The organism is Bordetella tumbae, assembly GCF_965139195.1.
Lineage (GTDB): Bacteria > Pseudomonadota > Gammaproteobacteria > Burkholderiales > Burkholderiaceae_B > Bordetella_A > Bordetella_A tumbae.
Genome location: NZ_CBCSJH010000036.1, coordinates 1 through 57193, shown reverse-complemented (window position 1 = coordinate 57193; position 57193 = coordinate 1). Strand labels below are relative to the sequence as shown.

Here is a 57193-nt window from a genome sequence, read left to right as displayed (position 1 = left end):
GCGGGTGGCGGGCTCGTCAAAGGTCGAGGCGACGACTTCGCCGCGCACTGTGCGCTGCATCTCGGTGACTTCCTCGGGCCGTTCGTCGACCAGCAGGACGATCATGACGGCTTCGGGGTAGTTCGTGGTGATGGCGTGCGCGATGTGCTGCATCATCACCGTCTTGCCCGACTTGGGGCTGGCGACGATCAGACCGCGTTGGCCTTTGCCGATCGGGGCAAAGATGTCCATGATCCGGCCGGTCAGGTTTTCTTCGCTCTTGATGTCGCGTTCCAGACGCATCGGCTGATTCGGGTGCAGCGGCGTCAGGTTTTCGAACATGATGCGATGCTTGATCGCTTCGGGAGCCGAGCCGTTGACCTTGTCGACCTTGACCAGGGCAAAGTAGCGCTCGCCGTCTTTCGGGGTGCGGACCTCGCCCTCGATGGAGTCGCCGGTGTGCAGGTTGAAACGGCGGATCTGCGACGGCGAAATGTAGATGTCGTCGGTACTGGCCAGGTAGGAGGTCTCGGGAGAACGCAGAAAGCCAAAGCCGTCGGGCAGGACTTCCAGTACGCCGTCGCCGAAGATCTGCTCGCCTTGTTTGGCCCGCCGTTTCATGATGGCGAACATCAGCTCTTGCTTGCGCAAGCGGTTGGCGTTTTCGATTTCCAGGCCGGCGGCCATTTCCAGCAACTGCGAAACGTGCAGCGCCTTCAGTTCATTGAGGTGCATCGCGGTGAAAGGGGGATAGTAGAGAAGGGTCTTGGCGGCAGGCCACGGACGGGCCCGCGCGGTAATCTCAGACGGGGCGCCGACCAGGCCGGCGCACGGATTTACAACACGTAGTGTATTACAACGCGCCGTCCAGGAAAGCAGTTAATTGCGATTTCGACAGGGCGCCGACTTTCGTGGCGGCGGCTTGACCGTCCTTGAACAGCATCAACGTGGGAATGCCACGGATGCCGTATTTGGCGGCGGTGTCCTGGTTTTCGTCGACGTTCAGCTTGGCGACCGTCAGGCGGCCGGCGTACTCGGAGGCGACTTCCTCCAGGAGAGGGGCGATCATCTTGCAGGGGCCACACCAGGCCGCCCAGTAATCGACCAGCACCGGCTGACCGGATTTGATCACATCGGCATCGAAGCTTGCATCGCTGACGTTCTTGATTTGCTCGCTCATGGTGATTCTCGGTTCCGCGGCATGATGGGCGTCAGACGCCCCTGCCATTTTTGTTCTACTAAAAGGTAGGTGAGGCATTAAGCATACCACTGTTGAAAACAACAGGGTTTGCCAGTTTTGTGTAGCATGTTGCGTCGTGGTCGACGGAATTCAGAAACTGGCAAACTGCCATTCTGTCATTCTTTGACCTGCAAACTACTTATCCTACCGAATTCGGACTGGTCAGGACGTGCGCATCCTACCTAAGGCCGCGCAAAATCTAGACTTATCCGTAAAATGTCGGTTTTTTTCCACAGATCTTGGGGATAACTTGGCTACACCACGTTACACCGAAGCCTCCATCCGAGTCCTGAAGGGACTGGAGCCGGTGCGTCAGCGTCCGGGTATGTACACCCGCACCGAAAATCCCCTGCACGTCGTGCAGGAGGTCATCGACAACGCCGCTGATGAGGCGCTCGCCGGCTATGGCAAGCAGATCCAGGTCACCCTGCATGCCGACGGCAGCGTGTCGGTCGAGGACGATGGACGCGGTATTCCCGTCGGCCTGCACCCCGAAGAAAACGCGCCGGTGGTCGAATTGGTCTTTACCCGGCTGCACGCCGGGGGCAAATTCGACAAGCAGGGCGGGGGCGCTTATGCCTTTTCCGGCGGCCTGCATGGCGTCGGGGTGTCCGTCACCAACGCACTGGCGACGCGGCTCGAAGTCGTCGTCTGGCGCGATGGCGCGACCAACCGTCTGGTTTTCCAGGGCGGCGATGTGACCGAGCCCTTGGCGCCGTATCCGGAAGCAGGACGCAAAAAGTCCGGCACCCGCGTGCGTGTCTGGCCCGACGGCAAATATTTCGACAGCCCCCAGATCCCGCTGGGCGAGCTGAATCACCTGCTGCGCAGCAAGGCTGTACTGCTGCCGGGCGTGAAAGTCACGCTGATCAACGAAAAAACCGGCGACACCAAAGTCTGGCAATACACCGATGGTCTGCGTGGTTACTTGGCCGAGGCGCTGTCCGGTTCGGAACTGATGGTGCCGTTTTTCGAGGGCCAGCAGTATGCCGGGGCCGATCACGAGAGCTTTGCCGATGGCGAGGGCGCACAGTGGGTCGTGGCCTGGACCGAGGACGGCAATGCGGTGCGCGAGTCCTACGTCAACCTGATTCCGACGCCAGCAGGCGGCACGCACGAGTCCGGTCTGCGCGAGGGCCTGTTCTCGGCGGTCAAGGGGTTTGCCGAGCTGCACAGTCTGCTGCCCAAGGGCGTCAAGCTGTTGCCGGAGGATGTGTTCTCGCGCGCCAGCTTCGTGCTGTCGGCCAAGGTCCTCGATCCACAATTCCAGGGCCAGATCAAAGAACGCCTGAACAGCCGCGACGCGGTGCGATTGGTTGGCGGCTTTGCAAAAAGCGCGCTCGACCTCTGGCTGCACAGCAATGTCGAATACGGCAAAAAATTGGCCGAGTTGGCGATCCGTCAGGCCCAGGCTCGGGCGCGTTCGGCGCAGAAAGTCGAAAAGCGCAAGAGCTCGGGCGTGGCGGTGTTGCCGGGCAAGCTGACCGATTGCGAGTCTTCTGATGCTACTCGTACCGAGGTGTTCCTGGTCGAGGGCGACTCGGCTGGCGGCTCGGCCAAAATGGGGCGCGACAAGGAATTCCAGGCCATCCTGCCGCTGCGCGGCAAGGTCCTGAATTCCTGGGAAGTCGACCGCGACCGGCTGTTCGCCAATAACGAGATCCACGATATTTCCGTGGCGATCGGGGTGGATCCGCACGGCCCGAATGACTCGCCGGATTTGTCGGGGCTGCGTTATGGCCGCATCTGCATCTTGTCAGATGCCGACGTGGACGGCTCGCACATTCAGGTGCTGCTGTTAACCCTGTTCTATCGCCATTTTCCCAAGCTGGTCGAGGCGGGGCACGTGTACGTAGCCAAGCCGCCTTTGTTCCGTCTGGACGTTCCCGCTCAAGGCAAGCGCCCCGCGCGCAAGATCTATTGCCTGGATCAGGGCGAGCTCGAGGCAGCACAAGACAAGCTCCTCAAAGAAGGCGTGCGCGAGGGTGCATGGAGCATCAGCCGATTCAAGGGGCTGGGTGAAATGAATCCGGAGCAGTTGTGGGAAACCACGATGAATCCCGATACGCGACGCCTGTTGCCTGTGGGCTATGGTGCGCTGACCCCCGAGGACACCACCAGCATGTTCGACATGCTGATGGGTAAAGGCGAGTCATCGCAACGCCGTGCCTGGATCGAGGAAAAGGGTAATCTCGCTGAGCTCGATATTTGATTCTGGCCTGATCAGGCAGCCAGACCAACATGGATCAACACTGCCTTGGCCGACCCGGTAAGAACGCCTCCTGGACTGTGCTCTGCACAGTCCGCCCTGCAAAGGGCAGCCAGTGCGTAAGCGCAGCGGAGGCTTTTCCTGACAGCAATTTCGACGACACATGACTGACAGCAATCAACCTGGCTTGTTTGATGAAGCCGCCGGCGGGGCCGATGAGGCCATCACGCTGGGCCGCTATGCCGAGCAGGCCTATCTGGACTACGCCGTTTCCGTGGTGCGGGGCCGCGCCTTGCCCGATGTGGGTGATGGGCAAAAGCCGGTACAGCGCCGTATCCTTTTCGCCATGCAGGACATGGGCTTGGGCCCAGGCGCCAAGCCCGTCAAATCCGCGCGCGTGGTGGGCGATGTGCTGGGTAAATATCACCCGCACGGCGACCAGGCGGCGTATGACGCCATGGTGCGCATGGCGCAGGACTTTTCGCTGCGCTATCCGCTGATCGATGGCCATGGCAACTTTGGTTCGCGCGACGGCGACAATGCCGCCGCGATGCGTTATACCGAAGCGCGTTTGACGCCGTTTTCGCGTCTGCTGCTCGACGAGCTCGACGAGGGCACCGTCGATTTCGCGCCGAACTATGACGGCAGCCAGCAAGAGCCGCAAATGTTGCCGGCACGTTTGCCGGTGATGCTGCTCAATGGCGCTTCGGGCATTGCCGTGGGGATGGCCACGGAAATCCCGTCGCACAATCTGCGCGAGGTGGCGCAGGCTTGTGTCGCGTTGATCAAGCAGCCGAGCCTGCCCGACACCGAGCTGCACGCGATGGTGCCGGGCCCCGATTTCGCCGGTGGCGGTCAAATCATCACGCCGGCGGCCGACATCGCGCAGATCTATCAGGGTGGCCGTGGCTCGCTCAAGGCGCGCGCGCGCTGGCAATTCGAGGAAATGGCGCGCGGTCAGTGGCAACTGGTCGTGCATGAGCTGCCTCCCGGCACGTCCTGCCAGAAGGTCCTCGAGGAAATCGAAGAGCTCACGAACCCGAAGGTCAAGTCCGGCAAAAAGAGCCTGACGGCCGACCAGCAGCAGTCCAAGGCTGTCATGCTGAACTTGCTGGACGCCGTGCGCGACGAGTCCGGCAAGGACGCCGCCGTACGTCTGGTGTTCGAACCCAAGACCTCGCGCGTGGATCGCGATGAGTTCGTCAATACGCTGCTCGCGCAGACCAGCATGGAAAGCAGTGTGCCGATCAACCTGGTGTGCATCGGCACCGATGGCCGGCCGCGTCAAAAGGGACTGCGCGACATTTTGACCGAGTGGGTGGCGTTCCGCACCGACACGGTCGTGCGTCGTACCCGCCATCGCTTGGACAAGGTCACCGATCGCATCCATGTGCTCGAAGGCCGCATGGTCGTGTACCTGAACGTCGATGAGGTCATTCAGACGATCCGCGAATCCGACGAGCCCAAGGCGGCGTTGATGCAGCGTTTCTCGTTGTCCGAACGCCAGGCTGAAGACATCCTCGAAATGCGCTTGCGGCAATTGGCGCGTCTGGAGGGCTTCAAAATCGAGCAGGAGCTGACTGACAAACGCGCCGAACAGGCAAAGCTGCAAGAATTGTTGGATAACCCATCCTCGCTCAAGCGCCTGCTGATCAAGGAAATCGAGGCCGACGCGAAGCAATACGGCGACGATCGCCGCACCTTGATCGAAACCGCCGAGCGCGCCGTACTGGAAACCAAGGTGCTGGACGAGCCCGTCACGGTCGTTGTGTCGCAAAAAGGCTGGCTGCGCGCGCGTCAGGGGCATGGCCATGATGCCTCGCAGTTTGGTTTCAAACAGGGCGATGATCTGTATGGCGCCTTTGAGTGCCGCACCACGGATATGCTGATCGCGGTGGGCGACAACGGCCGGGTATATACCGTCGCAGTTTCCGGTTTGCCCTCGGCGAGAGGCGACGGGCAGCCCGTCACCACGATGATCGATCTGTCGCCGGGTACGCGCATCGTCCATAGCATCGCGGCGGCCTCAGATAGCCGCTGGCTGCTGGCCACGCAACGCGGTTTTGGTTTCGCAGCCAAGCTCAGCGATATGACCTCGCGTCAGCGTGCGGGCAAGCAATTCATCACGCTCGAAGACGGTGATGCGTTGTTGCGGCCGGTCCCGTTGTTTGCCGGGGCTCAGCAACTGGCATTGTTGTCGGCCAAAGGCAAGTGCCTGGTGTTTGGGTTGGACGAGGTCAAGTCCCTGTCGGGTGGTGGCCGCGGCACCATCTTGATGGGCCTGGACGCAGCAGACAAACTCGAACAAGCTGTACCTGTCGGGGTAGGCGGGTTGCGCGCAACAGGCGTGTATCGCAACAAGCAAACCGAAGACATCCTGGTTGGCCCGACGCTCGCGCCGTACATCGGCAAGCGCGCTCGCAAAGGCCGGGCGCTGGATGTGCGGCCCAAGCTGCCGGTGTTGCTGTCGCCAGTGCTCTAGCCGACGTCAGCCATCAGGGGATACGCGTCCTCGGTCATTTGGGCTGCGATCTGTTTCGGATTGCAGCCCAAATTTTTTGTCGCTGGCCGGCCCTGACGGTGCGGCGTACAAAAAATCACTGGACGACTATCGCTGCGGCTGTGTGCTTTCCTCCAGCAGCCAATCCCGAAACGCCGCCACTGCCGGAGTGGCGAGTTTGTCCGGCGAAGCTAAAAAATAATAGCCCGCCCCCGTGTTGAATTCCTCGTCCAGGGCCGGCGCCAACACGCCTTGTTCCAGCTCGTCCTGAACCAGAAACGTTGGCAGCAATCCAACGCCAATGCCGGATGCCACCGCCTGGATCAAATGAGTCGTGAGTTCGAATTGCGCGCCCATGCGCATCGTGCGGATGGGCAAGCCGTGCGCTTCGAACCATCGGCGCCAGATCGCGGGGCGGGCAGCGACCTGCAGGAGCATATGATCGGCCAGGTTCGCCGGATTGCTGCGCGGCGGTTGGCCGGCCAGGGCAGGGCTGATGACCGGTACCACTTTTTCCGTCATCAATAAATGCGGGACCAGACCAGGCCAATCTCCGTCACCCACGGCAATGACGGCATCGATGCCTGCCAAGTCCAGGTCGAAACGCGTCACCCGCGAGTGCAGATGCACCAATATTCCCGGATGACGTGCATAAAAGCGATTCAGGCGCGGCATCAGCCATTTGGCGGTGAAAGTGGGCAGTGCCGCCAGATGAAAGGCGCCTCGGCCGGATCGATAGGAAATCGCTTGCAGTGACGCGCTGCGGATGCGCTGCAGGGCCTCCGCCACCTCCTGTTGATAAAGCTCGCCGGCTTCCGTCAACGCGATACGGCGCTTTTCGCGCCGAAACAACGAGACCTCGAGCAAGTCCTCCAGCGCCTGTACTTGTCGGCTGACCGCGCTTTGTGTCAACGCCAATTCCGTCGCCGCGCGGGTGAAACTCAAGTGACGGGCGCTGGCCTCAAAGGCCAGCAATAGCGACATGGAAGGCGTCAGTCGGCGTGGATTCATTGCTGCGGCGAGTGTGCGGCCTAGTGCCCCACATGGCTACGTTGAGGTGTGCGGCGACAAGATCATTCAAAAAACGAATGATATACCTGAATATTTTCAGGTTTTCATTCCTCGCTGTCATGTATCACAATGGCCAGGAAATTCTATGTGCATAGTCGAGGATGACCGAATGAAACTGACAGCCGATGCCCGCGGGGTATTTCCCATCGCTCCCACGCCTTTTTTTGACGATGGGACTGTGGACCATGCTTCTATCGATCGGATGATGGATTTCTATCATGGCTGCGGATCCACCGGGCTGACCGTGTTGGGCCAACTGGGCGAAGCCCCCAAACTGGATTTCAGCGAATCGCTGGAAATTGCCTCTCAGGTCATCGGCAAATCCGCCGGCATCCCCATCGTCGTTGGCGTGTCCGCGCCGGGCTTTGCTTCGATGCGCTCTTTGACACGGGCAGTCATGGACCGCGGTGCTGCGGGGGTCATGATTGCGCCGCCCAACACCCTGCGTACCGACGACCAGATCGTCAATTACTACCATCAGGCCGTGGAAGCCATCGGCGACGATGTGCCCTTTGTGCTGCAAGACTATCCGCTGACCTTTTCCGTACAGATGGCGCCTGGCGTGATCAAGCGTATCGTGGACGATCTGGCCTCATGCGTGATGCTGAAGCACGAGGACTGGCCCGGGCTGGAGAAAATCTCCACGCTGCGCCGCTACGAGGCCGAGGGCGCCATGCGTCACATCTCGATCCTGTGCGGCAATAACGGCCTATTCCTGGACTACGAAATGAATCGCGGTGCAGACGGCGCCAACACGGGCTATTGTTTTCCCGACATGCTGTGCGATTTTGTCCGCATGATCGGCGAGGGCCAAAAAGAAGAGGCGCACGACCTTTTTGACGCACACTTGCCGCTGCTGCGTTACGAGCAACAGCCCGGCGTCGGCCTGGCGGTACGCAAATACGTCATGATGCGGCGCGGCATCCTGTCCAGCGCCGCACAGCGCCGTCCCGGTGGCGCGCTGACGCCTGCAGCGCGCAGCGAGGTCGATCATCTGCTGACGCGCCTGGCACGCCACGATCCTCGTGCAGGAAAGCTCGTCGCTTAACTGGACAGTTTCAGCCCAATCAAGCCGGCCGCGATCAAGAGCACGCTGAGCACTCGCATGGGGCTCGCGGCCTCATGAAACAGCACCAGGCCGGCGACGAATGCGCCGATCGCGCCTATGCCGACCCAAATGGCATAGGCGGTACCCAGTGGCAGCGTTTTCATGGCGAGCGAGAGCAGCCAGAAACTGATCAACATGCCGATCAGGGTGATGACAGAGGGAACGAGACGGGTAAAACCCTCGGTGTATTTCAGGCCGACGGCCCAAACGACCTCAAAAAGCCCCGCGAGTACAAGAATAATCCAGGCCATGATGTGCCCCTTTTCAATAGCCAGCGAGATGCTGGCACAGGGGCCGTCCCCGGATAGGAAAGCGGCCGGCAGGTCGCCGGCGGCNGCGCCGGGCCGTCCCGGAGCAGCAAAGATTATAGAATAGCAAATTGACCGCCGGGTGGCAGGGGATCCTCTATCCCAGTCACGGTGCCGGCGCCACGCATTTTCCTAAAGATTCGTACACATGAGTTTCCAGGTCACTGTTCAACCCAGCCAGCATCAATTTTCCGTCGAGGCCGGCCAGACCGTGCTGGACGCCGCCTTGGCCGCCGGTATCGTGCTGCCTTATAGCTGCCGCAATGGCGCATGCTCTACCTGTAAAGGCAAGGTCGTCTCCGGCCAAGTCGATGCCGGCGAGTATCCCGCCCAGATCCTCTCTCCTGAGGAGCTGTCCCAGGGCTATACGCTGTTTTGCCAGGCTCGCCCGCAATCGGACCTGGTTGTTGAGTCTACCGAGGTCAGGCTGGCCAGCGACATCCAGATTCGCAAGCTACCCGCACGTGTACAAGAAATGACCCTGGTCGCGCCGGATGTGACGGTGCTGCGTCTGCAACTGCCTGCTGCCGACCCTTTCCGCTATTACGCTGGACAATACGTCGAAATCATCCTGAAAGACGGCAAGCGGCGCAGTTACTCCATGGCGAGCGCGCCGCATACCGGCAGTCCGCTGGAACTGCACATCCGCCATATGCCGGGAGGCCTGTTTACGGATCACGTCTTTGGCGCGGGTGATACGCAAATGAAAGTCCGTGAGATCCTGCGCCTGGAGGGGCCGTTCGGCTCGTTCTTCCTGCGTGAAGACTCCGACAAGCCGATCGTACTGTTGGCCAGTGGCACGGGCTTTGCACCGGTCAAGGCGATTGTCGAGCACATGGCGCATCACAATATTCAACGTCCTGTATCACTGTACTGGGGCGGTCGCCGTCCCCAGGACCTGTACATGAATGAATTGGCGCAGTCCTGGGCCGACACCTTGCCGGATTTTCGTTACATTCCGGTTGTATCCGACGGTTTGCCCGAGGATGCCTGGACGGGCCGCACGGGCTTTGTCCATGAGGCGGTCATGCAGGACCTGCCGGACCTGTCGGGCTACCAGGTGTATGCCTGCGGCGCGCCTCCGATGGTGGATGCAGCACGCCGCGAGTTTGCGGCTCAATGCGGCTTGCCGGCCGAGGAGTTCTACGCCGATGCGTTCACCTCGCAGGCGGATCTGGCCGTCGCCGGAGGCTGAGACAGCAATGCCGCTCATGCCAGCAACGGCCGTCGCTAAAAAGCCGCACCGAAACCTTTGGGTGTAAATAGATACCGACCCTGCTTTTATGTCATAGGCGAGGGTCCGCTGGCGCTGTACACTGCGGCACGAAACTTTGATCGGATTCAAGCTGCGACAGCAGGGGGCATGACCCTGCGGCCAGCGGCGCAAGGAGCAAGTCGCGCATGAGAGTTGTGGTTTTGGGTAGCGGCATTATTGGCATTTCCAGCGCCTGGTGGCTGAACCAGGCCGGCCATGACGTCGTGGTGATTGATCGTCGCCCCGGCGCAGCGCAGGAAACCAGCCTGGCCAATGGTGGACAGATCTCGGTGTCGTACGCCGAGCCCTGGGCCAACCCCCAAGCACCACTGAAACTGCTGAAATGGATGTTTCAGGACGATGCGCCGCTGCTGTTCCGTCCCCAACTCGATTGGCGGCAATGGGTCTGGGCCTTGGCCTTTCTGCGTGAATGCCTGCCGGGGCGGTTGGCCCCCAATATCCGTGCCATGGTGCGCCTGGCCGAATATAGCCGCAGCACCTTGCAGGGCATGCGCGCTGAGCTAGGGATTTCCTACGACCACCTGGAGCGCGGCATTCTCAATTTCTATCGGGATCAACGCGAGTTCGAAACCTCGCAAAAGGCTGCGGGGTTGATGCGCGATTTCGGTGTCGAGCGCCGTGTCGTCACCGCTGATGAGGTGGTTGCCATCGAACCCGCGCTGGCGTCCTGCCGGGCGACGATCGTCGGCGGCGACTACACCCCGGAAGACGAAAGCGGCGACGTGCACTTGTTTGCCACGAGCCTGGCTCACAAATGTGAAGCCGCAGGTGTCGAATTCCGTTTCGAGACCAGCGCGACCCGACTGATCACCGAAGGCGGCCAGGTACAAAGCCTGGAAGTCATCCAGTCCGATGGCCGCTATGCCCGCATTGCGGCGGACGCCTATGTCGTCGCGATGGGCAGCTTCAGCCCGCGCCTGCTGCGGCCCTTGGGTGTGCCGTGCAATGTGTATCCGGCCAAAGGCTATTCGGCGACGTTCGACGTCGTGGATCCGGCCCGTGCGCCGTCTGTCAGCCTGACCGACAGCAGCCACAAAGTCGTGGTGTCGCGCTTGGGCAATCGCCTGCGCATGGCGGGGACGGCCGAGTTGTCCGGCTATTCCCGTTCACTGAATATGGGCCGTTGCGAGGCCTTGACGCGCCTGGCGCGTGAATTGTTTCCCGGCGCCCTCGATTTCGAGGGCGTCAGCTATTGGTCGGGTTTGCGCCCGGCCACCCCTTCGAACGTGCCGCTCATCGGCCGAACCCGCATTTCCAACCTGTATCTGAATACAGGCCATGGCACGCTGGGTTGGACCATGGGTGTCGGTTCGGGTCGGGCTTTGGCCGATCTGCTCAGCGGACGTAAACCAGAGCCTGAATTTCCTTTTCTTGGTCTACAAAACCTATGAAGACACTGCAATTGGCGGGCTTGGCCCGTGGATTGGGCGCCAACCGGCGCACCTTGGTATTCAGCGTAGCTATGGCGGTCGCAGGAGCCGCGCACGGTGCTGGCGTCGAGATTCAGGTGTGGCATACCCTGAGTGGCCCCAACAAAGCCGAATTTGAAAAGCTCACCAAGAAGTACAACAAAGAGCAGGACGAGGTCGTCGTTGAATTGCGCGACTTCCCGGATACCAAAGCCCTGCAAGCTGCGGCCACCGAGGCTAGTAAGAAAAAGGCCGGTCCCAACCTCGTGCAATTAGCGGACAACCGCTCGCCCGAGATGGTCTCCGAGCACAAGGCGATCTTGCCTTTGCATCAATTACTGGCCAAGTATCCGATCAAGGACTTGAACTGGTTCCTGCCGTCCACCTCCAGTTTTATCCGCGACAGCAAGGGGCGCTTGTTGGCCTTTCCGTGGATGGCCGAAGTCCCGGTTATGTTCTACAACCTGAGCTACTACAAAAAAGCCGGCCTGGATCCCAACAATCCGTCGCGCACCTGGGCGGACCTGCAAGGCGACCTGCTCAAGCTCCGTGACGTGGCCAACCTGGATTGCCCGTATGCCTCCAGCAATCAGGTGCAGGTTCACCTGGAAAATCTGGCGCCCATCAACAAGCAGTTGTACACCTCCAACGACAACGGCCTGGCTGCCAGCAAAGCTGTGCCCGTGCTGAAGTTCGATACCTTGTACATGCGTCATATCTCGTTGATGGTCAGCTGGAAGCGCTCGTTCCTGCTCACTGCGCACTCTGAAGGCACCCAAAGCGATGCATTGTTCGCCCAAGGTAAATGCGGCGTGCTGATGTCGGGATCCGGTTCGGCCGGTACGTTCATGCATACGCGCAACCTCTCGTTCGGGGTCGCGCCGTTGCCGTACTATCCGCAGGCGACGCCCAGCGCCGGACGTCCTTTTGTCAGCGGTTCCGCGTTGTGGGCGATCGATGGCCGTCCGCAAAACCAGGAAAAAGCAACAGCACAGTTCCTGGCCTGGCTGTCCAAGCCGGTCAATGCGGCCGAGTGGCATCAGCAAACCGGTTATCTGCCTTTGACCGACGCGGCATTGCGTGCGGCTGACGTGTCGTTCTACGACAAAGTCCCTGGCGCGAAAGCGCTCGTAGATTCGATGAGAGGCGATGCGGGCGCAACTAGCCGGGGTTTCCGTATGGCCAACTATGACCGTGTCGAGCCCGTCTTGAGCAACGAGTTGAGCCAGGCACTGGAGGGCAAAACGCCTCCCGTGGCTGCGCTGAACAGCGCCTCGGATCAAGCACGAAAAATCGTGCAGCAACGTTAATCGGAGGCACGTGGCGGCAGTCGTTTTTGCCGTCACAGCGCGTCGGGAGCGCCGTTGCTCGGTTGCTAGGCGCAGCATGGGGCAGCAATCCAACCGCACAGCAAAAAGGCCTGAATCCGTTGAGGATCCAGGCCTTTTTTGCTTATCAGGTTTCCTTATCAGGTCACCGGACCCGGATTGAACAGCACCAGTGCGTTGTGCAATTTCCAGCGTTCCGCCCAGGTTTGCTTGCGGCCGCTGGCGACATCCAGCAGCAGGTGGAACATCTCCCAGCCGAGCTCCTCGATGGTCATCTCGCCATCGGCGATACGTCCGGCATTCACGTCCATCAGATCGTGCCAACGGCGCGCCAGATCGCTGCGCGTCGCGACTTTGACGACGGGTACCTCTGCCAGGCCGTACGGCGTGCCGCGGCCCGTCGTGAAGATATGCAGGTTCATCCCGGCGGCCAATTGCAGTGCGCCGCAAATAAAATCGCTCGCTGGCGTGGCAGCATAAACCAGGCCCTTTTTGATGCCGCGATCGCGCAAGCTCTCGCCTGGACTCAAGACCCCATTAATGGCGGCCGTCCCGGATTTGATCACCGAGCCCATCGCTTTTTCGACGATGTTTGAAAGTCCGCCTTTTTTATTGCCGGGCGATGTATTGGCGCTGCGGTCTGCTTGTCCGCGTTGCAGATACGCGTCGTACCAGGCCATTTCATGAACGATGGATTCGGCGACCTCGACCGATTCCGCGCGTTTGGTCAATTGCTCGACGCTGTCACGCACTTCGGTCGTTTCAGAGAACATGATGGTAGCGCCTGCCCGCACCAGCAGGTCCGCGCAGAAACCGACCGTGGGATTTGCCGTCACGCCCGAGAATGCATCGCTGCCGCCACACTGCACACCTACGACCAGATCCGATGCCGGACATGTCTCGCGCCGGCGTTGATTCAGCCGTTCCAGATGAGGCACGGCCTGAGCCAGAATGGCGTCGATCATCGCTTGGAAACCGACGTGTTCATCGTCCTGCAGCCGCATGACGTCCAGCCCCTGGCTCATCGAGCCATCAGCCTGAATCGGGATACTGTTGGCCGGCATCAAACGTTCGGGCTGCAATTTTTCGCAGCCCAGGCTCACGATCATGACCTCGCCGCCGAAGTTCGGATTACGGCTGATGTTGCGCAGCGTACGTATCGGAACTATCGCGTCAGGTGCATCGATGGCAACACCGCAGCCATAACCGTGTTCCAGCACAACCACGCCGTCCACATTCGGATAGCGCGGCAACAGTTCAGCGCGAATGCGCTGCAATGCATGTTCCACCACACCCGCCACACATTGCACCGTGGTGCTGATCGCCAGCAAATTGCGCGTGCCTACCGTGCCATCGGCGTTGCGATATCCCTCAAACGTATAACCCTCCAGCGGGGGCAGGGCGGCCGGCGTGTGGGTGGCCATCGGCAGATCATCCAGACCGCGCGCCGCTGGCATCGTCAATACGTTTTCATTGACCCAACTGCCCGCGGGCAAATCACGATTCGCATAGCCGATAGTCACGTTGTAACGGCGGACCTCCGCGCCCTCGGCGATATCGGTCAGGGCGACCTTGTGGCCTTGCGGGACGCGCTCGCGCAGCTGCGGACCATTCGGCAATTGAGCCCCGGCGGCGAGGCCGCCCAGGTTGGCCACAATGGCGACGTTGTCGTTCGGATGCATGCTGATCGCACGCGGAGTATCAGTGGCGGGCGAGGCCACTGCCATAGCGGATGAAGTACAGGTCGACATACCTAGAGGCTGAGAAAGGGAATAAAGGGATGATCGTTGATGTTGTGAATGTTAACGTTAACTATTTTCGGCGTCAACGTGTTTGATACACGCTCGGGTAAATGCAGGCGGCTGGCCCTACGCGATCGACGCGGCCTATCGCGTTCGATGAAACACGATGGCTTTACTGCAACGGATGTGCTTGATGGGCTTTATCCGGATATTCCATCCAGTGGAATTCATGGGCTCTCAAACGCGGTTTCGGGAACTACAGTCTGCTTTCGGGCTGCTGCACAGAGGGGAGGTTGCTGTGGCCGCTACAGAGAAACTGAGAACAAGGAGACGTCCGAATGAAATCATTTTTGCCGCGTGTGCTGATGCATGCGTGTGTCGCTGTCGTTGGCAGCGCTTGCATCACGACGGCGCTGGCCGCGTATCCCGACAAACCCATCCGCCTCGTTGTGCCATTCTCACCTGGGGGCGGCACTGATTTGATTGCGCGTACCCTTGCAACGGGCATGGCCAAGGATCTCGGGCAGCCTGTCGTCGTAGAGAACAAGCCCGGCGCAGGCACGATGATAGGCACGGACAATGTCGCTCGAAGCGCTCCCGATGGATATAGCGTCGTGGTCGCGTCTTTTGCACACGCGGTCAATCCCTCTTTGCAGCCGAAACTGCTTTACGGCAGCAACAAAGCCTTTGCGCCAGTGATGCTCATCGGCCGGGGGCCTAACGTCCTGGTGGTGCGTCCAGACGGCCCCTATCATTCAGTCAGCGATGTTCTGCAGGCGGCAAAAGCCAGCCCGGGAAAATTGACATATGCCTCGCAGGGTATTGGGACCTCTGCACACTTGGCAGGCGAGATGTTTGCCAACTTGGGAAAAGTCTCGCTCACGCACGTACCGTATCGTGGCGCGGGGCCTGCCCTGACTGATTTATTGGGTGGACAGGTCGACATGATGTTTGCTACCGCCGCAGCCGTTTCTGCCTTTATCGACAATGGCAAACTGCAAGCGATCGGGGTGACCACGGCTGAGCCATCCGCGGCCTTCAAGGGCGTACCGACGATCGCGTCCACCGTACCGGATTACCAGGTAGAAAGCTGGTACGGCTTGTATGTCCCCGCGGGGACACCGGGTCCCGTCATTGATCGATTGAACGCATCGGCCCGTAAAGCCGCCGCATCGCCTGAATTTGCGAGCAAGATTGAAGAAGAAGGCCTGAAAGTCACTGCCGGTGCGCCTGCAGAGCTGGATGCCTATGTCCGGGGCGAAGAGGCTCGATGGACGCGTGTCGTCAAGGAAAACAACCTCAAACCTGAATAGGATTGTCGGTTAGCCGCTTTCGCGTTGGACCAGCGTGAAGCCGACATCCTGGATGGGGTTGTCCGGCGCAATGCCTTCGATACGATTGATCAGCATGCTGGCCGTGCGCCGTCCGATATCCTCGTGATCCACCCGCACGGTAGTCAGGGCAGGGGTGACGTTGCAGGCAAAATCAAAGTCGCCAAACCCCACAACGGCGAGATCCTCTGGAACACGCAGTCCGCGCAATTGCGCTTCCATCAGGGTGCCCAAGGCCACCATGTCAGTGGCCGAGAAAATAGCATCGACATCGGGATCGCCCTCTAGCGCTCGAACCAGGCCGCTGCGTCCGTGGCCGAGCTGGCTGGGAGGTTCAATCACGAACGACGAGCCTTCCTGCAAATGGCGGCCCGCGATACCCAGGCGCAGGGCCTCATCGGCAAAGCCGTGGAATCGCGCCGCCGTGCGTGCCTCCGTTGCTGCGATAGAGGCAACACAGCGCCTGCCTTGTTCATGGAAATAGCGCGCAATGGCCACACCCACGTCATAGTGAGAAAACCCGACCAGCATATCGATGGGAGTATCGGTCATTTCCCAGGTCTCTACGACCGGGATGCCTGATGCGGCGAGATGCTGCCGCGCACGGGGCGACTCCATCAGTCCTGTCAGCACAATCCCGTCTGGCCGGCGGGCAATCACCGAGTCCAGGACCACATCATCGCGTGAGCGGTCATAGCCGCGTTCGCTCAACATCACCTGATAACCGGCCTCGACCAGTATTTCCGTCATGGCATGCACGGCCAGCAAAAATGCCGAGCCCGAGGCAATGGATGGCACCATCAGCGCAATCATTCGCGTGCGTTTTGAACGCAGTCCGGCCGCATGCAGATTCGGCACATAGCCGCTGTTGGCAACGGCCTCGAGTACCTGTTTGCGCGTGTCATCGGATACCAGATGAGGTTGATTCAAGGCGCGCGACGCCGTCATGACGGATACGCCCGCCTGGCGTGCGACGTCGGTCAGCGTGACGCCGCCACCGCTGCGCCGTCCGGGGCGCGTCGTGGTTTTGCTCACCTTAGAATCCTTGCGAATACTTGTCACGTAAAAACTCCACCAGGCATTTCACCGATTGCGGCACATGCGCGGACCAGGGGCGCAAGGCATAGAGTTTGCCACCAAAAAAGCCATGCACCCGCCAGTTGGGCAGGACCTCGACGAGACCATTGGGGGGCGTCGTCACGGCACTGAAGTCTGGCAGCATACCGATTCCCGCGCCTTCGAGTACGGCTTGACGCAGGACCTCGCTGTTATTTGCCCGAAAATTGGTGCGTATCGGTATCACGATGGGCTGCGCCGATTGGCGCCGTCCTTCGCGCACGAACGACCAGGTTTCATAGGTGCGATTGCCGAGATAGGTGACACAGGCATGATCGCTCAGGTCACGCGGATGCTGCGGCTGGCCGTGAGTCTGCAGGTATTGCGGGCTGGCGACCAGCATCGAGCGCGACGAGCAGAGCTCCCAGGCGATGTAGGATTCCGGCGGATGATCGGTATGGCGGATCGCCAGGTCAAAGCCCTCGTGCGCCAGGTTCACCAGGCGGTCGACCAGCTCCAGGTCGATGCGCACCTCAGGATATTGCCGTAGAAATGCAGGCAGGACCGGCGCCAGGTGCTGCCGGCCAAACGCGACAGGCGCTGTCACGCGCACCGTGCCGCGCGGTACATCCGACAAATCCTTGACGGCCAAAAACCCTGCGCTGATGCGATCGAACGCCGGCGCCGCATTCTCGACCAGATTGTGTCCCGCCTCGGTCAACATGACGTGCCGTGTCGTGCGGCGCACCAGCGGCAGGCCGACGGCCTTTTCCAGCGCATTGATGCGAGTACTGACCGAGGCCTTGGACACGCCCAGGCGTTTGGCCGTCTGGGTAAAGCTGCGGGTTTCCGCCAGGGCGGTCAATAAATAAATATCCGCCACGAGCGGCGCAATCTGATCAGTGGCCATTGTGATGATTCCCGGGCTGATGATTGTTCATTTTATCAAACACTGATGTTGCAAAAACGGTCTTCTCGCGAGCCGGTCGCAGCCGTAGACTGAGGCTGTTTTCCGATCAACTCAATCTGGATACCGCTCGTGACTACCGCATCCTCCAACGCTTCCACGCCCCTGATTGGTCACTGGATCGACGGCCATCGTGTCGATCCGCAATCCCCTAAAACCCGCGACGTTTTCAACCCCGCGTTGGGACAGGTGTCGGCGCGTGTCGCATTGGCCGAGCCGACAGATGTCCAGGCTGCCGTGGCCTCCGCCCGCAAGGCATTTCCCGCTTGGGCCGCCACGCCGCCGCTGCGCCGTGCACGGGTGTTGTTCCGTTTTCTCGAGTTGCTGCATCGCCACCAGGACGATCTGGCCCGCCTCATTACCTCCGAGCACGGCAAAGTATTCAGTGACGCCCAAGGCGAAGTCGCCCGCGGTATCGACATTGTCGAATTCGCGTGTGGCGCGCCGCAGTTGCTGAAAACCGACTTCACCGAACAGGTGTCGTCCGGCATGGATAACTGGACCTTGCGCCAGCCGCTGGGCGTGGTGGCAGGCATCACGCCGTTCAATTTCCCGGTGATGGTGCCCATGTGGATGTTCCCCATGGCGCTGGCCACCGGCAATACCTTCATCCTGAAGCCCAGCCCGATTGATCCCAGCGCATCGTTGTTCATCGCCGATCTGCTCAAGCAGGCCGGCCTGCCCGATGGCGTTTTCAACGTGGTGCAGGGCGATCATCATGCCGTGCAGGCATTGATCGAAGACCCCGACGTCAAGGCAATTTCGTTTGTGGGCTCGACGCCGGTCGCGCAACAAATCTACGAATCTGGCGCACGCAACGGCAAGCGCGTACAAGCCTTGGGTGGCGCCAAGAACCACATGGTCATCATGCCCGATGCGGATCTGGATCAAGCCGTCGATGCCTTGATGGGCGCTGCCTACGGCTCGGCTGGTGAGCGCTGCATGGCGATCTCGGTTGCTGTCTTGGTCGGCTCTGCTGCCGATCAGGTCGTGCCGCGCGTAGCCGAGCGCTTGAAGCAACTGAAAGTATTGAACGGTACGAACGCCCAGGCTGAAATGGGCCCCATCGTGACAGCGGAAGCGCGTCAACGCATTGCCGGCTATATCGACATCGGCATCAACGAAGGCGCGACCCTGTTGGCCGATGGCCGCGAGTTCAAGGGCGCGCAGGCAGGCGAGGGCTGCGACAATGGCTTCTGGCTGGGCGGTACGCTGTTCGACAACGTCACCCCTGACATGCGCATCTACAAAGAAGAAATCTTCGGCCCGGTGCTGTCGTGCGTGCGCGTGCCTGATTTCGCCTCGGCGGTGCAATTGATCAACAACCACGAGTTCGCCAATGGCGTCAGCTGCTTTACGCGTGATGGCAACGTCGCGCGTGAGTTCGGCCGCCAAATCGAGGTCGGCATGGTGGGCGTGAATGTGCCGATTCCCGTGCCGGCGGCATGGCATGGTTTTGGCGGTTGGAAACGTTCCTTGTTTGGCGACATGCACGCGTATGGCGAAGAGGGCGTACGCTTTTACACCCGTCAAAAGAGCATCATGCAGCGCTGGCCTGAGAGCATCGGCAAGGGCGCGGAATTCGCCATGCCGACGATACGCTGAGGGTAATCGGCGGCCGCATCGATCCAGGTGCGGCCGTTGGGCACGACGCGCGCATCCTTGATGCTGGTGCGTGCGTCGAGTGAGAGGGTGTGCAGGCCTCGCTGCAAAGGCGGTATTTCAGCAATAAGTCCCTAGGCCTTTACGGACGCATTCCGTCGCACGCCGAGTCGAGTTTTCAAACCCCGGACGGATTATGGCCGCCGGGGTTTCGCACATTATCGATACCAAATAATCGCGCCATCCCGCCGCGCAGGTGATCGACCATCGCCGTGCGTGCCGCCTCGGCGTTGCCCGTCCTGATCGCTTCGCCAATCGCGCGATGTTCGTGGCGGACATCGACCGCACGTCTGACCATCGGCAATGGCGAGAGCTCGCGGATCAGTTTGATGGAAACCCGCGTTTGTTCAGCCAGCGCAGCCATTGTCATGCTGAAAAAACGATTGCCGCTGGCCGCCGCGATGGCGTCATGAAAAGCAATGTCTTCTTCGATTCCGACTTCACCTCGCGTCCAGGCGGATTCCAGCAGGCGCTGACGCCGTTCGATTTCCGCGAGCATCTGTGCATCGGTGCATCGAGCGGCCTCGGCAGCGCTTTCGCCCTCGATCAGACAGCGAAACTCCAAAAAGCTGCGCACATCCGGAATGCTGTGCAGCGGGCCGAACGTCGTGCTTTGCAGGGCAGGCGGTTTCCCGACAAAATTTCCCGAGCCGCGCCGGGCATAGACCCATCCTTCTGAACGTAATCGGGCCAGGGCCTGGCGCAGGACTGGACGCGATACGCCCAGCCTGCGCGCCAGTTCGTCTTCGCTGGGGAGCCTATTGTCTGGCTCCTGCTTTTCGATGATTTCCAGCACCTGCTTGTAGGCGAAATCGCTGAGCGGGGAAATGGCCATTAGCGTCGTCCATGATCTGTAAATCGATATTGCCAAAGTAGTAATACTACTTTGTCATTTTATTGACAAGATAACTGCTCGCCACGAGCATGACAACTCGCGCACAGATCGGTGTGATTCGGTTCCGATTCCGATTCCGGCAATACCCGATTCGCCTTTCCTTTCCACAGACAAGAGCAGATTCACGGCATGGCTACCATCACGGCATTACGTAGTATTCGCATCAACGAACGTCCCAATCTGATTTGGGTGGAAATCGAAACCGACGAGGGTTTGATTGGCCTGGGCGAGTCATTTCGCGGCGCGCAAGCCGTCGAGGCCGTTCTGCACGAGACCGTTGCGCCCTGGCTGTTGGGTCGCGATGCCCGGCATATCGAAGCTGTCTCGCAGCAGCTCATGAACCCATACCTGGGATTTCACAGCGCCAGTGCCGAGGTTCGTGCAGCGAGCGCCGTCGATATCGCGTTGTGGGACTTGGCGGGCCAGCGCCAAGGCGTGCCGACCTACATCGCCATGGGCGGGGGCGTGCGTGATCGTATCCGTGCCTATAACACCTGCGCCGGCTACGCCTACAACACGGGGGGCGTGGCGCGCCGCAGCACCGACGGTACTGAGCTGTCCGCCGGGCCGTACGATGACCAGATCGCGTTCATGCGCGACGCGGGAACTCTGGCACAAAGCCTGCTGGACGAGGGTTACTCCGCCATGAAAATCTGGCCCTTCGATGCCTATGCGGCTGCCACGGGTGGGCATTTGATTAGCGCACAAGATTTGAAGCGAGGTCTCGAGCCCTTTAAAAAAGTCCGCGAGGCCGTGGGTGACCGCATTGAAATCATGTGCGAACTGCACAGCCTGTGGGGCGCCAATGCGGCATTGCGTATCTGCCGCGGACTGGAGGACTACGGCGTCTTCTGGGCCGAGGACCCCATCAGCAAGATGGACGATGCCCAGGCGCTCGCAGACTTGCGCCGTCAGACCAGCGTGCCGATTTGCGGCAGCGAGACACTGGCCGGTACCGTGCCATTCCGTGATTTGCTGGCCAAAGACGCTTTGGACATCGTGATGCTGGACCTGGCTTGGTGTGGCGGCCTGACCGAAGGACGCAAAATCGCCGCATTGGCCCAAGCCTACGCACGGCCATTGGCGCCTCACGATTGCACGGGCCCCGTCACGCTGATCGCCGGCCTGCACCTGGCCATGCATGCGCCTACGGCGATTTTCCAGGAAGTCGTGCGCGCCACATTGAGCACCTGGTATCGCGATCTCGTGACGCATTTGCCTATCGTCGACAACGGCATGGTGCTGGCGCCCAGCGCGCCAGGGCTGGGGACGAGTTTGAATCCTGCGATCAAAACCAGACAAGACGCTGTTGTGCGCGAGAGCGTGGCGAAGTCGTGACGTAAATCGGTCTCGCATAACGGCATCACTACATCCACACATATCGATAAATAAGCGACGCCGCCGTCCGCGCGGCCGCTCAAATGCTTACACCAGGGAGACAAAACAATGAAAAAACTATTGGCCACCATGATGCTGTCATGCGCCGCCTTCACCGCAGCCGCACAAACGCCTTGGCCCAAAGAAAAGCCCGTGCAAGTCGTCGTGCCGTTCCCTGCAGGAGGTGCCACCGATACGCTCGGCCGGATGATGGCAGAGCAACTGCAGCGCCGCTTGGACCAATCGTTCGTGGTGTATAACCGGCCCGGCGCCACGGGCACCATCGGCGGCGGACAGGTCGCGCGCGAAAAACCCGATGGTTATACGCTGATGTTTTCCTCGCTGGGCACCTACGTCATCGCGCCGCACCTGATCAAATCCACGCCCTACGACGCTCTCAAGGATTTCGATTACATCACCGTCGCGGTACAGACGCCCAACGTCCTGGTCACGCCACCCACCAAATCGGCACGTACAGTACAAGACGTCATCGCCGAATTGAAAGCCAAACCCGGGCAAGTCAGTTTCGCCAATTCGGGTTACGGCGCCTCGGATCATTTATCTGCCGAAGTCTTTCTGCAGCAGACGCATACCGAAGGCATGCACGTGGCCTACAAGGGAGGCGCTCCCGCGATCAATGATTTGATGGGCGCCCAAGTCGATTATTCATTCCAGAACGTGAACTCCGTATTGCAGTACATCCGCGCCGGTAAATTGCGCGCCATCGCTGTGACCGGCGAAAAGCGCTCCGCCGTGCTGCCCGACGTGCCTACGCTGACTGAAGCCGGCGTGCCGAATGTCGTGATCTATTCCTGGCAAGGGTTATCGGCCCCCAAAGGCTTGCCCGCCGATGTCAAAACCAAACTCGCCGAGACCGCGATCGCCAGTTTCAAAGACCCTGAAGTCGCCCGTAAACTCGAAGAGCAGGGCCTGGAGATCGTCGCCAATACGCCCGCGGAGTTCACTGCTTTCCAGGCTCAGGAATTCAAGCGCTGGAAAGATCTGATCGAGGAGCGCGGGATCACGATCGAATAGGCTGGCGTGCGCCGGGCGTGGGCCACAGCGCATAAGGCCCGGCGGTCAGTTGCTCCTTCAGGAAATTCACGCAAACGCGGACCTTGGTCGACTCAGACAATCGACCCGTCGTTACCGCCCAGATATCGGCCGGCCATCGATACGCGGGCAGTACGTGGACCAAGGTCTTGTCATTCAGGCTCTTGGCGCAATCCCATTCTGCTAGCCGCACAATGCCATGTCCATCCAGTGCCCATTGCCGGATGATGTCGTTATTGTTGGACGACAGCGTGCCTGTCACTTTGACTGATTCCAACCCTTTAGGGCCAGTCAAACGCCACGTACCGAACGGCTGGTCACGTTCGCGGAAAACAAGACAAGAGTGTTTCGCCAGATCAGCCAGTTGTGTGGGCGTCCCATGCCGTTCCAGGTAGGCGGGGGCGGCGCATAGTATCCGGTGGCTTTGCAGAATGCGGTGCGCAACGAGATGCGGTTCTGGCACTTGCCCGATCCTGATATCAATATCGAACCCTTCGCTCAGCAGATCAACAGGGCGATCCAATACGGTCAGCGAGATCTCCAGCTGCGGGTAGCGTTTGGCCAGCAATGAGATGGCTGGCGCCACGTGATTGCGACCGAGACGAAAGCTCGAACTCACACGCAATGCGCCTTGCGGCTCGCTGTCGTCTTCGGCAAGTGCATCACGCATTTGTTGCACACTGCCCAGAATTCCCCGGGCCCATTCATACGTTTTTTCTCCCTGATGGGTCGTACTGATCTGCCGCGACGTGCGATGCAATAGCCGGACACCCAGGTCGTCTTCAAGCAAACCAATACGTTTACTGACATAGGACGGCGACATGCCGAGCTCGGTCGCCGTTCGCACAAAGCTTCCATGGCGGACGACTTCGACAAACAAACGCAAATCAGAGAGGTTGGGTAGATTGGCCACGATTCGTGCATCATGAAGTGACAATCTGCCTGATTGTAGATCTAACTGTGGCCTCTATGATTTCTCCCGTGCCGTGTTGGCGAGCCATGTTGATGGCGAACCACGGTAGCCGGTATGGCCCGATTGACGGGCCATGTCATCTAAAAATGGGGAGACAATATGGTTGGCCTGACAAAGGTGATATTGCGCTTGGCTGCGGGCGTTGCCGTGGCTGTGGCGGGGGCAGGCGCTGTGAGCGCTGCAGAATCGAACTATCCAAATCGAGCCGTCACATGGATCGTGCCGTTCGCTGTCGGTGGGCCGACCGATGCGGTGGCTCGCACGGTCGCACAACGTGTTGCGACCGAACTCGGGCAGTCGATCATCGTTGACAACGTTCCAGGGGCGGGNGGCACGCTAGGCGCAACGCGTGCCGCGCGGACCAAGCCCGATGGCTATACCTTATTCGTTGGCCATATCGGTACCATGGCGGCAGCGCCTTATTTGTTCAACGCTCTCAACTACGATCCGTTGCGGGACTTTGTGCCGGTATTTCGCTTTCCGGATACGCCTATGGCGCTGTTGGTAAGGAGCGATTCGCCCTTCAAGACGGCTAGTGAGTTATTCGAGGCCGCGCGTAAAAATCCGGAGAAGCTGACCTTCGGGACAGCAGGGGTGGGGTCGTCTTCTCATTTGGCTGCAGAACACCTGGCAGCCACCATCAAAGCCAAATTCACCTTTGTTCCCTACAAGGGGACAGGCCCCGCCATGACAGACCTGATGGGCGGCCAGATCGATGTGATGTTGGATCAGACCAACGTTGCGTTGCCTCAGGTGCAAGGCGGACGTCTCAAGGCATTGGCGTTGACATCGCAGTCGCGCATGCCGCTTTTCCCGGGCGTTCCGACATTGACAGAGCGTGAGTTGCCGGGCTTCTTGGCGTCCACCTGGTATGGCATCTATGCGCCTGCTGGAACTCCCTCGGTTGTGATCGACGTATTGCGAGAAGCCTATCTGAAAGCCCTGGCAGACAAATCATTTACCGACGGACTGAAAAATAACGGTATCGATGTGTTGGCCGCTGATCAGGTCAAGCCGGGTCCATTTGGTGATTTCACGCGCAGCGAACAAGCCAAGTGGCAACGTGTGATTCGCGACGCAGGGATCACACCGCAATAGCGATCATGAATATGGCCCGTCACGTCGAGTGAGGTGAGGGGCTTGTTCGGCAATACCCGTAGCCAGACATCCTGGCTACGGAGTGGCAAACCACATAAAAGGGAAGTCAATGAAAATCGTCCATGTCGAAGCCATCGCGTTGGATATGAATTTGAGTCAAGTATTCAAGGGGGGAACGTACCAGGTCAGCACTCGACCTACCATCATTACGCGTGTGCATCTGGAAAACGGCCTGATCGGCGAGACCTACGGTGGCGATGAGTTTCATACGCAACGCGAGATCGTGCGGGTCATTCGTGAGCACATGGCGCCGCTGTTGATCGGCCAGGACGTGCGTGATTTTCAGCGTCTGTGGGATGCGATGTTCAACATTGACCTAGACCTGGGCAACAGAGGTTTGCATCAGCTGGACATGCATCCGCGTGGCATTCTGATGCAGGCGTTGAGTTGTCTGGATAACGCCATGTGGGACGCGAGAGGAAAGCTCTACGGCGTGCCGGTTTATAAACTGTTAGGCGGTGTACGGGACCGCGTACCCGTGATTTCTATCGGCGGGTATTACCCCAAGGACGGCAAAGATCCCCTCGACGCCATTGCCGAAGAAGTCGATATGGTGCGTGCAGCGGGCTGCATCGGCATCAAGATGAAAGTCGGACGGGCCAGCCTGGACGAAGACCTCGCCCGCGTGCGTGCTGCCCGCAAGGCAGGAGGCCCCGACTTCGTGATTACGGTCGATGCCAACCAGGGGTGGGATCCGTTGGATGCGGTCAAATTCTGCGTGGAAATGGAGCGCGCCGATCTGGGCGTGCGGTGGATGGAAGAGCCGATCAAGTGGTACGACCAGACAGACGGCTTGATGCTCCTGGCTACGAAAACCTCTATTCCGATTAACGTGGGCCAGGGGGAAATCAGCGGGCGGGCCTGCCGGGATTTGATTACCAAAGGGGGCGTTTCAATCCTCAATCTGGATTGCACGCTTTGTGGCGGCGTGACCGAGTGGCAACGTGTAGCAGACATGGCTCGCTTCATGAATGTCGAGATGGCGCATCACGAGGAACCGCAAGTCGCGATCCATTTGATCGCGGCGAATCCTCATGGCCTCTTTGTTGAAATCTTTGCCAACAAGCAGCGAGACCCCTTGTTATGGGAACTGCCCGATGGATTTCCAAAGATCAAGAACGGTTATATGGAAGTCCCTCAGGAGCCTGGGCTAGGGGTACGTTTACGCGAAGACGTTATCGAGCGATATCGCGTTGATTAACGCTGGTGTTGTGCAAGCGCCTTATCGCCAAAGTGAACGAAAAAGTCCGTTCGTATAAGTCAGTCTAGTCAACATCGCGGCAACTCGTCACCATGCTGGGAATGCGCTCTCTTTTGGAGCGCTTCTTGATTTCAGGAAAAGCATGGTTCGAGGTTTATGCGCAGGCGTGCTGTCACTGTGTCTCACTGGGTGCATGACAGGGCCAAATAATGCACCCGGCTGGCCACGCGATGGCGCGCCTGTGACTGACTACGATTTCAACTGGCGGTTGTCCGGCGATCCCATGGTCGCCCCATTGCAGGTGTTCAGCGGAGCCGGACGTATCTGGCTGCAGTTCGCGCCGGGGCGTACGCCTCCGGCGTTATTCGCGCAAACGCCCACCGGACTGCAACCGCTGCCGTATGAACGGCAGGATCCCTACGTCATCGTGGACGGTATGTGGCCCGTATTGATTGTGCGCGGCGGGCATCAGGTGGCGCGAGTAGAAAAGCAGCATATGCCGCACGTCTCCGATGTTGACGACTCCGGTCGTGGCAGGGGATCGAGGAGCGCGCCGTGAAAGGCAGTCGAAGTATGTTTCAGCTCACGTTGTTGGTATCTTGTATGATACCATTTTGATTGCGCTAAGGACCTGAATGATTGGCGTGAGCGAGGCGAACTATGAGTGCACGTGACACAAGCTACGACGGATCGACCATTGCGGCAATGCGTGATCCTGTAGAAGCCGCGGCCTATCTGGCGGCAGTAATCGAGTTGGACGATCCGGCTGCCTTGCTTGTGGCATTACGGCAGGTTGCCAAGGCGCACGGAATGGCGGAGGTGGCACGCCGGGCGGATGTGGGTGAGAAAACCTTGTTTCGTGCGCTGTCCGACAAGGGGAATCCGACACTCACCACGGTACACAAGGTGCTCCATGCGATGGGGTTGCGCCTCAGCGTGACAGCGATTTGAGCGGTAGGAAAACGGACCTCGACGCTCAGAAATCCGTCTGCCGTTCCGGATGTGCAGCCCTGCGCGGCATACCGCTCGACGCATGCCGCACGGCTTCCAGAAAACGTCGATGAGATTCGCTATTGCCTACATCATTACGAACAATCGCCGCCACCGGCGGCAAGTTCCATTCGATGGTGTACGGGACGATCGCCACGCCCGCGATATGCACGAGCTCAGTCGCAATATCCGCTGGCAATAGTGACACCGCACGTTCGGACGAGGCGATGATTTCACCGATGAGCTTTGCCGAATAACCCTCAGTGATCGGCACGGGTGGCGCAATGCCGGCCTGGATGAACAGGCTGGCGACCTGCTCGCGCAGCGCGGTGTTCGGCTCTCCCAGCACCCAATCCAGTTCAGCCAGTTGCGCCCAGGACAGCGGCACTCGGCCCAACTGCGCCGCCAATTGTCTGCTGCTGATGAGTCTGGCCTGTTGATGATAGAGCGGCTCGAACACCAGTCCTTGCAGGTCCAATTGGGGGCTTGCCCGCGCAATGACCACATCCAATTCATGATCGCGCAGCGCGCGCAGCAGGCTCTCGCTGGTGCCGTCGTGAATGCGCACAGCCAACCGTTGAGTGCCGGTCTGCACCGCACAGACGGCATCGGCGATCAACCGCCCCGAAACATACGGCGTCACGCCCACGTGCAGGCGTGCAGCCAGGCCGACGCTGGACGCCTCCATATCCCGCACCAGGTGCCCCAGGTCCTGCAAGATCGCCTGCGCTCGGGCCGCCACCACACGCCCCATGTCGGTGGGGGCCATCCCGCGCGCCGTCCGCACGAACAGCGGAGCGCCAAACATGGACTCCAGTTCCGACAACGTATTGGTCACCGCGGGCTGGCTGGTCGCCATTTGCTCGGCGACCCGCGTCAGCGAGCCGAGCCGATGAACCTGCACGATCAACTGCAGGTGGCGCATTTTGAGCCGGGAAATCAGCCGGCGGACAACGTCATCGGAGGAAAAAACGGATTCGGACATGCCGGAATGGGGTGAGATATTAGATAAATGATATGGATATATCTTTAATCAGAATATTTCAATGATAACTCACCCCATAGAATGGCTGTTCTTTCGCACAATTCGCCGTCATCAGGAAAATCACCATGAGCGATCGCCAAGCCGCCCTCGACTACCACGAGTTTCCCGTTCCGGGAAAAATCTCCATCGCTGCGACCAAGCCGCTGGTCACTCAGGGTGATCTCGCGCTGGCCTACACCCCCGGCGTCGCCGCCGCCTGCGAGGAGATCGCCGCGGACCCGGTCAATGCCTTCCGGTTTACGGCCCGTGGCAATCTGGTTGGCGTGATCACCAACGGCACCGCCGTACTGGGGCTGGGCAATATCGGCCCGTTGGCCTCCAAGCCTGTCATGGAAGGCAAGGCCGTACTGTTCAAAAAATTCGCCGGCATTGACGTATTCGATATCGAAATCGACGAGACCGACCCTGACAAACTGGTCGATATCATCGCCTCACTAGGCCCTACCTTTGGCGGCATCAACCTCGAGGACATCAAGGCGCCCGAGTGTTTCACCGTCGAACGCCGGCTGCGCGAACGCATGAGCATCCCCGTGTTCCACGACGACCAGCACGGAACCGCGATCACCGTGAGCGCGGCATTCATTAACGGGTTGAAAGTCGTCGGCAAGGACATCACACAGGTCAAGGTCGTCGCATCCGGTGCTGGTGCCGCGGCGCTGGCCTGTCTGGACCTGATGGTGGATCTGGGCTTGCCGCGTGAAAACATCTGGGTCACCGATATCGAAGGCGTGGTGTACGAAGGACGTACCGTGCTCATGGACGAGCAGAAAGCCACTTTCGCGCAGAAGACCGATGCGCGTAAATTGGCCGACGTCATCGCCGGGGCCGACGTGTTCCTGGGCCTGTCCGCCGGCGGCGTGCTAAAGCCCGAAATGGTCGCAGTTATGGCCGCTCGGCCGTTGATCCTGGCGCTGGCCAATCCCACGCCAGAGATCCTGCCCGAGGTGGCTCATTCGGTCCGCGACGACGTCGTCATGGCTACCGGACGCTCGGATTACCCGAATCAGGTCAACAACGTATTGTGCTTTCCGTACATTTTCCGTGGCGCGCTGGACGTAGGCGCCAGCACGATCACGCGCGAAATGGAGATGGCCGCAGTCCGTGCGATTGCAGCCCTCGCCGAGGAAGAACAAAACGAGGTCGTGGCGGCCGCTTACGGGACCTACGACCTGCGGTTTGGTCCTAACTACTTGATCCCCAAACCTTTTGATCCGCGTTTGATCGTGCGCATCGCACCCGCCGTAGCCGCTGCCGCGATGGAAAGCGGTGTGGCGACACGGCCTTTGGCGGACCTAGAGGCGTACGCCGAACAACTGCAGCAGTTCGTCTACCGTTCCGGCGCTTTCATGAAACCGCTGTTCGCCAGCACCAAACGTCTGGTGCGTACAGGCGGCAAGGCCCGCATCGTCTTTACCGAAGGCGAGGACGAGCGCGTCCTGCGGGCGGTGCAGGTGGTGGTCGATGAGGGTCTGGCCAAACCCATCCTGGTCGGCCGTCCGGCCGTGTTGATGGCGCGTATCGAGAAATTCGGATTGCGCCTGCGCCTGGGCCAAGACGTCGAAGTGACCAATCCCGAATTCGACGAGCGTTTTCACCAGTACTGGACGACGTACTGGGACAAGATGTGCCGTCGTGGCATCACCAAGGAAATGGCCCGTGTGGAAATGCGCCGCCGCATGACCTTGATCGGCGCGATGATGGTGCACCTGGGCGACGCGGACGGCATGATCTGCGGCACCGTGGGGGCGTATCACGATCACCTGCGGTTTATCGACGAAGTCATCGGCCTGCAACCAGGGCACGACGTCTACGCCGCGATGAATATCCTGTTGCTGAACGAGCAGACCATCGCGCTGGTCGACACGCACGTCAATGATGACCCCACCGCCGAGCAGATTGCCGAATACACTGCAATGGCCGCTCAGACCATGCGGCGCCTGGACGTGATGCCCAAGGTCGCCCTGTTGTCGCGTTCGAACTTCGGCTCGGGCAGCTCCGCATCCGGCGCCAAAATGCGCCGGGCGCTGGAGTTGATACATGAACAGGCGCCGGACCTCGAGGTGGACGGCGAAATGCACGGCGATTGCGCGCTGGACGAGGCGCTGCGCCAGCGCCTGTTGCCCGAGTCTCCCTTGAAAGGCGCGGCCAACCTGCTGGTCTGCCCGAATGTGGACGCGGGCAACATCGCCTATAACCTGCTCAAGACCGTCGCGGGCGGCAACGTCGCCGTGGGGCCATTCCTGTTGGGCGTCAACGCGCCGGTGCATATCCTGACCTCGAGCGCCAGTGTCCGTCGGATCGTCAATATGGCGGCGCTGGCGGTGTTGGAGGCTAACGGCGGATTGGGCTAGGCCGCACATTTTCGAGCGCGGTTTAGTCAGGGGTTCTTCTGGGGCTGCATTCTGTATGCAGCCCCAGTGCTCGATGCCGCACGCGAGCCAAAACAACACTTGACTTAAAGTCAGCTTTAATTTCTAGACTTCAGCCATCCTCGAGTCCGGATGCATCACTTGCAGTGACCCGCTGCAGGGGGACACTGTTCAGATATCCAGAACAGGCGTCGCGCACCGGCTCATGAACCTGTGATTGGCTGACATGACACCACCAACCAGTACCTCCTGGCGCAACATCGCCCTGGCGATCCTTGCCGCGCTCATCGCCTCATTCCAGATTGGCAAGGCCATCATCGCTGCGCCCTTGTTGCAAGGCGATCCATTGCATCTGAGTTTGGGGCAAACGGGACTGGTGATATCGGCCTTGGCGATTGTCGGCGCCATATTGGCGATGCCGCTCGGCGTGCTTATTGCACGCTTTGACGCGCGTAAGGTCCTCGTGGGCGGATTGGTCATCATCGCGGTGACCAGCTTTTTGGGCGGTGGCGCGTCGAGCGTCGCAGTCTTGCTGGTATCACGCGTTCTCGAGGGCATAGCCGTTGTCATGCTCTTGATCTGCGCGTCGAGTATCGTCGGGCGTCAGGCGTCCCTCGAAGACCGCGACTTGGCGATGGCCTTTTCGAGTACTGCCGTTCCCAGTGGGATTGCGTTGGTGATGTTCACGACCACCCTGATCTCATCGTTGGGTCAGCCGCTGTCATGGCCTGCGATTTGGCACATCAACGCGGGATTGGCCATCGTATGCGCCATCGTGATGTTGTTAGGCTTGCCGTCGATGCCTGCCATCGCATCGCCACATCTCGATGGAACACCTTCCCGGAATCCGCAGACGGGGAGCGCGTGGCATGCCATACGCGATGTGGGCATAGCACGTGGCCCGCAGTTCATCGCGATCTGTTTCGCCCTGTACGCGATTGTCTACTTTGCGTTTTCCGGATTTCTGCCCTTGTTGCTGCGCGATCTTCTGGGCCTGGCGCCCATACAAGCAGGCTTTGCGAGTGCGGCAATCGTGGCGTCCAATGTGGTGGGGAACATTGGTGCAGGCATGTTGATGCGGCGCGGCATTGCCTCGCGCCGGATTGTGTCGGCCAACTTCATTATTGCAGCCCTCTGCATACCGGCGTTGTTTTGGCTGCACCTGCCGCCCGTCGTTGCCGTTGCTGTTGCTGTGGCAATGATCGGCTGCATGGGCGGCATCCCAGGCGCGTTGACTGCCATTGCGCCCAGAGTGGCTCCCAGCCCTGCGCTGGTCGCACCGACGATTGGCTTGATGTTGCAGGGCAGCTATGCGGGCCAATTGATAGGGCCGATGTCAGCTGGCGCGCTGGCACAAGCCGGCGGCTGGACATTAGTGGCACTGATGCTGTTACCGCTGGCGGTAGGCGGTGCGATGTTGGCACGTAAGCTCTAAACTGCATCTAGTTCAAGACGGGGAGACACCCGCATGCGATTCAGCTTGCGTCAGATGGAAGTATTTCGAGCGGTCATGCTGACCGGCTCGATCAAAGGAGCATCTCGCTTGCTCTTTACCTCGCAGCCTGCGCTGAGCCGCATTGTCGCGCATACGGAGTTGACGCTGGGGCTGACACTATTTAACCGGGTCAAAGGCAAACTGGTCCCAACCTCAGAGGCCGAGGCCCTGTTTCGCGAGGTGGATCAGTGCTACCAGCAGGTGCTGCGCGTGGACGATTTCGCGCGTGGGCTGGTCAGCGGCCCGTCGGGGGTGCTGAATCTGGCGTGCAGTCCCGCGCTCAGCCGTGGCATTGTGGCGCGGACGATCACTCGGTTCGTTCAGCAGTATCCCAATATTCAGGTGAACTACTGCCTGACGCTCTTGAACAGCATGGCGCAAGACGTATTGAGCAACAAGGTGGACCTGGCCATCTCCGTGCTGCCCGTCGAGCATCCCAATCTGCATGTAACGCCGTTCTTGTCCGGCCGTATGGTGTGCGTCGTGCCGCGCGGCCATGTGCTGGCCGAGCTGAAATGCGTGAGCATCGCGGATCTGGCGAGATATCCGTTGATTGCCCATCACCCCAGCATCCCCTTTGGTCAGCTGGTGTCGGCGGCATTCAACAAGGCCAATATCAGTCTGCAGGCATCCATCTATATTCATCACACCGACATGGCCTGCAGCCTGGTGCGAGCCGGCGCCGGCGTCGCGATGGTGGATCAGTTCACCGCCGAGAGCATGGACTGGCCGGACATTCAGGTATTGCCGCTGGCAGAAGATATTCCGCTGAATCCCAGTATCGTGCGATCGGCCTTCGATACCGGAAAGACGCATGCCACGAAGTTTATCGAGCTATTGCTGAAGCACGATTAACCTGAAGCTATACCCCATCGAGGAATCAGCACTCGCCCAGTTCCCTCCCGATCCCTAGGATTCCATTGATGACGCCAGGCCATTGGCCGGCGCGAATCGTGAATCCTGTGGAGACAGCAATAATGAAGTTGGGACTGATAGGTCTGGGTAACATTGGTCAGCATTTTGCAAATCGTCTGTTGGCCGCCGGCCATGAGCTGATTGTGCATGATCGCTCGTCTGCGGCGCAGGAGCGCATCGTGGCGCGTGGCGCAAAAGGCGCGGGCAGCGTCGAGGAACTGGCGGAGCAGACGCCCATTGTGCTGTTGTGTTTGCCGATGCCCGCTGTTGTCGCCGAGGTTGGCGCCCAAGTCGCCAAGGTAAAGAACGTACGTATCCTGGTCGACTTGTCGACGACGGGGCCGTCCGTTACCAAGACTGTCGAAGCCTTGTTGAGCCAGCAGGGTATCGCCATGATCGGCTCGCCTGTCAGCGGCGGTACGGTGGCTGCGGAAAAGGGCACGTTGGCCGTGATGGCGGCCGGCCCTAAAGAGGCATTTGACGAAATCGAGCCGGTGCTGCGCGTCATCGGCAAGAACGTGTTCTATCTCGGGGCCGATCCCAGTCTGGGTCAGACCACGAAAATCATCAACAACACGCTCTATGCCACCAGCATGGTGGCCAGCTGCGAGGCCCTGGTCTATGGCGTGAAGGCCGGGCTGGATCCTCAAACGCTGCTGGACGTGATCAATGTCTCCAGCGGACGCTCGTTCGCGACGCTGGAACGTATTCCGCAATGCGTCCTGGACCGCAGCTTTCCCGTGCGTTTTACGACAGAGTTGCTGCACAAAGACGTCAAGATGTGCATCGACGAAGCCGAGAAACTCGGTGTTCCCATGTTGGTGAATCCGGCGGCGCGGCAATTTCTGGCGTTCGCGATCACACAGGGCGACGGCCAGCGCGACAACGTCTATCCCATTCGGCATATCGAGCAATGGGCGGGCGTGGAGTTTGGCGCCAAGCCGCAGTGACGGCGGCGCACTGAGACAGATGAGGAGACAGTTAATGAAGCGACGTCTGTTCGCGGCCTTGGTGTGCGCCTTGCCCGTGCTAGGGTGGGCGGCCTATCCAGAAAAGCCTGTTCGTTTGATCGTACCCTTTACGCCGGGCAGCATTACGGACGTGGTGGCGCGTGCGCTGGCCCAGGGCCTGGATAGCGAGTTGGGGCAATCTGTTGTAGTCGAAAATCGCGCTGGCGCCAACGGCACAGTGGGCACGGCTTCCGCGATACGCTCCGAGCCGGATGGGTACACCTTGTTCATGGTAGGCGTCAGTACTGGGGCCAGCAACGTCAGTGCATTCAAGTCCTTGCCCTATGACCCCCGCAAGGATTTCGCACCCATCGGTCTCGTTGCCGAAGCGCCTTTCATGTTGGTCTCGCGCGGCGATTTGCCGGTAAATAGCGTAAAGGGCCTGATTGACTACGCCAAAGCGAATCCGGGCAAACTCTCCTATGGCTATGGATCGGGTAGCGCGCAGTTATGCGGTGCGCAGGTCGTGTCCATGGGCGGGTTTACCGCCACGGCCGTGGCCTACCGTGGCGTGCCCCAGGCCATGACAGACCTGATGGGCGGGGTATTGGATTTCACGATTGCCGACATGGTCAACGGCCTGCAGCAGTCGCGGGCAGGGCGCGTTAAAGCCCTGGGTGTCACCAGCAAGACGCGTTCGCCATTAGCCCCGGAGTTGCCTAGCCTTGCAGAGGCTGGGCTGCCAGATTACGACTTGAACGTATGGTTCGGCGTAGCCGCTCCGGCCGGCACGCCGGCAGACGTGGTTGCGCGTGTCAACACCGCCTTGGGGAGCGTCTTGCGGTCCTCATCGGTGCAGCAGCAGTTCGCGACCAATGGGCTGACTGTGCGCACGTCTACCCCTGAGGGGTTCCAGCAATTGATCGCATCTGATATCGACAAATGGGGCAAGGTGTTTGCCGATGCCGGTCTAACCCCTCAGTAGCCATTATCGGCACGGCATAGCATGCCGTGCCGGCATTTATTTTCATTCACGAAACAAAGGAGTCAATCCATATGGCAATCCAGATCCGCAAAAAACTGTTGAACGTCGAGTCGATCTATCACGAAGGCGGCCCCGTGCGTGACAAGCCTATCAAGATGGCGTCGATCGCGGTGGTCATCAAGAATCCCTATGCGGGCCGCTATGTAGAAGATCTGTCTCAGCTGGTCGAGGACTCCAAAGTGCTGGCCAAGGAGATCGTGCCCGAACTCATGGAAGCCGTAGGCGGACCCCAGAACGTCGAGGCCTACGGCAAAGGCGCGATCGTGGGGGTGAATGGTGAACTGGAACACGGGGCCATCTGGCATGAGGCCGGCGGCTGGACGATGCGTGCGGTGTTGCCCAAAGCAAAATCCATTGTGCCCGCAGCCAAGGTAGTCGCTTCGGCAGGCACTCGCTTGCAGATCCCACTGCATCATATCGAAGCCTGCTATGTGCGCAGCCACTTCAGCACCATGGACGTAGGCGCCATTGACAGCCCGCGTCCCGATGAGCTGCTGTACGCATTGGTTGTTTCCACCGGTACTCGTGTACATGAGCGCCTGGGCGGCTTGCGCGCCGATAATCTGACGGTTGGTGACGGCCAACGTTGAGTGTCTTCGCCCTCACCAGAGCACTGGAATGAGGGCGTGCGATATGGCGCATTTCCACTTTGGGACGGCGCCATATTTTTATAAATCGATAGGTGTTGCGCGGATCCCGATGTCGGGGCGACGCACGCCAGCAAGGAGACAAGCATGATCAAGACAGTTACCACCATCATGGCAGGCGTGATGTGCCTCGCCGCTGCCCCTTTGGTTCACGCTGAAAATTGGCCCACGCGCCCAATTACGTTGGTGGTGCCGCTGGCCCCTGGCGGCAGCACCGATGCAACTGCGCGCTTGATAGCCCAGAAGCTGCCGAAAGAGCTGGGACAGCCTGTGGTAGTCGAGAACCGTGCAGGCGCGGGTGGCAATATCGGTGCGGATTATGTGGCAAAGGCTGCGCCGGATGGATACACCTTCCTGATGCATACCAGTACGTTGATGACCAACGTGACGCTCTACAAGAAAATGCCGCTCGATGTGCAAAAGGATCTGGCTCCGGTGTCTCGCGTTTCGCTCATCCCGAACGTCCTGATGGTCAATACGAGTTTTCCGGCCAAGACGCTGGCCGATTTCATTAGCTATGTGAAAGAGCACAAGAGCGCCGTCAATTACGGTTCCGCAGGTAATGGCACGTCGCAGCAGTTATCGGGCGCCTTGTTCGGCCAGATGGTGGGTGCGGATATGACGCATGTACCCTATAAGGGCGGCGCACCCGCGAACACTGATCTGCTGGCAGGCCAGATACAAGCCGTTTTCTCGCCTATGGTCGAGATACTGCCGTTCATCGATAGCGGAAAACTGCGCCCATTGGCGGTCACTACGGCAGAACGGTCGCCACGGTTACCTGATGTGCCGGCAGTGGCTGAAGCCTTGCCCGGCTATGAGATCGTATTATGGAACGGGGTATGGGCGCCCGCAGGCACACCCAAGCCTATCATTCAGCGTATGAACCTGGCCATCAACGCGGTGCTGAACGATCCAGATGTGAAGAAAATCCTGCGTGATCAGGGTTCGACTCCCGCGGGTGATACGCCGGAAGCTTTCCAGCAATTGGTGGGTACCGAAATCAAAAAATGGGGCGAGCTGGTAAAACTGTCGGGCGCGAGTATTCAATAATCAAATCCCGTTGACGGAGACATGTTGCATGAAACCTGTATTGCTGGTCCTGGTGTTTTTGTCAGAAGAGCATCGTGTTTTGGTAAGCGAGCGATTCGACATGATCTACGCACCGAATGCGCATTTGGGCAAGGACCGGTCCAACGGTGAGACGCAGATCGCTGCCCGTGGACATGAAATCAAAGTGGTGTTGACGAATGGCACCAACGGCTTATTGGCCAGCGAAATCGACCGCCTGCCCGCGTTGGAGCTGATCTGTACGGTGGGTGTCGGTTATGAAAATGTGGCCGTTGAACATGCCAGAGCGCGTGGGATCCCTGTTGCCAATGCGGCGGGTACCAACGATGACTGTGTCGCCGATCATGCGATGATGCTGTTGTTGGCGGCTATTCGACGTTTACCCTTTCTCAATAATGGCGTACGGCATGGCTTGTGGCGCGACGATATTCCGCGTCCGCCGCATGTGTCGTATCGTCGGCTGGGCATTTTGGGCATGGGGGCGATCGGGAAAAAAGTCGCTCGCCGCGCCTTGGGTTTCCATATGGAAATCGGCTACCACAACCGCCGGCCACGCGAGGACGTGGATTTTCAGTACTTCGGGGACGTGAAAAGCCTGGCTGAATGGTGCGATTTTCTGGTGGTTGCTGCGCCCGGGGGCAAGGAAACGTATCACATCATCAATGAGACCATCATCAATGCCATCGGCCCGCAGGGCGTGCTGGTGAACATTGCTCGTGGCACATTGGTCGATACGGACGCGGTCGCACAGGCATTACGCGATGGCAGATTGATGGCGGCGGCGCTGGACGTCTACGAGAACGAGCCTACACCGCCGCAGCCGCTGCTGGATCTGGATAATGCTGTGTTGACCCCGCATATCGCTGGGATTTCGCCACAGGCGATTGATATGTCGGTGCGTAAGTTCTTGGAAAATGCGGAGCAATTCTACGCGGGTAAGCCTTTGGTTACGCCGGTTGGGTGATGGTTATGTCTGGATGACTCTGAGTAGCGTTGGTCTTGTTATGTTATGCGGTACTCATTGATCGAGGGTGGCGTGCTTATTGGACGTCGAGCCGAGGCAATCGGGCCGTGAGGGCTTCACAAAGCCGGTCCGGCGCGCGGGCGCCGGACATCGTGTTCGCTCGCTTCGTCCGGCCCCTTCGGGCCTACCTTCAGCATCCGCTCCNCTNGGCTTTGAGGCGGCCTCCCGGCCCGATTGCCTCGGCTCGACTGGCGGCAATTAGAGCTCCCTGCATCGCTGGCACGTTTTGTTTGCTTGGCGTTTTTGCGCGCCGGTGGTGGCAAAGAGGATGATCTTGCGGGGCTGTTTTCGTTGAGCGCCCTGCGCGCCCAACGAAAACGATCATGCACAGAGCGTGTGGAGGTATCTCGAATCGGCGGCCCGTTTGCCCCGCATGGCGGTCAGATCTGATGTGCGGGAGTATTCGCGATCGTCTTGCGTGTCGATGAAAGCCATCGGTTCACGATGTGCACTGACATGCGCAATCGCGTCTCTGTAAGCCCGCCCGATGAAAGCATCGGGCGGTGATTGCTGAATGGCGGGTCGTCTGCGATACAGACGATTACCGGGCAGGCAGGACGGTGCCGGCGGATTCGCCGAAGGCGATGCGCGGATAGCCGGGTTTGCGGCATTCGGCGCGGATGATGATTTGGTCGCCGTCTTGCAGGAAGGTGCGCTGTTCGCCCCACGGAAGGGTGATGGGGGTTTTGCCGCCTTGGGTGAGTTCCAGGATGGAGCCGACTTGGTCGGGTTCAGGGCCGGACAGGGTGCCGGTGCCGAGCAGGTCGCCAGGTTGCAGGTTGCAGCCGTTGACGGTGTGGTGCGTGATCAACTGAGCGATGTTCCAGTAAGCGTCGCGGAAGTTGCTGGCCGACAGGTGGGCAGGCGCATGTTGGGCGGTGCGGGAGGCCTGTGTGGTCATGAGTACTTCCATTTGCACGTCGTAGGCGCCCTGGGCTCGGTTGGTGTCCGAGGCCAAGTACGGCAGGGGTTGCGGCTCGCCGGCTGCGCGCGTGAAGGCGGTGCGGAAGGGCTCCAAGGCCTCGAGGGTGACGATCCACGGCGAGATCGTCGAGGCAAAGTTTTTGGACAGGAATGGGCCCAGCGGTTGGTATTCCCAGGCCTGGATGTCACGTGCGGACCAGTCGTTTAGGATGCAGAGGCCGAAGACGTGTTCGTCTGCTTGGTCCAGCGGGATGCGGTGGCCTTGTTCGTTGCCTGTGCCTACGAATACGCCGAGTTCCAGTTCGTAGTCCAGGCGTTGGCAAGGACCGAATTGAGGCATTTCGCCTTCGGCGGCTGGGCGGGTCTGGCCGACGGGCCGCGGGAACTGTTGGTTGACGCCCAGGCTGGAGGCGCGGCCGTGATAGCCGATGGGCACCCATTTGTAGTTGGGCAGCAGGGGATTGTCGGGGCGGAATTGTTTGCCGATGTTGGTGGCGTGATGCACCGAGATATAAAAGTCGGTGTAGTCGCCGATGCGCGCGGGTGTGGTGTATTCGGCGTCACTTTGGGCGAACAGCAAGGGCTCGATCTGCGACTGCAAGGTCGAACCGGTGCGCAGCGCGCGCGATAGCGACAGGCGCAGTGCACTCCAGTGGGTACGGCCCAGCGCCATCAGGGCGTTCAGGCTGTCTGCCGTGCAGGCGTTCAGCGCTGCGGCGGCCTGGCCGTCGAACAGGTTCAGTTTGGCCAACGCGGCCAGATCGACAATTTGGTCGCCAATGGCGACGCCGGGGCGGAAGGCTTCCGAGGAGCCGCGTTTGCGGAATACGGCAAAGGGCAGATTTTGTACCGGAAAGCCTGTCGTGTCGTCGTTCGCGCTGGCGACCCAACTGGTGAGGGCGGCGTCGTGGGTTTCGTTCAGAGTGGTCATGGGCGTCGTATCAATCAGTTAGGGGTGGAAGGCGTGAAGTGTTTTTTCAGGCCCTGCCAGCATTGGTAGTAGTCGCTTTGCAGTTCAGCGCAGGCCAGCGCTTGGCCGGTAGGCCGGATGACGCGGCGTGTTTCGAACATGAAGGCCATCGTATCGCGGATGTAATGCGCTTGTTTGGTGTCGGCGACGCTGGCTTTTTCAAAGGTTTCCGCATCGGGGCCGTGGCCGCTCATGCAGTTGTGCAGGCTCGCCCCACCGGGGGCGAAACCCTCGGCTTTGGCGTCGTAGACGCCGTGAATCAATCCCATGAACTCGCTGGCGACGTTGCGGTGAAACCAGGGCGGACGGAATGTATCTACCATGGCCAGCACGCGCGGCGGGAAAATGGCGAAGTCCATGTTGGCGGTGCCCGGGGTGTCGGACGGTGCAGTCAGGACGGTAAAAATCGAAGGGTCCGGGTGATCGAAACTGATCGAGCCGACGGTGTTGAAATGGCGCAGGTCGTATTTATACGGAGCATGTGTGCCATGCCAGGCGACGACGTCCAGCGGGGAATGGTCAATCTTGGCGCGCCAGAATCCGCCGGTGAACTTGGCGATCAATTCAAAGTCGCCATCGATGTCCTCGTACCAGGCGACAGGCGTCTGGAAATCGCGGGCGTTGGCAAGGCAATTCGATCCCAGCGGCCCGAGCTCCGGCAGGCGCAGCGCTGCGCCGAAGTTCTCCAGCATATAGCCGCGAGCCTCGCCATCAGGGAGCTCCACGCGCAGGCGTACGCCTCGAGGGATGACGGCGATCTCCTGGGGTTCGAGTTCGATGATGCCCAATTCTGTGACCAGGCGCAGCCGCCCTTGTTGCGGCACGATCAGGAGCTCGCCGTCGGCGTTATAGAAAAAACGCCCCTGCATGGAGCGGTTGGCCGTATACAGGTGAATGCCGACACCGCTTTGCTCACCCGGAGAGCCGTTGCCGCCCCAGGTTTGCACGCCTTCGATAAAGTCGGTAGGACTGTTCGGAATGGCCAACGGACTCCAGCGCAGCTGATTGGGGGTGACGGGGTCTGTACCAAAGTCGCTGAGCCAACGTGAGGCTGCGCCGAACGGCTCAAACGGCTGGTGCTGTGCACCGGGCCGGATACGATACAGCCATGAACGGCGGTTTTCGGAACGCGGGGCGGTAAAGGCCGTGCCCGACAATTGCTCGGCATAGAGGCCATAAGGGCAACGCTGAGGGGAGTTGCGGCCGATAGGCAATGCGCCGGGCAAGGCCTCCGTGGCCCAGTCGTTGCCAAAGCCTGATTGGTATTGCAAGGACATGATGTGAGTCTCCTGGCGCACGTATGGGTTGGCCGTGTGTGAATGGCCGGGGGGGCGCCGTGATGCAGGTCTCATTGTCGGAAAAAAGTAGAGCCGTGGCTACGGGAATAAAAAAATATCGACTATAAATTTCATGAATATTGGTACTATCGTCGAATGGTGGTTTGGCTGAGGCCAGCTCAAGGAAAACGATGGCTGAATTGCGCAATATCGATCTGAATCTGCTGGTGGTGTTTCAGCATTTGCTGGAGGAACGCAATATCTCGGCTGTCGCCCGGCGGCTCGATCTGTCTCAGCCGGCGGTCAGCAATGCATTGCGGCGCTTGCGTACGGTGCTGGGCGACGAGTTGTTCGTGCGCACCGCGCACGGCATGCAGCCCACCCCTCAGGCAGAACGATTGGGCGGGCCGGTGGGCGAGGCGCTGGCGCTGTTGTCGCACACGCTGGATGCGACACACGATTTTCGCGCGGCGGACAGTCAGCGGCGTTTTCGCATCGCCATGTCAGACGTGGGCGAGATTCACTTTATGCCCAGGCTGATGGAGCAATGTGCGCATCACGCGCCGGGCGTGCGTATTGATTCGCTGCGGCTGTCGGGCGCGGATTTGCGTAGAGAAATGGACGCGGGCCGCGTTGATCTGGCGATAGGCGCATTCGAAGACCTGGGCAGCGGTTTTATGCAGCGCATGTTGTTTCGCCAGGGTTACGCGACGCTCTTTCGGCGCGGCCATCCCACCGCACACGAGGGGATGAGTTTGAAAGCGTTTCGCGCCGAACGGCATTTGGTCGTGTCGCACGCAGCGCCGTATGGTCAGGTGAATCAGTCGTTGGAAAAGGCCGGGGTAGCGCTGGATGCCCATTTCAGCGTGCCGCATTTTTCGGCCGTGCCCTATATCGTGAGCACGACCGACTTGCTCGCGACGGTGCCTAAAAAACTGGCCGACACGGTGGCCACACATTTCCAACTAGGGCTCCTGACGCCGCCGTTGCGTGTACCGGCATTGCAGACCAATCTCTATTGGCATCGGCGCTTTCATCGAGATGGCGGCAATCAATGGCTGCGCGCGATGACGATCAATACGTTCGCCGACGCGTCCTGAGCCTGCGGGCGCACTCAGGCTTTAGCGACAGCTTCCACTTCCACCTTGAATCCATGATGCAGCGGGCCGGTGGGCACGATGGCGCGCGCTGGCCGCGCCGCTCCCGCCCATTCGGCGTACACCGCATTGAAGGCCGGCCAGTGTTCGACACTGTCGATATATACCCGCACCTGCACCAGGCGGTCGATGCCGCTGCCGGCCGCTTCCAGTGCGGCGGCGACATTGGCCAGGACCTGGCGTGCCTGATCCTCGAACGAGGCGTCAGCCAGTTTCACGCCGTCGTGCCGGATCGGCAACTGGCCGGAAACATAGACCATGCCGTTGGCGACGCAGGCATGGCTGTAGTGGCCGCCGGGCGTGGCCAGCGTGCTGGGCGAGACATATCGGATCTCGGCGTCTGGGCCGGGCATGGTACGCGATTGTCCCGCCGTGGTGGTGGTGGCATCAGTGATCGTGGACATGGTGTTCACCAACCGTGCGCGCGGTCCCAGGCCTGCAGGCCGCCATCAGGCGACAAGGCATGGTATTGCGGGAATTGTGCACCGGTGGCGCAGGCGTGGTTGGGCAGGATGCGCAGGCGCGTGCCGATCGGAAACTGCGCTGCGATATCCGCGCCTGCCGATGTGGCGGCCGCCACAATGCCGTGTTCTTGATTGGCGCCGATGACCGTATACCCAGGCAACGGCTCGCCGTCGAGCGTGCACACCTGGCCGTAGCCGAAGTCGTGCTTTTGCTTGCGCGTGCCTTGGTCGCGGCTCATCGCCATCCAGCCGGCATCAACGATGACCCAGCCTTTTTCGGTCTGATGTCCGATTACCGTGGTCAACACGCTGAGTGCCAGTTCGTCAGTGCGGCATACGCCGATGTTGTGCATCACCAGGTCGAAAAAGACATAGACGCCAGCGCGCACTTCGGTCACGCCTTGGAGTTGTACGGCCGACAGTGCAGTCGGCGTTGAGCCCACGCTGACGACTGGGCAGGGCAAGCCGGCGGCGCGCAGGCGTTCGGCCGCGCGTACACAGCCGGCGCGCTCCTGCTCGGCCATGGCCTCCAGTGCCGATGCAGTATCCAGATCGTAGCTGGAGCCGGCGTGAGTCATGACGCCGCCCAACTGCATGCCACCTTCGTGCAACGCCGTGCCCACTTCCAGCAGCGCGGCGTCTTCCGGTTTGATGCCGGAGCGATGGCCATCCGTGTCGATTTCGATCCAGACCTCGAAGCGTTCACCGTGCGTGCGTCCAAACGCGGCGATGGCCTGTGCCGAGGCGGCATTGTCGGTGATGATCTTCAAGTCGCAGCCGCGCCGGCGCAGTGCCAGGGCGGCCGGCAGGCGGTGTTCGGCCATGCCCACAGCGTACAGAATGTCGGTGACGCCGGCCTCGAAAAACAGCTCGGCTTCTTTGAGTGTGGACACGGTCACGCCGCGTGCGCCCGCGGCCAGTTGAGCCTGAGCGACAGGTATGCATTTGCTGGTCTTGACGTGCGGCCGCAGGGTCACGCCCAGCGTGTCCATGCGTTGCTGCATACGGGTAATGTTGGCCTGCATGCGCGCCACGTCGATGATGGCGGCAGGCGTATCCAGAGGGGCGAGGGGATGAGTGGAATGGGGCATGAGTTAGCGTATCGTGGCGCGGGGCGCCTCAGTCTAGGAATTCCTGCTTGGCCCGCAGGGCGGGTACATCTTCGCGCAGGCCACGTTCGATCAGTGTAGTCACTGCCTGCGGCTGTGCGGCGTCGTTTTGCGGGAGGTCTACACCTACCGCCTGCATCTGGCTGCCGAATTTGGCATCGGCCGCAGCTGCCTGCAAGGCCTGGCGCAGCGGCGCCATGGCGGATTCGGGCGTGCCGCGCGGTGCAAAGATCGCGTTCCAGGAACGTACGTCCAGCGCGTAGCCAGCTTCCGCTGCCGTGCCGACGCCGGGCAGCTGCGCCAGCCGCTCGTTCGAGAGTATCGCAATGGCTTTGAGCTTGCCCCCCGCGATCTGTGGCAGCGAGGTGGTGGTCTGATCGCACATGAAGTCGGTCTGTCCACCCATCAGATCGCTGATGGCCGGCGCCACGCCGCGATAGGGAACATGCGTGGCCGATTGCTTGAGCGCAGCCAGAAGCAGCACGCAGCCGTAGTGCGAAATTGACCCGATGCCGGCGCTGCCGTAGGTGGCTTGCTTGCCCCGGGCGGTCAGCCAGGCGGCAAACTGCGCCAAGTCGTTGGCGGGGAAGTCGGCGTGAGCCAGCAGCAGCATGGGCGCCGACCCGGCCAACCCCACCGGCTGGAAATCGGCCACTGGGTCGTAGGGCAGTTTCGGATAGACGGCTGCGTTGGCGACGTGCGTGCCCAGCGTGCCAAAGGCCAGCGTATAGCCATCGGCGGCGGAGCGGGCCACGCGCTGCAGGCCAATGGTGCCGCCGGCGCCGCCGACGTTTTCCACCACGACGGCCTGCCCCAATCGTGCGCCCATCTGTTGGGCAAAACCACGCGCTAGCGCGTCGCTTGGGCCGCCGGCTGGAAACGGCACCACCAGCGTAATGGGGCGCTGTGGATAATCGGCCTGCTGCGCGCCCGCTGGCAGCGCGAGTAACATCAGGCCAGACAGTGCAGTCAGTCGCAGCGCAAGGCGTTGGAGCGGGTTCATGAGCGATCTCCGGCACGTCCTGCGGCAGTGGTCTGAAAGGTCTGCAGCCAGGGGAGTGCGGCTTGCAGTGTGGACGACTGCATATCGGGTTGCGGTGCTCCGTCCGGCAAGGCCAGGCCAACGCGGTTGTGCCAATAGGTGCGCAAACCAACCCGCGAAGTGCCGAACAGGTCGTATCCCGAGCCCGCCACGAATGCCGCGTCGGCCGGCTTCACATCCAGTATGTCCAGCGCCATCTGGTAAGGGCGGGGGTCTGGTTTGTAGTAGCCGGCCTGCTCGGAGGTCACGACCGTATCCCACTCGATACCCAGCAACGCTGCAGCGCGTTCACCGAGCCGTTGCGAGCAATTCGTCACGACGGCCAGGCGGCAGTGCGGACGCAATGCCTGCAGCAGCGTGCGAGCACCGTCCCATGGGGGCAGACCGTCCCAGCTCGCTTCCAGTGCGGCGGGGGCGGTCTCGGCCAAACCAACGGTGCGTGCGGCATCGCGCACCAATTGCTCGTAAGGCACGTAACGCCCACAGCCATAGGTCAGGCGCAGGTACTCGGCGCGCCAGGCACGCCCGACCGGTTCTGACCCCGCGGCGGCATTCCAGACGGTCCAGGAATCGAGCAGTGCCGTGAGCAGGTCGAACAGCACAGCACGTGGATACGCAACAGGCGCAGCAGACATGAAGAACTCCAAGGTCGATGAGCAATGCGATGACTATAGGCGAGGCTGACCCCGTTGTGATTTAATGATTCTTCATCAATCGTTAAGCTGTGCTGAATGATCAGGATCGAGAATCTGGAGCTCATCGCCGCGTTGGCCCAGGCGCCATCGCTGAGTGGCGCTGCCCGTGCACTGAATGTGACGCCGCCCGCATTGTCGATGCGGCTACGCAAACTGGAGACGGCCCTGGGTCTGGCGCTGGCGGTGCGCACCGCGCGCCGTCTGAGCCTGACGCCCGCGGGTGAGCGTTTTGCTGCGGAAGCCTCAGTCCTGCTGGCTCAACTGCAGGCCCTGCCCGAGGCGCTGCAGCGCGACGACAACAGCCTGACCGGCACGCTACGCGTCGCCGCGCCATTCGGCTATGGACGGCGTCACATCGCGCCGGTGTTGGCGCGCCTTGCGCAGCGTTATCCGGGCTTGCGGGTACAACTGGATTTGCGCGAAACGCCCTGGCCGGACTATCACGACGCCGACGCCGTCGTGCATATCGGCGCGGTGCGCGATTCGTCGTGGGTGGCGCGGCGGCTGGCTGCCAACGAGCGCTGGCTGTGTGCCAGTCCGCACTACTTGCAAGCGTTCGGCATGCCGCGCGAGCCCCGCGATCTGCTGCATCATCGCTGCATCTGCATCCGTGAGAATGACGAGGATGTCACCCTGTGGCGTTTTCGCCGGCCGGGCCGGCGCACCGCGGGGCAAAAGGCTTTTGAGACGGTGCGGGTGACAGCCGCCTACGTCTCTAACGACGGCAATGTGGCGCGAGCCTGGGCCGAACAGGGTATGGGTATGGTGGTGCGCTCGCAATGGGATGCCGAGGCAGCCGTGGCGCGTGGCACGCTGGTACGCGTGTTGCCAGCTTGGCAATTGGAGGCCGCTCCGGTCATGCTGCTGGTGCCGGGTCGCAAAGGCCGCAGTGCGCGGGTCAAGGCGTTGCTGGCATGCTTCGACGAGACTGTCTAGAGTCAGTCCTGCCCCACTTCCGTGTCGCAGGACGTCAACCTTGCACCGACTGACGCGCTCGCTGCAGTGCCTCCCGGATGATCTCCATGTCGCCAATATGATTGGCCAACAGCAGAATCAGCGCGGCATTCATTTCGGCGCTTTGTTCATCCGTCAGGCCGCAATGCGTATCGATCAAGGTCTCGTAGAACGCGTCCGGGGCGGGTAAATTGGGTTCAACGATGAGGGGCATGATGGATTCCTTCAAGCTCGGCCCAGGGCGCGTTGCAATGCTGCGTTCATGACGGTCTCGTCGAATTCACGGCGGCGAGCGGCAATATGCTGATCGGGCCGCAATAAATAGCAGGTGCCAGGGCGAGCATCGTAGCGTTGCGTGAGGCAGGCATGCTCATCCTGTACAACCGTGAAGTCATCGGGGACGATCAACGGCGCGCTGCCATCACCGATCAATACGATACGCACCGGCATGGCGCCGTGCGCGAGACGTTGCAATGCCTCCAGCGTTGTGCTGTCCGGTGCGACGGCGCCGCAAAACAACGCCAGCACAAAGCGGCCATCCAGATACGATAGCCACCAGGATTCATTGTCCTGCGCATCACGAACGGGGGCATCGAGCGCCACGGCGCCCGGCACCATGCGGCCTGTAAATGCGGCGACATTTTCTGGAGGAGCCTCGGGGCCAGCGAGTGCGTGGACATCAACCACATCCGCATCACGCGTGTTCAGCGGCGAGTCTACGTAAGTGCTGGGCAACGAGAGCCGTCCGCTATTGACCAGGCCACGCGCGAAAGGATGTTCGCGCGCCAGGTTCAAGACCGCATTACGGAAATGCCGGCTCGTCGCGCTCTTGGGCGTGATGAAATCGGTCGATCGAGTGGAGTTCAACAGGTTTTCATCAGCGGCGTGTTCGCGTTCCGAGGCATAGGTATCGATCAATGTTTCGGGTGCGATGCCGGCCAGGACCGCTTGCAATTTCCACGCCAGGTTTTCAGCATCCTGCACGCCACTGTTCGCGCCGCGTGCGCCAAAGGGCGAGACACGATGCGCAGCATCGCCCGCAAACACAATGCGCCCGTGACGAAACGCGTCCATGCGTTCGCAGGCAAAGGTATAAACACTCGCCCATTGCAATTCAAATTGCGCCTCGGCGCCCAGCAGAGCGCGAATGCGCGGCAGGACATTGGCGGGTTTGATCGCTTCTACGGGGTCGGCATTCCACCCCAGCTGGAAATCGATGCGCCATACATTATCAGGCTGCATGTGCAGCAGCACCGATTGATTCGGATGAAAAGGCGGATCGAACCAGAACCATCGCTCGGCCGGGAAATCGGCGTGCATTTTCACGTCGGCGATCAGGAATCGATCCTTAAAAACGCGGCCATGGCTTTCCTGGCCCAGCAGTTTGCGGATGGGCGAGCGTGCGCCATCACACGCAATCACCCATTCACTATGCAGTTCATACGAGCCGTCAGGTGTCTCGATACTCAAATCGACGCCGTTCGCCCGCTGCGTGACGCCCACCACTTTGTTTTTCCAGCGCAGGTCGATCAATGGGTGGGCCGCAGCGGCTTCGTACAAGAAGCCTTCGACATAGTATTGCTGCAAATTGACAAAGGCCGGACGTCGATGGCCGTGCTCGGGCAGCAGATCAAAACGCCAGACCTCCTGGTCGCGGAAAAATATTTTGCCGACGTTCCACGACACGCCCTTGCTGGTCATCCGCTCACCTATACCTAGGCGATCCCAGATTTCCAAGGTACGCTTGGCAAAACAGATAGCGCGCGATCCAGTGGACAATTTGCAATCGTCGTCCAGCACGACGACCGATACGCCGCGCTGCGCCAAGTCCAATGCAGTCGTCAGGCCGACAGGGCCAGCACCGACCACGATCACGCGATGCGATGCGGGCGCGGGGGCTGTCTGATCCGCGTGTTTTAAATAGGCGAATTCCAACGCCTGATAATCGATATCGGTCACGCATGGTCTCCTGATGACGAGCGTTTTCGCTCATCACGGCCCGTCGCCACCCCCTCTGATGGGGGACGTGCGTGAGCCTTGCGATGCAGATGTTGTTGTTACGACCCTTTGTTCGGCAGATCAGCCTTCCAACTGTTTCCACATCTCGATATCACGCTTGTCCGTCCAGATGCGCGGATCGTCGTAGCCGGAGGCTTCATCGTAGGCACGCGATACGTCAAACGGCATGCAGTGATCAAAGATGACCCAGTCGCTATAGCGAGGCTGCATGAAGTCATAAACCTCGCGGTAGATCGTCTTCAGATCTTTGCCATCGGCGACCCCGCGGTTCACGGCGCTGTACAGATCGGTCAGAAATGCGCGGGTACCAGCCAGTCCCTGCCGGACTTCGGTGGCGTTTTTCAATGCCGGTCCGCGGCCGGGAACCATTTTTTCAGCGTTGAATCCGGCCAGCGTATCCAGCGTGCCGGGCCAGTCACGGAAATAGGCGTCGCCGCAATAGGGCGTGGATTGGTATTCGACCAGATCGCCTGCAAACAGGATCTTTTGCTCTGGCAGCCAAGCGATGGTGTCACCTTTGGTATGGCCACGCCCGACTTGCAACAGTTGGACCTCCAGATTGCCCAGATTCACCGTCATGGCGCCTTGAAACGTCATGGTAGGCCACACGAGACCGGGCGGAATGGACTCAGCGTTGCGAAACAGGCGGGGAAAACGCCCGATTTCACTGGCCTTGTCCTGCTCACCGCGCTCGGCGATCAGGTCGTACGTGTCGCGGCTGGCCAGAATTTCCTGTGCGTTATAGGCCGAGGCGCCGAACACGCGCACCGCATGGTAGTGCGACAGCAGGATGTATTTGATCGGCTTGTCGGTGACTTCGCGGATGCGGCGAATGACATCCTGCGCCATGACGGGCGTTGCCTGAGTGTCGATCACCATCACGGCTTCGTCGCCGATGATGACGCCCGTGTTCGGGTCGCCCTCGGCGGTGTAGGCGTAGGCGTTGTCGGAAAGCTTGTCGAACGACACGACCTTGTCGGCCATGTCAGCGTGCGAAGCGAATTGTTTGCTCACGATGTCTCCTTGTTTTATTTCGGCCGACGGGCCGCGGCGATGGAGGCAATATTAAATTGCAATTCGTTTTTATGCAATACGTTCGCTATAAACGAATTATCGAAGCACGTCCGTCGTGTTCGTGGTGAGCAGGCGTAAGCAGGCTCCATCCGGGATGGTCGTTCGCCGTGCCGGGCGGACCGCCGCAGAGAGGCGTCATTGGGGGCGCACGGCCGTCCCCAAACTCGTTCGCGCACAGCCTGCTTCTGCGCTCAGGGGAGGCGCGAGCTATCCGGGACAGGAGGGAATGCAGGGCGCGGAGGGCGGCTTATCGCCGTTGGCAGCGAGGGCAGTAATAAGTGGCGCGTTGGCCTTGGGCCAATCGCCGGATAGGCGTGCTGCAAACCCGGCAGGGCTGGCCGTCACGTTCGTAGACAGCGGCATGGATATCGAAATAGCTGCCCGGTTGCCCGGTCGCACCCACATAGTCGCGCAGGGTGCTGCCGCCCGACGCCAGCGCATCGGCCAGCGTGGCCCGGATGCTGTCGGCCAGCCGCGTGCACCGCGCCAGAGAGACCCGGCTGGCTGGCGTCCGAGGATCGATTCCAGCTCGAAACAGGCTTTCCGAAGCGTAAATGTTACCCACGCCGACCACGGCGCTGCCCGCCAGCAAAGCCTGCTTGATGGCCATGCTGCGGCCACGAAACTGCTGGTACAGCCAAGCTCCATCAAAGCGTGGATCAAACGGCTCGATTCCCAGCTTTGCCAACAAGGGGTGGGCAATGATCGGCCCATCGCTATCCGGATGCCACAGCACCGCGCCAAAACGGCGCGGATCGTGCAGCCGCAGCGTAGTGTGCTCGAAGATCCAGTCGACGTGATCGTGTTTACGCGGGGCCTCGTCTGCCGGCACGCTGCGCAGCGACCCCGACATGCCCAGGTGCACAATCTGCGTACCATGTTCGAAACGTAGTAACAGATATTTGCCGCGGCGCGCACATTCCAGGACCGTACGATCGGAAAGCAGTGAGGGCAGTTCAGCAGGGATAGGCCAACGCATACGGGCCTCGCGCACGACCAGGCGGCGCAGTGTCTTGCCGGTAATGACGGCGTCGATTCCGCGACGCGTTGTTTCGACTTCGGGGAGTTCCGGCATGAGCCAGTGTAAGATGATCAAACGTTGTACAGATGATTGTGCCATTAACCGGGCGGGTCGTGTGAAGTCGTCATTCAAATCAGTTCATTTCCTAACTTCCGTGCTGGCGTTTGCGCTGGCCGGCTTACAGCCATTACCGGCGCTGGCCGCCGGTGCCGTTCCGGGCGATGCCACAGGGCCGCGCATGGGCACTCAGCCCCGAGGCCCAGAGACCCAAGTCATACGCTTGCGGCCCGGCCAACTGCCTTATGTATCGCTGACAGGCGATATCTTTTTTCGCATCATGGCGTCCGAGATCGCGGCGCAACGCGGCATGTACGACACGGCGGCAACGACCTTGTTGGGGCTGTCGCAGGAAACCGGTGATCCCCGCTTGGCGCGTCGCGCGCTGGAATTCCAGCTTGCGGGCGGTAACTTGCCGGGCGCTTTAGCGGCCGCGCGCACCTGGTCACGCCAGGCGCCTCGCGATCTGGAGGCCAGCTCCACCGAGCTGGCTTTAGCTGCCGCCAATGGCGAAACGACGGGGTTGTCTGCAGCATTGCGCAACCGCATCGATGCCTCTCCGAACAAGCCCGCTGCGATTGCCCAGGCGCTCGGAGTGCTCAGCCGCCTCAATGATCGCCGCCTGGCTCTGCGGATTTTGAATGAATCGTTCAGCCCCGAGGTGCGCAAGCTGCCCGAGGCGCATCTGGCGCTGGCCGATGTGGCTCAAGCTGCCGGCGAAGACGCCCGCGCTGTGGCCGAATCGCGCGCTGCATTGCAGGCCGATCCGAGCTCGGAAGCCGCCGCGCAACGCGTACTGGAATATGGTGCGAGAGTCGATCCGGTCCGTGCAGAAAGCGAGGCACGCGCCTTTTTGGCCAAACACCCCGATGCCCGTAAATTGCATTTGTCGCTGGCGGGCCTGATCGCCGATCGGGGCGATTACGACGGGGCGTTGGCCGAATTGCAGGTGATGTCGCGCCGTGCACCAGAGGACTTTGACCTGCTGTACCTGCAGGCACAGTTGGCTTACAAGGCCAACCGGAAAGACCAGGCGCGCGTATTGCTCCAGGAATATCTCGACGTCCAGAATCAACGCCAGGAGGCCATCGCCGAAGGGGCAACCGATGCGGGCGCCGCCGAGGCCGATGCGCGCGTTCTGCTCTCGCGTATCGCCGAGGACCAGGGTCAGTACGATGAGGCCATCTCGCAGTTGGGCCAGATCGACGACCCGGCTCTGCGCTATTCCGCGCAGATGCGTCAAGCGGGATTACGCGCCAAACAAGGGCGTGTGAACGAGGCGCTGACGATGGTCGATGCCGCGCAGCCCAATGACGAAGACGACCAGATCCAGGGCGTGCTGACCAAGGCGCAGATATTGCGTGACGCCGATCGTATCGACGAGGCGGTCAAGGTCCTGGAGGCGGCCAATCAGGCTCAGCCCGACACCATTGAGATCAAATACGAACTGGCGATGCTGTACGAACGTCAGGGACGCTACAAAGAACTGGAAACACAGCTGCGGCAGGTCATTGCGCTCGATCCCGATCATGCGCATGCCTACAACGCCTTGGGTTATACCCTGGCGGATCGCAACGAGCGTCTGCCCGAGGCGTTGGACCTGATTACGCAGGCGCTGGAATTGCTGCCCGACAATCCCTTTGTGCTGGACAGCATGGGCTGGGTCAAATTCCGTATGGGCGATAGCCAGGCGGCAGCAGACTACTTGTCGCGCGCCTATGCGCAACAGCCCGAGGCGGATATCGCCGCCCACTGGGCCGAGGTATTGTGGACCCGGGGACAGCGCGCAAAAGCCCAGGAGTTACTGCAGGCCGGGTTCAAAAAGGATCCGAAAAACCGCACCTTGTTAGACACCGCCAAACGGCTTGGCGTGCAGCTTGAGGGCGCGAAATGAGCGGGAGCTTTACAAGATTGCGCGCTTGGTTGTTTGCAGGGGCTTGCGCTTTGGTGACGGCTTGCACCAGCGTGCCCGAGGCACCCATGAGTACGGACAACGGTGCGTTCTCCCGTAACGGCCGTTTCGCGATCACCGTCACAGAGTCCGATGGGCAACAAAAGGCCGTGCAGGGCGGGTTTGACTGGCACGACGACGGCAGCCGCTATCGTCTGGATCTGACTACCCCATTAGGGTCTATCCAGGCGCGCGTCGAAGGCCGTCCGGGACACGCCACGCTGACCAAGGCCGACGGTGCCGTTTACGAGGCCCGCAACCCCGACGAATTGGCTGAAGAAGCCCTCGGCGGCCCGATTCCCGTATCGAATCTGCGCGATTGGATGCGTGGCCGTGTCGCCGATACCTCGGCCACGGATGTGCAGCGTGACGACTTGGGCCACCCCGTTTCGTTCCAGCAGAACGGCTGGCAAGCCCGTCTGTCGCGTTACGACACGCAGGGTCCGGGCCTGCTGGTATTGCAGCGCGTCGAGCCAGGCCGCCGCATTGCGGTACGGCTGGCAGTTGATCAGCCATGATGTATGACGTTCCGGCGCCGGCCAAGCTGAATTTATTTCTGCATGTGGTTGGCCGCCGTGCCGATGGTTATCATCTGCTGCAGACGGCATTTCGATTCATAGACCTATGTGACACGCTGCATTTTGAGGCACGCGGCGATGGCCGTATCGAGCGTGTTTCGGATGTACCTGGCGTACCGCCCGAGCAAGACCTCACCGTACGCGCGGCCCGCGCGTTGCAACAGGCGGCCGGTGTTCGGCAGGGGGTCAATATCGCTCTCGAAAAACAGATTCCCCAAGGCGGCGGCCTGGGCGGGGGCTCCAGTGATGCCGCCTCGACGCTGATTGCACTGAATCGCCTGTGGGGTACGGGCCTGTCACGCCGTGAGCTGATGGCCTTGGCCTTGCCGCTAGGTGCTGATGTCCCGGTATTTGTGTTCGGACAATCTGCTTTTGCCGAGGGGGTCGGGGAAATCTTGTCTCCCCTGGACCTGCCTGCCGCGACCTATTTAGTGGCTCAGCCCGACACGAGTGTGCCCACCGCAAATATTTTTTCCGATCCGGATTTGACAAGGGATTCTTCTTCCGTCACAATAGCGGACTTTCTTGCTTCACAAAATTTTGGTGCAGGCACTGCAGCGCAGGCAGCACCGGGATTTTTCGGCAGAAACGACTTGGAACCGGTGGTTTACCGGCGCTATCCAGAGGTTTCTCAGGCAGCGCAGTGGCTATCGGGGCGTGGTCTCCACGTCCGCATGTCGGGGTCTGGCGCGTGTTTGTTCGCCCAGTTTTCGACAGCCAGCCAGGCCGTTTTGGCGGAGCACGAAATTACCGCTACAATGCGCGTCGCTGGTAAATTAACTAGCAACACGCAAGTCGGATTCAGGTTGATACGGGTATGTCCCGGGTTGGCTGAGCATCCGTTGCGGGACTGGATCGCAAGATAGTTGGGGAGTCGCCAAGCTGGTTAAGGCACCGGATTTTGATTCCGGCATGCGAAGGTTCGAATCCTTCCTCCCCAGCCAAAAATTTCAATAAAAAAGCTGTTGAACGCGCCTGTCAGACACTGGCCTCGGTTCAGCAGCTTTTTTATTTGCCGGGTTTCCGGCGTGTATCTCCGTACAGCAGTACACGTTTTCGCGTCTTAACCGACCATCGCAGCAGCTTCCATCATGGCAAACGACAGCTTCATGATCTTCACCGGCACAGCCAACACCCGCTTGGCTGTGGACGTAGTCAACCATCTGGATATGTCTCTCGGCAAAATGACCGTCGGCCGATTTTCCGATGGCGAGGTGATGGTTGAAATCAACGAAAACGTGCGCGGCAAAGACGTTTTTGTTTTACAGCCCACCTGTGCACCTACCAATGACAACCTGATGGAAATCATGGTCATGGTAGATGCCCTGCGTCGCGCGTCGGCTGGCCGCATCACTGCCGCCATTCCGTACTTCGGCTATGCCCGCCAGGACCGCCGCCCGCGTTCGGCACGTGTGGCGATCTCGGCCAAGGTCGTGGCCAACATGCTCCAGGTCGCCGGCGTTGACCGCGTACTGACCATGGACTTGCATGCTGACCAGATCCAGGGCTTTTTCGACATTCCGGTCGACAACATTTACGCCGGTCCGATTTTGCTGGGCGACATTTGGCGCCGCAATTTCTCCAACCTGGTCGTGGTGTCGCCCGATATCGGCGGCGTGGTGCGTGCTCGTGCACTGGCCAAGCAGCTCGAAGCCGACCTGGCCATCATCGACAAACGCCGCCCTCGTGCGAACGTGTCCGAGGTCATGAACATCATCGGCGAGGTCGATGGCCGTACCTGCATCATCATGGATGACATGGTGGATACCGCCGGCACGCTGTGCAAGGCCGCTCAGGCCCTGAAAGACCGTGGCGCCGGTGCTGTTTACGCGTATTGCACGCACCCCGTGTTGTCCGGTGGCGCGATCGACCGCATCGAGGGCTCCGAGCTCGACGAGCTGGTCGTGACCGACACCATCCCGCTGTCCGAGCAAGGCCAAGCCAGCAGCAAGATCCGCCAGCTGTCCTGCGCGGCATTGCTGGGCGAAACCATTCTGCGTATTTCCAACGCCGAATCGGTCAGCTCACTGTTTACCGACTGACGTTATCGACGTCAGTCCGCATTTTCGAATTTGCCCGCTTGCTGGTCGCGGCAGGGGGGCGAACAACACGGTACGCATGTCGCGTGCCGTGTCACTTAACCGGCAGTGTCGCCACTGCCAGATTGTCTGGAGTCATCCATGAAATTCAATGCCACTGCGCGTAGCGTCCAGGGTTCGAGTGCGAGCCGCCGCCTGCGCCGCGCGGGCCGCGTTCCTGCCATCGTTTATGGCGGTAAGGCTGCCCCCCTGAACATCGAACTCGACCACAACGAAATCTTCCACGCCCTGCGCAAAGAAGAATTCCACGCTTCGATCCTGCAAATGCACGTCGACAGCAACAAGGCAGAGCCCGTTCTGCTGCGTTCGGTTCAATGGCACGCCTACAAGCCGCAAGTCTTGCACGTCGACTTCCAACGCGTCGATGCTGGCCAAGCCCTGCACACCAAGGTGCCCCTGCACTTCATCAACGGCGACGAATCGCCCGCGGTCAAGCTGAGCAGCGCCATCATCAGCCATGTGGTTACCGAACTGGAAATCACCTGCCTGCCGGCCGCCTTGCCTCAGTTCATCGAAGTCAACCTGGCTGACCTGCTGGGCGGCGCTTCGGTGCACTTGGCCGACATCAAGTTGCCCAAGGGCGTGACCTACGTGGCGCACGGTGGCGATGCCAACCCGTTGTTGGCCACGGCTCTGGTCAAGGGCGGCGGTGCTGCTGCTGACGAAGGCGAAGGCGAAGCCCCCGCTGAAGCCTAAGCCAGTGCTCTCGGCCTGAGCCGAGCACCAGCGCAAACCCTGCGTATGCTTTTCGCATTCGCAGGGTTTTGTTTTTTTGTCTTGCAGCGATGCAAAGTCAAAAGACAGTCATTCCCCTTTATCATGCTCCCCATGTCTACTGCTATCCGTCTCATCGTGGGTTTGGGTAATCCTGGCCCGGAATACGAAACCACCCGCCATAACGCCGGGTTCTGGCTGGCCGACCATTTGGCCGACGATTTGCATGCCAGCTTCAACCTGGAAAAGAGCTTCTTTGGCTTGGTCGCCAAAGCGCGTCGCGCAGGCGAAAACGTGTTGTTGGCCAAGCCCATCACCTACATGAACCGCTCGGGCCAGTCGGTGGGCGCATTGGCGAGGTTTTACAAACTCACGCCTGAACAGGTATTAGTGTTGCATGACGAACTGGATCTGCTGCCGGGTCAGGTGAAACTGAAGCAAGGCGGCGGCCATGCAGGCCACAATGGCCTGAAAGACATCCAGGCCGCCCTGGGCAGTCCGAATTTCTGGCGCCTGCGTATCGGTATCGGCCATCCTCGTTCGTTGGGCCTGGCGCAACAAGTCGCCGATTTTGTTTTGCATCCGCCGCGCCGAGACGAACAGACCGCTATCGACGAGGTGATTCGCCGTTGCCGCGTGGTGGTGCCGGCCATGCTGGATGGCGATATTGAGCGCGCTACGCGCGAACTGCATAGCGGTAATTCGGCCTGAGCGAGATGAACACGACCTTGGCCACCCCGCAAGGCAAGCTGCGATTCCGGCAAGAGCTCGCTGATTTCTGGCACTTTTTTCGCCAGCCGGACTTGCGCCGATTGCCGGGCCGCCGCGCCAGCAGTGGATTGGCCAGCGATTGGTGGCCGGGAATCCCGTTAGGCCGTCTGCTCGCCTGGGCTGGGATTTTGTGGCTGGTGAATTTCATCGCACTAGGGCCTCTCGCCGTTCTGGCGGCGAACTCCGGTGGCGCAGCCCATCGTATGGACCCTGCCGCGATTCCCTGGCTGACAGCCATCTTGTGGGCGCCGTTGATCGAGGAAATGTTGTTCCGCTACGGCTTGCGCCGGCCCCGGCAGGCCCTATGGGTATGTCCTGCCATGCTGCCGCCTTTGTTGTGGGGCGTGCAGGGATGGACGATCGCATGGGCCGTGGCGGTCATATTGCTGGCCAGCCTGCCGCTGCGACGTGGCTGTATCAAACGGTCAGGCTGGCAGATGGACTGGCGTCGTTATTATCGTTGGCGGTTCGGCTGGGTCTATCATCTATCCGCACTGATATTCGCCGCGGTGCATCTGAACAATTTCCGCCTGGCCGATGTTCCCTATTGGATGTTGCCCTTGCTGGTCTTGCCTCAATGGTCGGCTGGTTTGGTGGTGGGATGGATGCGCGTGCGGCGGGGCATAGGCGCGGCCATTCTCTTGCATGGCATTTTCAATTCCGGCCCGATATTGATCATCATGCTGGTATTGAATCGAGCGGGATAATCAGTTGTTTCAGCGTGTTTAGCTCTTTGTAATCTTTTTTCATAGCGGCCATGCAAAAACGCCCCCTCGGAGGGCAGCAAACCGAAGGCGCGGCGTGGGGGCTTTTTTGGACGTCATGGTTGTAGTCTGTGGCATGCGTCGGTTGGAGTTCTTTTGGCGCAGGAGGTCGGCGTGTAAAAGCCCCGCCGGGCCTATCGCCGCGACTCGGCCCATGAG

51 protein-coding genes, 1 tRNA gene and 1 pseudogene (1 of these 53 cut by a window edge) are annotated in these 57193 nt (G+C 60.3%); 33 read left to right on the top strand and 20 right to left on the bottom strand.

The features are described from left to right. On the bottom strand, positions 1-714 hold the 5' portion of the coding sequence (gene rho, locus ACNA0J_RS24795) for a transcription termination factor Rho (protein WP_415808783.1). The gene continues 543 nt to the left of window position 1, outside the view; 714 of the gene's 1257 nt are visible here — the first part of the coding sequence; it begins with the start codon at positions 712-714; its stop codon lies beyond the left edge, outside the window. Positions 715-832: 118 nt separating this feature from the next. Then, positions 833-1159: a thioredoxin TrxA gene (trxA, locus tag ACNA0J_RS24790; protein WP_415821567.1), complete on the bottom strand. Its 327-nt coding sequence runs from the start codon at positions 1157-1159 to the stop codon at positions 833-835. Positions 1160-1469: 310 nt separating this feature from the next. Between trxA and ACNA0J_RS24785 the strand changes: the two genes are divergently transcribed. Together ACNA0J_RS24785 and parC are read left to right on the top strand one after the other, a co-directional pair. Next, positions 1470-3431: a DNA topoisomerase IV subunit B gene (locus ACNA0J_RS24785; protein WP_415821566.1), complete on the top strand. Its 1962-nt coding sequence runs from the start codon at positions 1470-1472 to the stop codon at positions 3429-3431. A gap of 160 nt (positions 3432-3591) precedes the next feature. Continuing rightward, on the top strand, positions 3592-5910 hold the full coding sequence (gene parC, locus ACNA0J_RS24780) for a DNA topoisomerase IV subunit A (RefSeq protein WP_415821565.1): 2319 nt from the start codon (positions 3592-3594) through the stop codon (positions 5908-5910). A gap of 126 nt (positions 5911-6036) precedes the next feature. Here parC and ACNA0J_RS24775 read toward each other — a convergent pair whose 3' ends face one another. Then, a complete protein-coding gene (locus ACNA0J_RS24775) occupies positions 6037-6939 on the bottom strand; it encodes a LysR substrate-binding domain-containing protein (RefSeq protein WP_415821564.1) in 903 nt (300 codons plus the stop codon). A gap of 169 nt (positions 6940-7108) precedes the next feature. On the opposite strand from ACNA0J_RS24775, the gene ACNA0J_RS24770 reads away from it, so the two are divergent. Then, entirely contained in the window at positions 7109-8047 is a 939-nt protein-coding gene (locus ACNA0J_RS24770; protein ID WP_415821563.1) for a dihydrodipicolinate synthase family protein, read from the top strand. Here ACNA0J_RS24770 and sugE read toward each other — a convergent pair. Further along, complete coding sequence (gene sugE / locus ACNA0J_RS24765; RefSeq protein WP_415821571.1) at positions 8044-8358, bottom strand: quaternary ammonium compound efflux SMR transporter SugE; 315 nt, start codon at positions 8356-8358, stop codon at positions 8044-8046. The genes ACNA0J_RS24770 and sugE overlap by 4 nt on opposite strands. A gap of 205 nt (positions 8359-8563) precedes the next feature. Between sugE and ACNA0J_RS24760 the strand changes: the two genes are divergently transcribed. From ACNA0J_RS24760 to ACNA0J_RS24750, 3 genes are all read left to right on the top strand, one after another. Beyond that, a complete protein-coding gene (locus tag ACNA0J_RS24760; protein ID WP_415821562.1) occupies positions 8564-9610 on the top strand; it encodes a CDP-6-deoxy-delta-3,4-glucoseen reductase in 1047 nt (348 codons plus the stop codon). A 206-nt stretch (positions 9611-9816) separates the two neighbouring features. Next, the gene (locus tag ACNA0J_RS24755; protein ID WP_415821561.1) at positions 9817-11082 is read left to right on the top strand and encodes a D-amino acid dehydrogenase; all 1266 of its coding nucleotides are present in this window, start codon (positions 9817-9819) and stop codon (positions 11080-11082) included. Continuing rightward, positions 11079-12410 (top strand): extracellular solute-binding protein, encoded by a 1332-nt coding sequence (locus ACNA0J_RS24750; RefSeq protein WP_415821560.1) that lies wholly within the window; start codon positions 11079-11081, stop codon positions 12408-12410. Before ACNA0J_RS24755 ends, ACNA0J_RS24750 begins: the two co-directional genes overlap by 4 nt. Before the next feature lie 158 nt (positions 12411-12568). Here the strand turns inward: ACNA0J_RS24750 and garD are convergent, their stop codons facing one another. Beyond that, positions 12569-14179, bottom strand: coding sequence for a galactarate dehydratase (gene garD, locus ACNA0J_RS24745; RefSeq protein ID WP_415821559.1), 1611 nt, complete (start codon positions 14177-14179; stop codon positions 12569-12571). 356 nt (positions 14180-14535) lie between these two features. Between garD and ACNA0J_RS24740 the strand changes: the two genes are divergently transcribed. Beyond that, positions 14536-15483, top strand: coding sequence for a tripartite tricarboxylate transporter substrate binding protein (locus ACNA0J_RS24740; protein ID WP_415821570.1), 948 nt, complete (start codon positions 14536-14538; stop codon positions 15481-15483). 9 nt (positions 15484-15492) lie between these two features. On the opposite strand, the gene ACNA0J_RS24735 is transcribed toward ACNA0J_RS24740, so the two are convergent. Next, positions 15493-16536 (bottom strand): LacI family DNA-binding transcriptional regulator, encoded by a 1044-nt coding sequence (locus ACNA0J_RS24735; RefSeq protein WP_415821558.1) that lies wholly within the window; start codon positions 16534-16536, stop codon positions 15493-15495. A 1-nt stretch (position 16537) separates the two neighbouring features. Continuing rightward, on the bottom strand, positions 16538-17467 hold the full coding sequence (locus ACNA0J_RS24730) for a LysR family transcriptional regulator (RefSeq protein WP_415821557.1): 930 nt from the start codon (positions 17465-17467) through the stop codon (positions 16538-16540). A gap of 162 nt (positions 17468-17629) precedes the next feature. On the opposite strand from ACNA0J_RS24730, the gene ACNA0J_RS24725 reads away from it, so the two are divergent. Beyond that, entirely contained in the window at positions 17630-19129 is a 1500-nt protein-coding gene (locus ACNA0J_RS24725) for a CoA-acylating methylmalonate-semialdehyde dehydrogenase (RefSeq protein WP_415821569.1), read from the top strand. Between the two features lie 175 nt (positions 19130-19304). On the opposite strand, the gene ACNA0J_RS24720 is transcribed toward ACNA0J_RS24725, so the two are convergent. Beyond that, positions 19305-20021 carry a FadR/GntR family transcriptional regulator gene (locus ACNA0J_RS24720; protein WP_415821556.1) on the bottom strand — a complete coding sequence of 239 codons (717 nt, stop codon included), beginning with the start codon at positions 20019-20021 and terminating at the stop codon, positions 19305-19307. Positions 20022-20210: 189 nt separating this feature from the next. On the opposite strand from ACNA0J_RS24720, the gene ACNA0J_RS24715 reads away from it, so the two are divergent. Together ACNA0J_RS24715 and ACNA0J_RS24710 are read left to right on the top strand one after the other, a co-directional pair. Next, on the top strand, positions 20211-21419 hold the full coding sequence (locus tag ACNA0J_RS24715; protein WP_415821555.1) for a mandelate racemase/muconate lactonizing enzyme family protein: 1209 nt from the start codon (positions 20211-20213) through the stop codon (positions 21417-21419). A 108-nt stretch (positions 21420-21527) separates the two neighbouring features. Beyond that, entirely contained in the window at positions 21528-22493 is a 966-nt protein-coding gene (locus ACNA0J_RS24710; RefSeq protein ID WP_415821554.1) for a Bug family tripartite tricarboxylate transporter substrate binding protein, read from the top strand. On the opposite strand, the gene ACNA0J_RS24705 is transcribed toward ACNA0J_RS24710, so the two are convergent. Continuing rightward, positions 22480-23424, bottom strand: coding sequence for a LysR family transcriptional regulator (locus ACNA0J_RS24705; protein ID WP_415821553.1), 945 nt, complete (start codon positions 23422-23424; stop codon positions 22480-22482). The genes ACNA0J_RS24710 and ACNA0J_RS24705 overlap by 14 nt on opposite strands. 159 nt (positions 23425-23583) lie before the next feature. Here ACNA0J_RS24705 and ACNA0J_RS24700 point away from each other — a divergent pair. From ACNA0J_RS24700 to ACNA0J_RS24680, 5 genes and pseudogenes are all read left to right on the top strand, one after another. Further along, a pseudogene (locus ACNA0J_RS24700) lies at positions 23584-23813 on the top strand (tripartite tricarboxylate transporter substrate binding protein BugD); the annotation flags it as partial. Between the two features lies 1 nt (position 23814). Next, positions 23815-24582, top strand: a 768-nt coding sequence (locus ACNA0J_RS24695; protein WP_415821552.1) for a Bug family tripartite tricarboxylate transporter substrate binding protein, incomplete at its 5' end; no start/stop codon positions are given. A 109-nt stretch (positions 24583-24691) separates the two neighbouring features. Then, positions 24692-25843, top strand: coding sequence for a mandelate racemase/muconate lactonizing enzyme family protein (locus ACNA0J_RS24690; protein ID WP_415821551.1), 1152 nt, complete (start codon positions 24692-24694; stop codon positions 25841-25843). Between the two features lie 241 nt (positions 25844-26084). Further along, the gene (locus ACNA0J_RS24685) at positions 26085-26402 is read left to right on the top strand and encodes a TrbG/VirB9 family P-type conjugative transfer protein (RefSeq protein WP_415821550.1); all 318 of its coding nucleotides are present in this window, start codon (positions 26085-26087) and stop codon (positions 26400-26402) included. 101 nt (positions 26403-26503) lie between these two features. After that, entirely contained in the window at positions 26504-26794 is a 291-nt protein-coding gene (locus tag ACNA0J_RS24680; RefSeq protein ID WP_415821549.1) for an addiction module antidote protein, read from the top strand. A gap of 25 nt (positions 26795-26819) precedes the next feature. Here ACNA0J_RS24680 and ACNA0J_RS24675 read toward each other — a convergent pair whose 3' ends face one another. Then, the gene (locus ACNA0J_RS24675; RefSeq protein ID WP_415821548.1) at positions 26820-27818 is read right to left on the bottom strand and encodes a LysR substrate-binding domain-containing protein; all 999 of its coding nucleotides are present in this window, start codon (positions 27816-27818) and stop codon (positions 26820-26822) included. Between the two features lie 125 nt (positions 27819-27943). Here ACNA0J_RS24675 and ACNA0J_RS24670 point away from each other — a divergent pair, with 125 nt between their 5' ends. The 8 genes from ACNA0J_RS24670 (at position 27944) to ACNA0J_RS24635 (ending at position 37334) form a co-directional block, all read left to right on the top strand. After that, a complete protein-coding gene (locus ACNA0J_RS24670) occupies positions 27944-30229 on the top strand; it encodes an NADP-dependent malic enzyme (protein WP_415821547.1) in 2286 nt (761 codons plus the stop codon). A gap of 244 nt (positions 30230-30473) precedes the next feature. After that, a complete protein-coding gene (locus ACNA0J_RS24665) occupies positions 30474-31682 on the top strand; it encodes an MFS transporter (RefSeq protein WP_415821546.1) in 1209 nt (402 codons plus the stop codon). 33 nt (positions 31683-31715) lie between these two features. Next, positions 31716-32597 carry a LysR family transcriptional regulator gene (locus ACNA0J_RS24660; protein ID WP_415821545.1) on the top strand — a complete coding sequence of 294 codons (882 nt, stop codon included), beginning with the start codon at positions 31716-31718 and terminating at the stop codon, positions 32595-32597. A 68-nt stretch (positions 32598-32665) separates the two neighbouring features. Further along, complete coding sequence (locus ACNA0J_RS24655; protein ID WP_415821544.1) at positions 32666-33607, top strand: NAD(P)-dependent oxidoreductase; 942 nt, start codon at positions 32666-32668, stop codon at positions 33605-33607. A gap of 34 nt (positions 33608-33641) precedes the next feature. Continuing rightward, positions 33642-34592: a Bug family tripartite tricarboxylate transporter substrate binding protein gene (locus tag ACNA0J_RS24650; protein WP_415821543.1), complete on the top strand. Its 951-nt coding sequence runs from the start codon at positions 33642-33644 to the stop codon at positions 34590-34592. 71 nt (positions 34593-34663) lie between these two features. Beyond that, positions 34664-35242: an amino acid synthesis family protein gene (locus ACNA0J_RS24645; protein ID WP_415821542.1), complete on the top strand. Its 579-nt coding sequence runs from the start codon at positions 34664-34666 to the stop codon at positions 35240-35242. A gap of 144 nt (positions 35243-35386) precedes the next feature. Then, on the top strand, positions 35387-36352 hold the full coding sequence (locus ACNA0J_RS24640) for a tripartite tricarboxylate transporter substrate binding protein (protein WP_415821541.1): 966 nt from the start codon (positions 35387-35389) through the stop codon (positions 36350-36352). 28 nt (positions 36353-36380) lie between these two features. Beyond that, positions 36381-37334 carry a 2-hydroxyacid dehydrogenase gene (locus tag ACNA0J_RS24635; RefSeq protein WP_415821540.1) on the top strand — a complete coding sequence of 318 codons (954 nt, stop codon included), beginning with the start codon at positions 36381-36383 and terminating at the stop codon, positions 37332-37334. A 601-nt stretch (positions 37335-37935) separates the two neighbouring features. On the opposite strand, the gene fahA is transcribed toward ACNA0J_RS24635, so the two are convergent. Both fahA and hmgA read right to left on the bottom strand, forming a co-directional pair. Beyond that, on the bottom strand, positions 37936-39249 hold the full coding sequence (gene fahA, locus ACNA0J_RS24630; RefSeq protein WP_415821539.1) for a fumarylacetoacetase: 1314 nt from the start codon (positions 39247-39249) through the stop codon (positions 37936-37938). 14 nt (positions 39250-39263) lie between these two features. Beyond that, entirely contained in the window at positions 39264-40565 is a 1302-nt protein-coding gene (gene hmgA, locus ACNA0J_RS24625; RefSeq protein WP_415821538.1) for a homogentisate 1,2-dioxygenase, read from the bottom strand. 191 nt (positions 40566-40756) lie between these two features. Between hmgA and ACNA0J_RS24620 the strand changes: the two genes are divergently transcribed. Next, entirely contained in the window at positions 40757-41665 is a 909-nt protein-coding gene (locus tag ACNA0J_RS24620; RefSeq protein ID WP_415821537.1) for a LysR family transcriptional regulator, read from the top strand. Positions 41666-41679: 14 nt separating this feature from the next. Here ACNA0J_RS24620 and ACNA0J_RS24615 read toward each other — a convergent pair whose 3' ends face one another. The 4 genes from ACNA0J_RS24615 to ACNA0J_RS24600 are packed head-to-tail and all read right to left on the bottom strand — an operon-like array spanning position 41680 to position 44972. Beyond that, positions 41680-42075: a RidA family protein gene (locus ACNA0J_RS24615; RefSeq protein ID WP_415821568.1), complete on the bottom strand. Its 396-nt coding sequence runs from the start codon at positions 42073-42075 to the stop codon at positions 41680-41682. Between the two features lie 56 nt (positions 42076-42131). Further along, complete coding sequence (locus ACNA0J_RS24610) at positions 42132-43277, bottom strand: DSD1 family PLP-dependent enzyme (RefSeq protein WP_415821536.1); 1146 nt, start codon at positions 43275-43277, stop codon at positions 42132-42134. A gap of 28 nt (positions 43278-43305) precedes the next feature. Then, complete coding sequence (locus ACNA0J_RS24605; protein ID WP_415821535.1) at positions 43306-44298, bottom strand: tripartite tricarboxylate transporter substrate-binding protein; 993 nt, start codon at positions 44296-44298, stop codon at positions 43306-43308. Next, complete coding sequence (locus tag ACNA0J_RS24600) at positions 44295-44972, bottom strand: HAD family hydrolase (protein WP_415821534.1); 678 nt, start codon at positions 44970-44972, stop codon at positions 44295-44297. The genes ACNA0J_RS24605 and ACNA0J_RS24600 overlap by 4 nt, the downstream gene beginning before the upstream one ends. Before the next feature lie 96 nt (positions 44973-45068). Between ACNA0J_RS24600 and ACNA0J_RS24595 the strand changes: the two genes are divergently transcribed. Beyond that, positions 45069-45968, top strand: a complete 900-nt coding sequence (locus ACNA0J_RS24595) for a LysR family transcriptional regulator (RefSeq protein WP_415821533.1) — start codon at positions 45069-45071, stop codon at positions 45966-45968. Between the two features lie 34 nt (positions 45969-46002). Here the strand turns inward: ACNA0J_RS24595 and ACNA0J_RS24590 are convergent, their stop codons facing one another. The 4 genes from ACNA0J_RS24590 to mutM form a co-directional block, all read right to left on the bottom strand. Next, entirely contained in the window at positions 46003-46200 is a 198-nt protein-coding gene (locus tag ACNA0J_RS24590; protein WP_415821532.1) for a DUF2783 domain-containing protein, read from the bottom strand. A gap of 11 nt (positions 46201-46211) precedes the next feature. Then, positions 46212-47945, bottom strand: a complete 1734-nt coding sequence (locus tag ACNA0J_RS24585) for an FAD-dependent oxidoreductase (protein WP_415821531.1) — start codon at positions 47943-47945, stop codon at positions 46212-46214. Positions 47946-48065: 120 nt separating this feature from the next. After that, positions 48066-49019, bottom strand: coding sequence for an MBL fold metallo-hydrolase (locus ACNA0J_RS24580; protein WP_415821530.1), 954 nt, complete (start codon positions 49017-49019; stop codon positions 48066-48068). Positions 49020-49326: 307 nt separating this feature from the next. Then, a complete protein-coding gene (mutM, locus tag ACNA0J_RS24575; RefSeq protein WP_415821529.1) occupies positions 49327-50154 on the bottom strand; it encodes a bifunctional DNA-formamidopyrimidine glycosylase/DNA-(apurinic or apyrimidinic site) lyase in 828 nt (275 codons plus the stop codon). Here mutM and ACNA0J_RS24570 point away from each other — a divergent pair. The 8 genes from ACNA0J_RS24570 to ACNA0J_RS24535 all read left to right on the top strand — a co-directional run bounded on the left by ACNA0J_RS24570 (position 50153) and on the right by ACNA0J_RS24535 (position 56977). Then, entirely contained in the window at positions 50153-52051 is a 1899-nt protein-coding gene (locus ACNA0J_RS24570) for a tetratricopeptide repeat protein (protein ID WP_415821528.1), read from the top strand. The genes mutM and ACNA0J_RS24570 overlap by 2 nt on opposite strands. Next, positions 52048-52626: a lipoprotein insertase outer membrane protein LolB gene (lolB, locus tag ACNA0J_RS24565; RefSeq protein WP_415821527.1), complete on the top strand. Its 579-nt coding sequence runs from the start codon at positions 52048-52050 to the stop codon at positions 52624-52626. The genes ACNA0J_RS24570 and lolB overlap by 4 nt, the downstream gene beginning before the upstream one ends. After that, positions 52623-53552, top strand: coding sequence for a 4-(cytidine 5'-diphospho)-2-C-methyl-D-erythritol kinase (gene ispE, locus ACNA0J_RS24560; RefSeq protein ID WP_415821526.1), 930 nt, complete (start codon positions 52623-52625; stop codon positions 53550-53552). The genes lolB and ispE overlap by 4 nt, the downstream gene beginning before the upstream one ends. A 1-nt stretch (position 53553) precedes the next feature. Further along, positions 53554-53630 (top strand) — tRNA-Gln (locus ACNA0J_RS24555). 147 nt (positions 53631-53777) lie between these two features. After that, positions 53778-54728, top strand: coding sequence for a ribose-phosphate pyrophosphokinase (locus ACNA0J_RS24550; RefSeq protein WP_415806726.1), 951 nt, complete (start codon positions 53778-53780; stop codon positions 54726-54728). 138 nt (positions 54729-54866) lie between these two features. After that, entirely contained in the window at positions 54867-55481 is a 615-nt protein-coding gene (locus ACNA0J_RS24545) for a 50S ribosomal protein L25/general stress protein Ctc (RefSeq protein WP_415821524.1), read from the top strand. A gap of 132 nt (positions 55482-55613) precedes the next feature. Then, positions 55614-56210 (top strand): aminoacyl-tRNA hydrolase, encoded by a 597-nt coding sequence (gene pth / locus ACNA0J_RS24540; protein ID WP_415821522.1) that lies wholly within the window; start codon positions 55614-55616, stop codon positions 56208-56210. Between the two features lie 5 nt (positions 56211-56215). After that, complete coding sequence (locus ACNA0J_RS24535; RefSeq protein WP_415821520.1) at positions 56216-56977, top strand: CPBP family glutamic-type intramembrane protease; 762 nt, start codon at positions 56216-56218, stop codon at positions 56975-56977. Positions 56978-57193: the final 216 nt, after the last annotated feature.

What these genes read in the sequence shown, in the direction of transcription:
- trxA (WP_415821567.1), bottom strand. Translation starts at nt 1,159, where the DNA reads ATGAGCGAGCAAATCAAGAACGTCAGCGATGCAAGCTTCGATGCCGAT.
- parC (WP_415821565.1), top strand. Translation starts at nt 3,592, where the DNA reads ATGACTGACAGCAATCAACCTGGCTTGTTTGATGAAGCCGCCGGCGGG.
- ACNA0J_RS24775 (WP_415821564.1), bottom strand. Translation starts at nt 6,939, where the DNA reads ATGAATCCACGCCGACTGACGCCTTCCATGTCGCTATTGCTGGCCTTT.
- ACNA0J_RS24770 (WP_415821563.1), top strand. Translation starts at nt 7,109, where the DNA reads ATGAAACTGACAGCCGATGCCCGCGGGGTATTTCCCATCGCTCCCACG.
- sugE (WP_415821571.1), bottom strand. Translation starts at nt 8,358, where the DNA reads ATGGCCTGGATTATTCTTGTACTCGCGGGGCTTTTTGAGGTCGTTTGG.
- ACNA0J_RS24760 (WP_415821562.1), top strand. Translation starts at nt 8,564, where the DNA reads ATGAGTTTCCAGGTCACTGTTCAACCCAGCCAGCATCAATTTTCCGTC.
- ACNA0J_RS24755 (WP_415821561.1), top strand. Translation starts at nt 9,817, where the DNA reads ATGAGAGTTGTGGTTTTGGGTAGCGGCATTATTGGCATTTCCAGCGCC.
- ACNA0J_RS24750 (WP_415821560.1), top strand. Translation starts at nt 11,079, where the DNA reads ATGAAGACACTGCAATTGGCGGGCTTGGCCCGTGGATTGGGCGCCAAC.
- garD (WP_415821559.1), bottom strand. Translation starts at nt 14,179, where the DNA reads ATGTCGACCTGTACTTCATCCGCTATGGCAGTGGCCTCGCCCGCCACT.
- ACNA0J_RS24740 (WP_415821570.1), top strand. Translation starts at nt 14,536, where the DNA reads ATGCATGCGTGTGTCGCTGTCGTTGGCAGCGCTTGCATCACGACGGCG.
- ACNA0J_RS24730 (WP_415821557.1), bottom strand. Translation starts at nt 17,467, where the DNA reads ATGGCCACTGATCAGATTGCGCCGCTCGTGGCGGATATTTATTTATTG.
- ACNA0J_RS24720 (WP_415821556.1), bottom strand. Translation starts at nt 20,021, where the DNA reads ATGGCCATTTCCCCGCTCAGCGATTTCGCCTACAAGCAGGTGCTGGAA.
- ACNA0J_RS24715 (WP_415821555.1), top strand. Translation starts at nt 20,211, where the DNA reads ATGGCTACCATCACGGCATTACGTAGTATTCGCATCAACGAACGTCCC.
- ACNA0J_RS24710 (WP_415821554.1), top strand. Translation starts at nt 21,528, where the DNA reads ATGAAAAAACTATTGGCCACCATGATGCTGTCATGCGCCGCCTTCACC.
- ACNA0J_RS24690 (WP_415821551.1), top strand. Translation starts at nt 24,692, where the DNA reads ATGAAAATCGTCCATGTCGAAGCCATCGCGTTGGATATGAATTTGAGT.
- ACNA0J_RS24680 (WP_415821549.1), top strand. Translation starts at nt 26,504, where the DNA reads ATGAGTGCACGTGACACAAGCTACGACGGATCGACCATTGCGGCAATG.
- ACNA0J_RS24675 (WP_415821548.1), bottom strand. Translation starts at nt 27,818, where the DNA reads ATGTCCGAATCCGTTTTTTCCTCCGATGACGTTGTCCGCCGGCTGATT.
- ACNA0J_RS24670 (WP_415821547.1), top strand. Translation starts at nt 27,944, where the DNA reads ATGAGCGATCGCCAAGCCGCCCTCGACTACCACGAGTTTCCCGTTCCG.
- ACNA0J_RS24665 (WP_415821546.1), top strand. Translation starts at nt 30,474, where the DNA reads ATGACACCACCAACCAGTACCTCCTGGCGCAACATCGCCCTGGCGATC.
- ACNA0J_RS24660 (WP_415821545.1), top strand. Translation starts at nt 31,716, where the DNA reads ATGCGATTCAGCTTGCGTCAGATGGAAGTATTTCGAGCGGTCATGCTG.
- ACNA0J_RS24655 (WP_415821544.1), top strand. Translation starts at nt 32,666, where the DNA reads ATGACGCCAGGCCATTGGCCGGCGCGAATCGTGAATCCTGTGGAGACA.
- ACNA0J_RS24650 (WP_415821543.1), top strand. Translation starts at nt 33,642, where the DNA reads ATGAAGCGACGTCTGTTCGCGGCCTTGGTGTGCGCCTTGCCCGTGCTA.
- ACNA0J_RS24645 (WP_415821542.1), top strand. Translation starts at nt 34,664, where the DNA reads ATGGCAATCCAGATCCGCAAAAAACTGTTGAACGTCGAGTCGATCTAT.
- ACNA0J_RS24640 (WP_415821541.1), top strand. Translation starts at nt 35,387, where the DNA reads ATGATCAAGACAGTTACCACCATCATGGCAGGCGTGATGTGCCTCGCC.
- ACNA0J_RS24635 (WP_415821540.1), top strand. Translation starts at nt 36,381, where the DNA reads ATGAAACCTGTATTGCTGGTCCTGGTGTTTTTGTCAGAAGAGCATCGT.
- fahA (WP_415821539.1), bottom strand. Translation starts at nt 39,249, where the DNA reads ATGACCACTCTGAACGAAACCCACGACGCCGCCCTCACCAGTTGGGTC.
- hmgA (WP_415821538.1), bottom strand. Translation starts at nt 40,565, where the DNA reads ATGTCCTTGCAATACCAATCAGGCTTTGGCAACGACTGGGCCACGGAG.
- ACNA0J_RS24620 (WP_415821537.1), top strand. Translation starts at nt 40,757, where the DNA reads ATGGCTGAATTGCGCAATATCGATCTGAATCTGCTGGTGGTGTTTCAG.
- ACNA0J_RS24615 (WP_415821568.1), bottom strand. Translation starts at nt 42,075, where the DNA reads ATGCCCGGCCCAGACGCCGAGATCCGATATGTCTCGCCCAGCACGCTG.
- ACNA0J_RS24610 (WP_415821536.1), bottom strand. Translation starts at nt 43,277, where the DNA reads ATGCCCCATTCCACTCATCCCCTCGCCCCTCTGGATACGCCTGCCGCC.
- ACNA0J_RS24605 (WP_415821535.1), bottom strand. Translation starts at nt 44,298, where the DNA reads ATGAACCCGCTCCAACGCCTTGCGCTGCGACTGACTGCACTGTCTGGC.
- ACNA0J_RS24600 (WP_415821534.1), bottom strand. Translation starts at nt 44,972, where the DNA reads ATGTCTGCTGCGCCTGTTGCGTATCCACGTGCTGTGCTGTTCGACCTG.
- ACNA0J_RS24595 (WP_415821533.1), top strand. Translation starts at nt 45,069, where the DNA reads ATGATCAGGATCGAGAATCTGGAGCTCATCGCCGCGTTGGCCCAGGCG.
- ACNA0J_RS24590 (WP_415821532.1), bottom strand. Translation starts at nt 46,200, where the DNA reads ATGCCCCTCATCGTTGAACCCAATTTACCCGCCCCGGACGCGTTCTAC.
- ACNA0J_RS24570 (WP_415821528.1), top strand. Translation starts at nt 50,153, where the DNA reads ATGAGCCAGTGTAAGATGATCAAACGTTGTACAGATGATTGTGCCATT.
- mutM (WP_415821529.1), bottom strand. Translation starts at nt 50,154, where the DNA reads ATGCCGGAACTCCCCGAAGTCGAAACAACGCGTCGCGGAATCGACGCC.
- lolB (WP_415821527.1), top strand. Translation starts at nt 52,048, where the DNA reads ATGAGCGGGAGCTTTACAAGATTGCGCGCTTGGTTGTTTGCAGGGGCT.
- ispE (WP_415821526.1), top strand. Translation starts at nt 52,623, where the DNA reads ATGATGTATGACGTTCCGGCGCCGGCCAAGCTGAATTTATTTCTGCAT.
- ACNA0J_RS24550 (WP_415806726.1), top strand. Translation starts at nt 53,778, where the DNA reads ATGGCAAACGACAGCTTCATGATCTTCACCGGCACAGCCAACACCCGC.
- ACNA0J_RS24545 (WP_415821524.1), top strand. Translation starts at nt 54,867, where the DNA reads ATGAAATTCAATGCCACTGCGCGTAGCGTCCAGGGTTCGAGTGCGAGC.
- pth (WP_415821522.1), top strand. Translation starts at nt 55,614, where the DNA reads ATGTCTACTGCTATCCGTCTCATCGTGGGTTTGGGTAATCCTGGCCCG.
- ACNA0J_RS24535 (WP_415821520.1), top strand. Translation starts at nt 56,216, where the DNA reads ATGAACACGACCTTGGCCACCCCGCAAGGCAAGCTGCGATTCCGGCAA.